Source organism: Duganella sp. CY15W (genome assembly GCF_009857555.1).
GTDB lineage: Bacteria > Pseudomonadota > Gammaproteobacteria > Burkholderiales > Burkholderiaceae_D > Rugamonas > Rugamonas sacchari.
Window position 1 is genome coordinate 171,833 of the sequence record NZ_WWCQ01000008.1, and the last position, 57,671, is coordinate 229,503.

A 57,671-nucleotide genomic window follows, 5' to 3' on the forward strand; every position below is an offset into this window, starting at 1 on the left:
CATGGCGTCAATGCCGGGCACTTGCGCCAGATGGTAGTTGGCGTTTTCCATGTCGGGCGTGTACGGCTCGCCGTCAATGCCGCCGTGCGAGATGGCGACAATCAGGTCAGCGCCTTCGGCGCGCATCTGCGGAATATATTTCTGTGCCGTTTCGCGCACGCCTTCGGCGTACACCTTCCCGGCCAGCCAGTGCTTGTCCCACGACAGCACGCCGGGCGGCGTGAAGCCGATGATGCCGACTTTCAGCGTGGCCGTGATCGGCTGGCCATCCGGGCCGGTGGCGCTGATCCGGCGCGTCAGGATGCGGTATGGCGCGAACAGCGGCTGGCGGGTACGGGCGCTGTAGATGTTGGCCAGCACGATGGGGAAGCCGGGACCGGCGCAGCGCGGCGCGTCGGCGGGCACGCCATCGACGTCGAAATGGCTGGCGGTGACCTGGTTCAGATAAGCCAGGCCGTAGTTGAATTCGTGGTTGCCGATGCCGGCGCCGTCCACGCCCAGCTGGTTCATGGCTTTATAGATGGCCAGCGTCTCGCCGCAGGCCACCGGCTTGACCAGCGCCTGGTAGTCGGCCAGCGCCGTGCCTTGCAGCGCGTCGCCGTTATCGATGAGCAGATTGTTTGGGTATTCCGCGCGCGCCTGCTTGATGAGCGTGGCCGTGCGTTCCAGGCCGATGGCGGGATCGGCTTGCAGCTTGTAGTAATCATAACTCAGCACGTTGGCGTGCAGGTCGGTGGTCTCCAGCAGCGCCAGCGTGGCCTCGGCGCCCACGGGCGTGGCTGTGCCGCTGGGCAGGCTGGCGCAGGCGGACAGCAGGAATGGCACAACGGGCAAGACTAGACAAGCGCGGTGGTTTGGGCGCATGGACGGCATCATGAAGTTACAGGCTGCGATATTCTATCTGTTTTGTGGCCTAAATGGCAGTATTTCAGGGCCGCGACACGACGCGCAGCGCGGCACTGGGAGACAGGGGCGGTCTGGAGTATAATTCAAGGTTTGATTTCAGCCTTAGAAAAGAAGAAAACCATGGAAGCCGAACGCATCAACGCCCTCACCTCCCTGCTCGCCGATCTGACCACGCGCGAAGCCGAACTTCGGAGGTATCTTTGACTTCGACCGCAAAGTCGACAAGCTCGAACAAGTAAACGGCGAACTGGAAGATCCAGCAGTCTGGAACGATCCCAAGAAAGCCCAGGACCTGGGTAAAGAAAAGAAATCGCTGGAAGCGGTGGTCAATGCACTGATCAAGGCCGACGCCGACCTCAAGGACATGGGCGACCTGATCGACATGGCCAAGGAAGAAGGCGATGACGACACGCTGGAAGCGCTGATCGTCGACGCCGAAGAAGTCCGCAAAGTCATCGAAGGCATGGAATTCCGCCGCATGTTCAGCAATCCCATGGACCCGAACAACTGCTTCGTCGACATCCAGGCCGGCGCCGGCGGTACCGAAGCCCAGGACTGGGCCTCGATGCTGCTGCGCCAGTACCTGCGCTACAGCGAGCGCAAAGGCTTCAAGGTCGAGATCATGGAGCAGTCCGACGGCGAGGTGGCCGGCATCAAGACCGCCACGCTGAAAGTGGAAGGCGAATACGCCTACGGCTTCCTGCGCACCGAGACCGGCGTGCACCGCCTGGTGCGCAAGTCGCCGTTCGACTCGGCCGGCGGCCGCCACACCTCGTTCGTGTCGCTGTTCGTGTATCCGGAAGTGGATGACTCGATCGATATCGAGATCAACCCGGCCGACCTGCGCATCGACACCTACCGTGCGTCCGGCGCCGGTGGTCAGCACATTAACAAGACCGACTCCGCGGTGCGTCTGACCCACGGCCCGTCCGGCATCGTCGTGCAGTGCCAGAATGACCGTTCGCAGCACCGCAACAAGGCTGAGGCGATGGAAATGCTGAAGGCCAAGCTGTATGAACTGGAACTGCGCAAGCGCATGAGCGAGCAGCAGAAGCTGGAAGACTCCAAGACCGACGTCGGCTGGGGCCACCAGATCCGTTCGTATGTACTGGACCAGTCGCGCATCAAGGACTTGCGTACCAACTTCGAGACCGGCAACACCAAGGGTGTGCTGGACGGCGATCTGGACGACTTCATTTCCGCCTCGCTCAAACAAGGCGTGTAATGACCCAGCGTGCATTCATCTTCGACATGGACGGTACCATCGTCGACAATATGTCCTTCCATGTGAAGTCGTGGCTGGAGTTCTTCCAGCGCCGCGGCCATATGCTCGATGCGGATGACTTCTTCCGCAACACGGCCGGCCGCCAGGGGCATGAAATCATGAGCGCCTACTTTGGCAACGCGCTGACCAAGCAGGAAAGCGCAGCCCTCGATAGCGAGAAGGAAGCGCTGTACCGCGAAATGTACGCGCCGCATCTGGCGCCGACCACGGGGTTTGTCGATTTCATCACGCGCGCCAAGGCGGCTGGCATCAAGCTGGCCGTGGCAACGGCGGCGCCGACCGAGAATATCGACTTCACGCTGGACGGCCTGGATCTGCGCAAGGAATTTAACGCCATTGCCGGTGCGGCCGATGTCGCGCGCGGCAAGCCGGAGCCGGACGTATTCCTGCTGGCGGCCGAGCGCGCAGGCGCCCTGCCGCAACACAGCATTGTGTTTGAAGACGCGCCGCTGGGCGTGGAAGCAGCACGCCGCGCGGGGATGCGCGCCGTGGTGCTGACAACCACTTTGCCTGCTGAAGCGTTTAAGGAATTCGACAACGTGATTGCTGTCGTACGCGACTTCAGCGAGCTGGATGCAGACGAGCTGTTTGCCTCCGCCACCAATTAAATCATCACCTCAACAAAAGTAAAGACCATGACTACGGATCTTCAAGAACAAGCAGCCGCCCCGGACGATAATAAAATCATCGCCGAGCGCCGCGCCAAGCTGGCCGCCATCCGCGAACAAGGCATCGCCTTCCCGAACGACTTCAAACCTGAGCACAAGGCAGCCGACCTGCACGCGCAATACGGCGAAAAGTCGCGCGAGGACCTGGAAGCCAATCCGGTGACCGTCAAGCTGGCCGGCCGCATGATGCTGAAACGCGAAGCTGGCAAAAAAGCCGCTTTCGCGACGCTGCAGGATTCGTCGGGCGCCAAGGCCGATGGCCGCATCCAGATCTACGCCACGCTGGACCTGACCGGCGAAGCCGCCATGGCCGCGCTGCACCACTACGACCTGGGCGACATCCTGGGCGTGGTCGGCACGCTGTTCAAGACCAAGACCGACGAGCTGACCATCAAGGTCACCGAACTGCGTCTGATCACCAAGTCGCTGCGCCCGCTGCCGGACAAGTTCCACGGCCTGGCCGACCAGGAAACCAAGTACCGCCAGCGCTACGTGGACCTGATCATGAACGAAGAAACCCGCCGTACGTTTAAAGCGCGTACCGCCGCGATTTCGTCGATGCGCCGTTTCATGGAAAAGCACGAGTTCATGGAAGTGGAAACGCCGATGCTGCACGCCATTCCTGGCGGCGCTGCGGCCAAGCCGTTCATCACCCATCACAATGCGCTGGACATGCAGATGTTCCTGCGTATCGCGCCTGAGCTGTACCTGAAGCGCCTGGTGGTCGGTGGCTTTGAGCGTGTGTTCGAGATCAACCGCAACTTCCGCAACGAAGGCGTGTCGATCCGTCACAATCCGGAATTCACCATGATGGAGTTCTACGCGGCGTACACCGAGTACACCTGGATCATGAACTTCACCGAAGAGATCATCCGCCAGGCTGCCATCGACGCCCACGGCACCGCCACCCTGACTTACGGCGGCCGCGAACTGGATCTGGCCAAGCCATTCCACCGCCTGACCATCGTCGAAGCGATCAACAAGTATGCGCCGGGCTACACCGAAGCGCAGCTGAACGACGTTGCGTTCATCAAGCAGGAGCTGCTGAAGTTTGGCGTCAAGCCGTTTGCCACCGCCGGTCTCGGCGCGCTGCAACTGGCGCTGTTTGAAGAGACCGCAGAAGCGCAGCTGTGGGAACCGACCTTCATCATCGACTATCCGGTAGAAGTATCGCCGCTGGCCCGTGCTTCGGACTCGCGCGAAGGTATCACCGAACGTTTCGAACTGTTCATGGTTGGCCGCGAAATCGCCAACGGCTTCTCGGAGCTGAACGATGCGGAAGACCAGTCGGCCCGCTTCCTGGCGCAGGTGGATGCAAAGGACGCCGGCGATGAAGAGGCGATGTACTACGACGCCGACTACATCCGCGCACTGGAATACGGCATGCCGCCAGCTGGTGGTTGTGGCATCGGCATCGACCGTCTGATGATGATTATCACCGACTCGCCGAACATCCGCGACGTGCTGCTGTTCCCGCACCTGCGCCGCGAAGAGTAACTTCTGTCAACAGGCCGCTCAACCGAGCGGCTTTTTTTATTGATACCAGGAGATACCTAAAAATGAAAGAACACCGCCGCCTCGTCGAGGGAATCGCCGCAAAACTGGCCTATGATTACTGCTGCTATCGGGGCAATTTATTCGGTGAAAGCTATCTTTCCGCCAGCGTTGGAGAGATTATCCAGTCTCTCCACGGTGGCAAGAATGCTGTCGTCGTTTCCGGGGTTAAGCATAAAATTCTTGCTGAGATCCAGACTGGTGGCGGACGTCGTCCAGAAATCGACTTCGTTGTACAGACTTATGATGATAGCAGTGACACCAAGCGCGCCAGAACCAAAGGTTCGTTAAAGGAGATTTCAGATTATAAATTAGTAGCGACTGCGGTAGAAACCAAATGGGCAGACTCTTCCCATTGCAGTATCGCGAATGTCATCTGGGACTTGATTCGACTGGAACTACTGGTAAATAAAAACCCGGACATGAACGCCGTGCTGCTTATCGCCGGAACAACTAGAGCGATGAATAAACTGCAGGGCGAACTGGGATCAATTGTGTCCTTTGCTCGAGGACCAAGCCGGATTGACTTGTTAAGCAAAGACATTCCGACGCAGAAAAAACTGGCAAAATTGCTGTCAGATAAAGCAATCGCTGATTTGGAGATGCCCAGAGCCGTCCAGGTAGACGTACTACAGTCATCACTGAATACAGTAAATCCGTCGAAGATGTCCGCCATATTATGGAAAGTAAGCTGCGTCGGTGCACGCAACACCTTCAAACCGAAAGACATCCCCGAATACATCGCCCCGCCTAAAAAACCAAAAAATTAGATTCTCAAACATCAAATTTGAAGGAGCTACTGGCCGCGATCAGGACTTTCTGCGCTACGTGCTGCACCAATTCAATATCGTGTGAAAGCTCTTCAGCTTCTTTTGAGAAAGGAAGCAAGAGCTCAAATTCACCATTCTTGGCATCCGTCTTGGTATGCACAATTTTGCATCGAATTTCATAAATACGCTCGCTCACACTTTGTCTGATACTACCATCTATCAGTGAGATCCGCGATCCAGCCAATCCTTTTTTCTTATCAGTAAGAAAGGATTTTCTAGCCCCATCCGACGTTATAAAGTCATGCAACATATTATCATCAAGACATTCCATGATAGTGGCTTTTAATTGTGATCGTTCATCACCATAGCCGCCCGAGCGCGTCACATGTATTGTAGATAAGAGCCTCCCCAGATCAGCATCACGATCGCCACGAAATGCGGGGTCTTTTAGTATTAACCCGATTTTCTTTTTAGCTTCCGCTTGAGAGTAAGTGGGATAATAAAATTCGATCACCTGATAAAATGCCAGGAACTGCAATAATGGCATACCTACCGCACTTCGTGCGTACCAATAGAGCGACAGCGGTGCGGAATCGTATTCGTTAGCGGGAAACGACAGAAGTGAAGCAAGACCGTTTTTGATATCCTTTTTGGAATGCGACGTCACCTTGCGCTCTCTCGCAAGAGAAAGAGCCAGGTGATTTAAAATATCTATTTGAAAAAAAACAGCATCGGATATTTTGCTTAGCAATTTTTTTGTCCGATCCTGTTGATTGATCTTCTCCGACGTAACTTTTATCGTCAACTGATAATTGGACTGCGCCAAAGTCATGAACTCTAAGGAAGGCTCGCCAATTTGAACTTCAAGTTCCCCCTGTCCTTCGATAGCGTTCAGTTGTATCAGCGGACGATCATCATCTTCGAATTCATATTGTCCGAAAATCCGTGTAAAAAGATTTCTACGGCTGTTGCCACCAGACAACACCTTAATGCCTGCTTCAACCTGCCCATTTTTATAATCACAAATTGCATCGAATCCGTCCAAGCAAACATAGTCCTCAAACGAGATAGCTTCCAGCCTTTCGTAATCCTCGTCGTCCAAACAATATACCCACTGAAATTTGTCCCCTGCGGGAATTTTAAACCTGGCAGCTAGCTCGCTGTCGTAGTCTTCGAGCAGTTCATAATTTATTCCCGCAGCTTTGAAACGTGCAAAGACTTTTTCCTGAAACGCTTTCCCATCTACTTCCACGCCTTCGTCATCATATTCATCAAATGAACCCAGATTGCTCAAACTTGATTTCCTCCAAAATGAATTAATCCAACCCCAAGCCCGTTTACTGAATTACTCGATAACAAGGCGTGTAGGGCTTGCCGGCCAGCTTCATGCGGTGCTGGGCGACGAAGGATGCCAGCAGTGCGTCCATTGGCCCCATGATTTCCTTGTCGCCGTGGATCTCAAAGTGGCCGTGTTTCTCGATGGCGCGGATGCCCTCTTCCTTGACGTTGCCCGCCACCACACCCGAAAACGCGCGGCGCAGATGCGCGGCCAGCAGGTGCACCGGCTGGTTCTTGTGCAGGCTCAGATTACGCATGTTCTCGTGCGTCGGCGGGAACGGGCGCTGGAACTCGGTGTCAATCTTCAGGCCCCAATTGTAGTAATACGCGTCGCTGCGGGTCTTGCGGAACTCGCGCACCGCCTTGATCCCCGCCTGCATCTCGCGCGCCACCAGCTCCGGATCGTCGATGATGATTTTGTAGCGGCTCTGCGCCTCAGGCCCCAGCGTATCGTGGATGAACTGGTTGATCTGCACAAAATACTCGCGCGCCGTTTCCGGACCGGTGAACACCAGCGGGAACGGAATATCGGCATTATCCGGGTGCAGCAGGATGCCCAGGATATACAGGATCTCTTCCGCCGTACCCGCGCCGCCCGGGAACACCACGATGCCGTGGCCGGTGCGGACAAACGCTTCCAGACGCTTTTCAATGTCCGGCATGATGACCAGTTCATTGACGATGGGATTCGGCGACTCCGCCGCGATGATGCCCGGCTCCGTGATGCCGAGGTAGCGGCCGCGGTGCAAACGCTGCTTTGCATGGCCGATGGTGGCGCCCTTCATCGGGCCTTTCATCGCGCCCGGGCCGCAGCCGGTGCAGATGTCCAGGTCGCGCAGGCCCATTTCGTAGCCCACCTTCTTGGAGTAGTTGTACTCCTCGCGGTTGATCGAGTGGCCGCCCCAGCACACCACCAGGTTCGGATTCAGCATCGGCTTCAGCACGCCTGCATTGCGCAGGATATGGAACACGGCATCGGTGATGCCTTCGGTTTTATCCAGGTCGAACTTGGGATTGTCGGTCACCTCATTGCTGACGAAGACGATATCCCGCAGCACCGCAAACAGGTGCTCGTGGATACCCTTGATCATTTTGCCGTCCACAAAAGCGATGGCCGGCGCGCCCTTGATATCGAGCTTGATGCCGCGCTCGCGCTGCACAATGCTGATGTCAAACGATTTATACCGTTCCAGCAGTTCCTTTCCATCGTCGATCGTGCTGCCGCAATTGAGCACGGCCAGCGCGCATTTGCGGAACACGTTATACAAGCCGCCCTGACTGGTATCAAGCAGCTTGTTCACTTCAGCCTTGGACAGAATTTCCAACTGTCCTTCCGGGGAAATCAGGGTATCGACAACGTCATATTCCATGATGCACAAATCCTATTCAGTTTCTATGAGTGCTGCGCCACCAATATACGACATCTGGGCCGCTTGTGGGGGCTGGTGAATTATTAACACAAATGATATTAGTTTGCAGGGACACCATCAAAAAGTGCGCCGCACGCAGATTTGTAGATTACAATGGCGCGCAATTTGGCTGCCCCACAAGGGAAACCAGTTCCTTTTTGACCATAATTATTAGGAGAAGCCGCATGAGCGGTGCGACCACCACCACCCATAATACGGAAGCCGCGATTCCGGAATTTAAGCAGATCATGGGGCACCCTGCCCCGCTGTGGATGTTGTTCATGACCGAGTTCTGGGAACGCTTTGCGTTCTACGGCATACGCTGGGCCCTGGTGCTCTACGTGGTCGCCCAGTTCTACAACGGCGACTCGGCCGGCGAATCCTCCGCCAACCTCGTCTACGGTTCCTATCTGGCGCTGGTGTACGCCGCCGCGCTGTTCGGTGGTTATGTTGCAGACCGCGTGCTGGGCTACCAGCGTTCCATCCTGGTTGGTGCAGCCTTCATGGCCGCCGGCCTGTTCATGATTGCCTTCCCCGACGAGACCATCTTCAAGTTCGGCCTGGCCACGATTATTGTCGGTAACGGCATGTTCAAGCCCAACATCTCGACCATGGTCGGCAAGCTGTATAGCACCGGCGACACTCGCCGCGACTCCGGCTTCACGATTTTCTACATGGGCATCAACTCCGGCGCGCTGGTCGCACCGGTGCTGACCGAGTGGCTGGCATCGGCCATCTTTGGCACCGGCGGCATGCCGGCATACAAAGTGGTGTTCATGTCGGCCGGCGTCGGCATGCTGGTCAGCCTGGTATGGTTCTACATCGGCCGCCGCGGCCTCAAAGGCATCGGCGCACCGGATGCACAGAGCGGCGATCCCAAGCGCATCGCCTATGTGGTGATCGGCTCGCTGTGCGTAATCCCCGTGGTGTATTCGCTGCTGGCCGCCGGCGCCAAGAACCTGCAGGTGGTGCTGTCGATCCTGTTCGTGCTGCTGTCGGTAATGCTGCTGGTGGAAGGCGTCAAAAACGGCAAGGTCGCGCGCGACAAGGTCATCGCCATGCTGGTGATCTTCTTCTTCAACATCATGTTCTGGTGCTTCTTCGAGCAAGCTGGCAGCTCGTTCACCTTCCTGGCCGAGAAAATCGTCAACCGCGAAATGTTCAACTGGACCTTCCCGGTAGCCTGGTTCCAGACCGTGAACTCGCTGGCCATCATCACCTGCGCACCGATCATCGCGTTTATCTGGGTGGCCATGGGCCGCGCCAATCCGTCGATTCCGCGTAAATTCGGCCTGGGCCTGATCTTCAACGGCACCGCTTTCCTGCTGCTGATGTTCGCGCTGTCGAGCCTGGTGGATGTCAACAACAAGATCCCGTTCTGGACCCTGTTCATGGTCTATGTGCTGCAATCGATCGGTGAGCTGTGCCTGTCGCCGATCGGCCTGTCGATGGTGACCAAGCTGGCGCCGACCCGCCTGGTGGGCCTGGGCATGGGCGGCTGGTTCCTGTCGACCGGTATCGGCAACAACCTGTCGGGCATCTTCGCGTCGGCGGTGTCGGGCGAAGGCGGCATGTCGGTGCCATCGGCGCTGCACGGCTACACCTTCGGCTTCTGGTCGCTGATGGCGGGCGGCGTGCTGCTGTTCCTGATCGCTCCGCTGATTCAGAAACTCATGCACGGTGTGAAGTAATCACGAGAACGGCGCCCGAGGGCGCCGTTTTTATTTGGGCCTACCTGGCCAGCGGATGGGCGTTGAGCCAGGCTTGCAGGGTGTCGGCAGTATCAGCCGGCAGGTGCAGGCCCAGTTTGCTGCGGCGCCACAGGATGTCCTGGGCACTGCGCGCCCACTCGTAGCGGCGCAGGTATTCCACCTCCGCCGCGTACAGGCCGGGCGCGATTTCCTCGCCCATGGCGGCGACGTCCGCGCGTTCGCTCAGCAAGGTATGGAGGCGCGTGCCGTAAGCACGGCAGTAGCGCGCCACCAGCAGCGGCGGCAGCCAGTGGTAGCGCGCCTGCTGGGCGTGCGTCCACTGGGTAAAGTCCCGCACCGAACGGTTTTGCGGCTCGGCGCCAAACAGGTCGCCGCCCGGCAGGCAGGCGTTGTGGGTCCAGCTGCCGTGACGGTTGTCGAGCGCCTTGGCGATGTGGTCCACCGCTTCTTCCGCCAGCTTGCGGAAGGTGGTGATCTTGCCGCCAAAGACGCTCAGGATCGGCGGCCCGTTGCTGTCCACTTCCAGCCGGTAGTCGCGCGTGACCGCCTTGGCGTCCGCACCGTCTTCCACCAGCGGGCGCACGCCCGAATAGGTCCACACCACGTCGGCCGGCACGATCGGCTGGGCAAAATACTGGCTGGCCAGTCCGCACAGATAGCTGATTTCGTCCTCGCTGATGGCGACCTGGCCGGCATCGCCGTGGTAATCCAGGTCGGTGGTGCCGATCAGCGTGAAGTCCTGCTCATACGGGATGGCAAACACAATGCGGCCGTCGGGATGCTGGAAGATGTAGGCGTTGTCGTGTTCAAAAATACGCTTGACCACAATGTGGCTGCCCTTGATAAGCCGCAGCCGGCCGGCCTCCTCGCGCGGCACGGCGGCGTGCAGCAGGCCGGCCGTCCACGGCCCGGCCGCGTTGACCACATAGCGTGCATTCACGCGGATCTGCCCGCAGCTGGGCTTGAACAGGGTGGCTTCCCAGTCGGCGCTTTTGCGCTCCAGTTTCTGGCATACGGCCTGGGTCAGGATGGTGGCGCCTTTCTCGCCGGCGTCAATGGCGTTCAGCACCACCAGCCGCGCATCATCGACCCAGCCATCGGAATAGATAAAGCCGCGCTCAAACTCCGGCTTGAGCGGCTGGCCCGCCGCGTGCTTGCGCAGATTGATGCCGGCCGATGCCGGCAGCAGCTCGCGCCGAGCCAGCATATCGTATAAAAGCAGGCCGGCGCGTATCAGCCAGGCCGGCCGCTGGCCGCGCGCATGCGGCATCACAAAGCGCAGCGGCCACATGATGTGCGGCGCCGCGCGCAGCAGCACCTCGCGCTCGATCAGCGCCTTGCGCACCAGATTGAATTCGTAATACTCGAGATAGCGCAAGCCGCCGTGAATCAGCTTGGTTGACGCCGACGAGGTGTGCGACGCCAGATCATCCTTCTCGCACAACACCACCGACAGCCCGCGCCCGGCCGCATCCCGGGCAATGCCGGCGCCATTGATGCCGCCGCCGATGACGAGGACATCACAATCGAGTATATGCTGCGGTTCCGCCATTTGGTCCCTTTAGAGCTGTATACCTGTACGTTACGACAAGTGACGCCAAGTAACAATAGCCATGATCTATAATCGCCCATACCTGTGCAACCAAGAGATGATGTTTTGACAACCTCAACCTCCCCTATTCCCAACTGGATCAACCGCCGCAATATGATACGTGCCGCCCTTGCCGCCGGCCTGGCCGCGCTGGTCGCCGCCGGCCTGCTCCTCGCCTACCTGCTGCTGGTGGTGGCGCCCAACCTGCCATCGCTGGACGCGATTACCGACTACCGGCCGAAAATCCCGCTGCGCATCTACACCGCCGACAACGCCCTGATCGGCGAATTCGGCGAGGAACACCGCGACTTCATCGCCATCAAGGACATTCCGGAGATGATGAAAAAATCGGTGCTGGCAATTGAGGACAAGCGCTTCTACGAGCATAACGGTATCGACTGGAAACGCGCGCTGGGCGCGGCCAAGGCCAACCTGGGCGGCGCCATGCGCCAGGGCGGCTCGACCATCACCATGCAGGTGGCGCGCAACTTCTTCCTGACGCGCGAGAAGTTCTACGGCCGCAAGCTGAACGAAGTCATGCTGGCCATGAAGATCGAGGCAGCGCTGAGCAAAGATCAGATACTGGAACTATATATGAACCAGATCTACCTGGGCCAGCGCTCGTTCGGCTTCGGCAGCGCCGCCCAGACCTATTTCGGCAAGCCGCTCAAGGAGCTGTCGGTGGCGGAGATGGCCATGCTGGCCGGCCTGCCGCAAAATCCGGCACGCCACAATCCAGCCGTCAATCCCAAGCGCGCCAAGCAACGCCAGCAGGTGGTGCTGCGCGCCATGCGCGATAACGACTACATCACCGAGCAGCAGTACCAGAAGGCGCTGCACGAAACTCTGCACATCAGCCGCAAGGGCCAGGACTTCGATGTCCACGCCGAATATGTGGCCGAGCTGGCGCGCCAGGCAGTCTACGCCCAGTTCAAGGAAGAGTCCTACACCAAGGGGATCAGCGTCTACACCACGATCCTGAAAGCTGACCAGAAGGCGGCCTACGAATCGATGCGCCGCAATGTGCTCAACTACGACCAGCGCCACGGCTACCGCGGTCCGGAAGCCGTCATCACGCTGCCGGCCGGCGAGGAAGAACGCGACGACGCCATCGAAGAAGCGCTGCAGAAGCGCCCCGGCAGCGACGGCCTGATTCCGGCCGTGGTGCTGGAAGCGGGGCCGAAAGCGGTCAAGGTGCAAAACCCGTCCGGCGAAGAAATCACCATCAGCGGCGACGGCCTGAAACTGGCCGCCAGCGCGCTGACCGACAAGGCCAGGGAAAGCATCCGCCTGCGTCCGGGCGCCGTCATCCGCATCATGCAGGAGAAGAACAGCTGGAGCATCACGCAAGTGCCGCAAGTGGCGGCAGCGTTTGTGTCGATCGATTCGGTCACCGGCGGCTACCACGCCATGGTCGGCGGTTTCGACTACAACCTGCAGAAGTTCAACCACGTGACACAGGCCTGGCGCCAGCCCGGCTCCTCGATCAAGCCGTTCGTGTATTCGGCGGCGCTGGAGCGCGGCTTCTCGCCATCGACGCTGATCAACGACGTGCCGCTCGACCTGACCGGCGCCGAAACCGGCAACGAAGCCTGGTCGCCGAAAAACGACGACGGCAAGTTCGACGGCCCGATCACCATGCGCCGCGCGCTGGCCGAATCGAAGAACGTGGTCTCGGTGCGCATCCTGCGCGCCATCACGGTGCCATATGCACACGGCTACCTGGGCAAGTTCGGCTTCGACCTGGCCAAGCATCCGAAAAACCTGACCATGGCGCTGGGCACCGGCTCCGTCACGCCGGCGCAAATGGCTGGCGCCTACTCGGTGTTTGCCAACGGCGGCTACTCGGTCGAGCCCTACCTGATCGCCAAAATCGTCGACGGCGACGGCAAGATCATCCAGGAAGCCAAGCCGCGCACCACGCTGCCCGACGAAGCACGCGTGCTCGATCCGCGCAACGCCTATGTGATGGACGCCATGATGCGTGAAGTCACGCGCAGCGGCACCGGCGCCGCCGTCGGCCGCCTGGGCCGCCCCGACCTGGCCGGCAAGACCGGCACCTCGAGCGACGCTATCGACGGCTGGTTCGCCGGCTACGGCGGCGGCATCGTGGCGGTATCGTGGATGGGTTACGACGATTCCAAATCGCTGGGCGGCAAAGAGTTCGGCGCCACCGTGGCGCTGCCGATCTGGATCGATTACATGAAGGTGGCGATGCAAAGCCGGCCGCCGCAGGAACGTCCGCTGCCGACCGGGCTGACGCAGGTGAACGGCGAATGGCTGTATGACGAGTTCACGGGCGACGCCGCGCGCCACACGCTGGACATGGACGACACGCCAGCCGGCGCCGAGAACGTGGAGCCTGGGGCACCAGCAGCTCCGGCCGCGCCAGCGCCGGGCGCGCAGCCCAACGCTGAAAATATCAGGCCGGTGCCGCCGGCCCGCTAAGCCGGGTTCAGGCCGACAGATAGCCGCGCATCATACGCACGGCGCTGTCGGCAAAGGTATCCGGACTGATGTCGGCCGCTCGGTACTTCCAGCGCTTCACATACCAGTCCTGGAACATCGCCAGGATGTGCGCCGCCGCCAGCTCCGGACTGCTGCCCGGCCGCGGCGGCAGCTGCGCGATGATGCCGGCAAACAGCGACTGCACATGCAGCTCCGACTCCTTGGCCGTGCCGCGCTGCTCCGCCTGCAGCACGCGCGAATCCATGAAGACGAAATAAAACCACGGCTGCAAAATCTCCGACACATAAATCGACGCCCGGATCAGCGCTTCCAGCTGGTCCAGCGGCGCGCTGACATCGCGGAACATCTTCGGCACTTCCAGCGTGGCGTGGCGCACCACGTCCTCGATCATCTCCGCCAGCTGGTCCTTGCTGGCGATATAGCCATACAGGCCGCCCATCGACAGCCCCGTCTCGCCGCACAGGTCGCGCAGGTTCATGGCGCGGAAGCCGACCTCGTTGGCCAGCTTGAACGTCGCGTTGAAGATTTTTTCCAGGTTCTCCAGCGCCGGCTTGCGGCGCTTGACCGTGATGCGGTCGGCGTGGCGGTCCAGCAGATAGGCCCAGATATTGGCGCCGTCGAGCGGCGTCATCGCCTGAAATTGTTGGAAGTCGAATTGCGCAGGCAAGGTTGTCCCTGTAGTTTATTTTTTGACCGATTATAGCCTACGCGCCCGGGCGCGTTCACCAAGCCCGCAGATTGGCTTCTGGGGCCGTGCGTGCGGACTGCAAGGCCTTGACGCGGGTGCTACATTTTATTGACCGGGCCAGATCCCGGCATCACAACTACAACCATATCGGAGACCACCATGAGAAAACGCATCTGGCAGTACCTGACGTTGTGCCTTGCCCTGCTGAGCGCCCTGCCCGCCCCGTCGTGGGCGGCCGGCTACACCCAGACCAAATATCCCATCGTGCTGGTGCACGGTCTGTTCGGCTTTGACAATGTCGGCCCGGTCGACTATTTCTATGGCATCGCCAGCGCGCTGCGCAGCGGCGGCGCCACGGTCTACGTGACGCAGGTCTCGGCCGCCAACAGCACCGAAGTGCGCGGCGAACAGCTGCTGTTGCAGGTCAAGCAGATCCTGGCCGCGACGGGCGCTGCGAAAGTCAACCTGATCGGCCATAGCCATGGCGGCCCGACCTCGCGCTACGTCGCCTCCGTGCGCCCCGACCTGGTGGCCTCGGTCAGCAGCGTGGGCGGCGTCAATAAAGGCTCGCGCGTGGCCGACGTGCTGATCGGCGCGGTCCCCGATGTGACGTATAGCGTGGCCAATGCCGTCTCCGGCCTGATCAGCTTCCTGTCCGGCAGCCCGACCCTGCCGCAGAACGCGCGCGCAGCCGCCACCTCGCTGAGCACGGCCGGCACGCTGGCCTTCAACAGCCGCCATCCAGAAGGCGTGCCCACCTCCGCTTGCGGCGAGGGCGACTACCAGGTGCGCGGCGTGTACTACTTCTCGTGGAGCGGTGCCCAGCCGTACACCAACGTGCTTGACGCCAGCGACCCGGTACTGGCGCTGACGTCGCTGGCCTTCAACGGCGCCAAGAACGATGGCCTGGTCAGCAGCTGCTCCAGCCATCTGGGCCGCGTGATCCGCGACGACTACGCGCTCAACCACCTCGATGAAGTGAACCAGCTGATCGGCATTACCAATCTGTTCGAGACCAATCCGGTGACCATCTTCCGCCAGCAGGCCAACCGCCTGCAAGGACTGGGACTCTGATGCGGGCCGCGCTGCGCGTCGTGGTGTTGGCCGCCGTGGCGGCCGGCGGCGCCTGGCTGCTGTGGGCGCGCGGTGACGCGCCCGCATCCGTTGCCGCCGCGTCCGCGCAGCGCACCGCGCCAGAGCCATTGCCGTTTGCCCGCTCCATGGCCGGCACGCACGCCGATGGCGACGTGCGCGCCAACGCCAACGACCAGCTGGAAGTCAACGCCGAACTGGCCTATCTGTTCGACTACTACCTGGCCGGCCTGGGCGAACGGCCGCTGGACGCCATCCGCACCCAGATCATCAGCGAACTGGAACGCCGCCTGCGGCCAGCGCCGGCCGCCGAAGCTCGCCGCCTGCTGGACGCCTACCTGGCCTACAAGCGCGCACTGGTCGATGTGGAGCATGGCCTACCGCCGCCCGCCAATCCTGCCGAGGGCGCGCGCCAGCGCCTGAGCGCCATGCAGCAACTGCGCACCGCCTATTTCAGCAATGAGGAAATCGCCGGTCTGTTTGGCGCGAGCGACGCCTACGACCTGGACGCCATCGCCCGCCTCGACATCAGCAGCGACGCCAGCCTGAGCGCAGCGCAGCGCCAACAGCGACTGGCCGAGCTGGATGCCCGCCTGCCACAACAAGCCCGGGAAGAAAAAGACGCGCCGACCAAAGTGATACGGCTGGAGGAATCGGTTAGCGCAGCGCGCGCACGCGGCGCCGACGACAACGAGGTCTACCGCATGCGCGCCGCCGCCCTGTCACCAGCCGCCGCCGCGCGACTGGCCGATGTCGACCGCGAAGAAGCCGACTGGCAGCAGCGCATCAGCGCCTACCAGGCACAACGCAAGCAACTGCTGCAAAACACCGCCAGCGCGGCCAGCCTGCAGCAACTGCGCGACACCGGCTTCACGCCTGATGAGCAAAGACGCCTGGCCGCCTATGAATAATCAATGCACATAGCGGGCGATGAAATACACACCAGCCACCATCATTGACGCAAAACCGTAGAGCTTCCACAGATGACCGATCAGCGATTTATGCAGATCGAGTTTGGTCTCAGCCAAGGCGGCATAAAACTCTTCACGCTGTTTAGCCAACGCCGCATTGAATTCTTCACGCTGTTTAGCCAGCGCAGCGTTGAAGTACTCCCGCTGCTCCGCCAGCGCAGCATTGAAGTATTCCCGCTGCTCCGCCAACGCAGCATTGAAGTATTCCCGTTGCTGCGCCAACGCTGTATGAAAATCCTCACGATCTGCGGCCAAGGCTTCCTGGGATTCCAGCTTATGCCCGTACAGCAGCGTCAAAATACGCTCATGACCAGCCTGCATTTCACTACGCAATGCATGAAAGTCGTCCTTCGTGGCCAAGCTGCTCTGCATCACGGCGACATCCTTTTCCAATGCCCCTATCCGCACATCATAGGAATTTCTCTCACTTTCTTCAACCCGATGGTTGTCATTGGCGCCAAGCATGATCGTTCTCCTTGCAGACGAGCTGTCACGCTAGCACCGCCGCCGCGCGCCACGATTGAGATAAATCATATAAAAAAAAGCAGCCCGAAGGCTGCTTCACTGTGCTGCTGCGCCAGATAGTGGCTTACTTTATTGTCGGTTAAAACTCTTCCCAGTCGTCCGCCGATGCGGTGGCCATTTGCTTGGCTGGCGCTTTGGCGGACACCGCTTTCAGCGTCGGCCGCGCCGCTGCAGCCACCACACGCGGCGCGGCGACGGTCGTCTTGCGTGCGGCTATTGGCTGCGCGCGCGGCACCATCGATTGATCCATGCGGAACACGCTTACCACCTCCGCCAGTCCCGCCGCCTGCTCCTGCAGGGACGCCGCCGCAGCCGCAGCCTGTTCCACCAGCGCCGCATTCTGCTGCGTCACCGTATCCATCTGCCCTACCGCCATATTGATCTGATCGATGCCGGTGCTCTGCTCCTGCGTGGCCATGGTGATTTCGCCCATGATGTCGGTCACGCGCTGCACGCTGGTCACGATCTCGCCCATCGTCGCGCCGGCCTCTTCCACTAGCTTGCTGCCGGCGCCGACCTTCTCGACCGAATCGCCGATCAGCTCCTTGATTTCCTTGGCCGCTGCGGCCGAGCGATGCGCCAGCGTCCGCACCTCGCCTGCCACCACCGCAAAACCGCGGCCCTGTTCGCCGGCGCGCGCCGCTTCCACCGCCGCATTGAGCGCCAGGATATTGGTCTGGAACGCAATGCCGTCGATGACCGAAATAATGTCCACAATCTTGTTCGAGGACGCGTTGATCGAATCCATGGTTTCCACCACGCGCGCCACCACATCGCCACCGCGCTGCGCCACGCCGGATGCCGACTCCGCCAGCGTATTGGCCTGGCGCGCATTGTCCGCATTCTGGCGCACGGTGGAAGTTAATTCCTCCATCGACGATGCAGTCTCCTCCAGCGAAGTGGCCTGCTCTTCGGTACGCTGCGACAGATCCAGATTGCCCGTGGCGATCTCCTGCGACGCCGTGGCGATCGTATCCGTGCCATTGCGCACCTGGCCGACAATGCGGATCAGGCTGTCGTTCATGCCCTTGAGCGCGCCCAGCAGCTGGCCGGTTTCCTCGCTGGTGTGCACCTCGATGCGGCTGGTCAGGTCGCCCGACGCCACCGTCTGCGCCACGCGCACCGCCTCATTGATCGGATTGGTGATCGCGCCCGTGATGTAGGCCGCGCAACCGATCGCCACCACCGCCGCAATCACGGCCGCAATCACCATCGCCCACTCGGCGCTGGTCACGGCCGCCATGCCCTCATCCACACTGCTGCTCGAGATATCCTCATTCAGGCGTTCGATTTTCATGAGCGTGGTTTCGGCCTTCTGGAACAGCGGGCGCGACTGGTTGTAGGCCTGGTAGAAATCGCCAAACAAATCCTTCTGCTTCTGCTCATCCTTGTTGGCCGCGAGCGCCGTGATGGTGGCGCCGATCTTGTCATCGACGTTTTTCCACTCGGCCCATTCGGCCGTAAACTGCTTCCACATCACCGCCTCTTCCGCCGTTTGCGGCAGCGGCTCGTAGCGCTTCCAGCCACGGTCGATATTTGCCCATGCCTTCTTGCGCATCTCGATCGCTTCCGCGAACTTGGCCTGCGCCTGGAAATCGTTGGAATAAGTGCCCGCATACAGCGTGGCGGCCGCCACTGCGGTCTGGCCCTCGCTCATGACCAGCAAGCCCTGGATCGACGGCAGGCGCACCACGCCGATTTCGTTGACCGAAGCGCCAACCTTGGCAATGCCGCGATAGCCGGCCGAGCCCACCACCAGCAAGGCCACCATCATGATCGCGACCAGCGTCGCCAGCTTCCACTTGATGAGTAAATTCTTGAACATTGCGCACTCCTGTCAGTGGACCGTCGGATAGATTTGGTGAATATTGTTCCTAGCCAACAATATGCGGCCCCAGCAACGGCGGCGTCAATGAGATTGTGGCGACTTGTGGCGCGGTGTTCACAATCTCAGCCAGCGGCGACTCGGTTGCGTCCTGCACGTTTGGCCTCATACATGGCAGCGTCGCCGGCGGAGATCAGGCGTATCAGGTCGTAGTCGTGCTGATCGGAACAGACTACGCCCATGCTAGCCGTGTAGTTCACCGTCAGCTTGTCGAGCGACACCGCCTCCTGCTCGATGCGCGCACGCACGCGCTCCGCCACCTTCACGGCCGACGCCAGATCGACGCCATCGAGCACCAGCACGAACTCCTCGCCGCCAAAGCGCGCCAGCACATCGTGCGGGCGCAGCTCCACCTTGACCACGCGCGCCAGATGGCGCAGCACCTCGTCGCCCACCGGATGGCCGTAGCTGTCGTTAATGACCTTGAAGTTATCGACATCGATCATGATGACCGCGATGCTGCGCTGCGCGCGCTGGGCGCGCAGGAACATGCGTTTGCCCTGCACCTCCAGGCCGGCGCGGTTCAGCGCCGCCGTCAGCGCATCCAGCGTCGACAGGCGCCGCAGCCGCTCCGCATAGCGCCACATCACCATCTGGATCAGGCCGAACGCGATGCAGACCTGCGCCAGCGGCACCACCAGCGCGCTCAGGCCGATCACCAGCGAACTGGCATGGTCGGCCGGATCCGTATCCACCACCATGTGCAGGCCGCGCAGGAACAAGGCCAGTCCCAGCAAGGTAAAGCCGGCCACCGCGATGCCGGATACGCGCCAACTGCCATGCCGCGCCACTGCGGCCGCGCAGATCCAGTTAAGCAGTGCAAAATAAAAACCGCTGAAGCACAGGCGCGCGCGCAGGCTCGGCTCCACCACCGAGTAATACGCCGCCACCAGCACCGCAATCGCGGTAATGATGGCAATGCTGGTCCAGCTCAGCGAACTGGCGCAGTACACGCGCAGGCCGCGCAGCACCAGCGCCAGGCCGAACGCAATCACGCCGTAACTCAGCGCGCTGTTGATGAAGACGGGCACGCTGTCGAAATTCCCCAGCGTCATGCCGACCGACACCGCCACATTGCCCACCGCCCACCAGCGCTGCTCTGGCGGACTCTGGGTGTAGCAGGCGGAGGCCACCAGCAACGCCGTGGTCAGCAGCGTGACGCAGATTTGGACCAGCAAAAGGGTATCGAGGTTCAGCACGCCAGCATCCATGGAAAGGTAATGTCAATGTAGCGCAGCGCCTGCCCCGAAGCAATCTATAAATTGCAAGAGAGAAATCAAATCCCGCCGCCGCGCCACGCATGGATAAGGTACAGTAATGCTCTTCGCAGATTACGCCCTACGCCATGCCCTACCCCATTGAACACAAGCTGGTCATCGGTATCGCCTCCAGCGCCCTGTTTGACCTGACCGCCTCGCACCAGGTCTACCTGGAAGGCGGCGCCGAAGCCTATCGCAAGTATCAGGAACAGCAGATCGGCACCATCCTCGAAAAGGGCGTGGCCTTCCCCTTCATCCGCCGCTTCCTCAGCATCAACAAGCTGCATCCGGACACGGCGCCGGTGGAGGTGGTGCTGTTCTCGCGCAACTCGCCGGAAACCGGCCTGCGCGTGATGAATTCAATTGCCCATTACGGCCTGGATATTTCGCGCGCCTGCTTCCTGACCGGCGAATCGCCCTACCGTTATTTGCCCGCGTTCAACACCTCTTTATTTTTATCAGCAAATGAAGAAGACGTGCGGCGCGCCTTGGACGCCCACTACCCGGCCGGCCTGGTGCTGCCCTCGCGCACCGAGGACGACGAGGCTGATGGCGAACTGCGCATCGCCTTCGACTTTGACGGCGTGATTGCCGACGACGAATCGGAAACCGTCTTCAAGCGCAATAACAACGTCGACGAATTCCACGCCCACGAAACCGCGCGCGTGGCCATCCCGCACCAGCCCGGACCGCTGGCCGACCTGTTCCGCAAGCTGTCGCTAATGCAGCAGCTGGAAGAAGACGCCCAGCGCGCCGATCCCGCTTACCGGAAAGTCCTGCGCATCGCCATCATCACCGCCCGCAGCGCGCCCGCGCACGAGCGCGTGGTGACCACGCTCAAGAGCTGGGGCGTGTCGGCCAACGAAACCTTCTTCCTGGGCGGCATGGAGAAAGCCCGCGTGCTGGGGATTTTCAGGCCGCATATGTTCTTTGACGACCAGTTAAGCCACCTGCAATCGCCGGCCGGGAATATCCCGATGGTGCACATTCCGTTTGGCGTGGCCAACCGCCGACAGCCTTGAGCATGGCTTGCTATAATAGGTGTCTGGATAACCGTTGAATGTATGTTGTGTCGTCAGCCTTAACAAAATCCATTCCCAAACCTGGCAACCGCTTTGCCCTGCCCGCTCTGCATGGCTCGGCGGATGCGTACGCATTGGCGCAAATTGCGCTGGACCTCAAATCGCGTGGCCAGATGCTGGCCATCGTCGTGGCATCGGCCAGTGACGCTCAACGCCTGCTGGACGAAATCCCGTGGTTCGGCGGCGAGCAGCTGCGCTGCCACCTGCTGCCCGACTGGGAAACCCTGCCCTACGACGCCTTCTCGCCGCACCAGGATCTGGTGTCCGAGCGCCTGGCCACGCTGCATGAAATCTCCAGCGGCCAGTGCGACGTCATGCTGGTGCCGGCCACCACCGCGCTGGTACGTATGGCGCCGCCGTCCTTCCTGGCTGCCTACACCTTCTTCTTCCAGCAGGGCGAATCGCTGGACGAAGCCCAGCTCAAGGCGCAGCTGACGCTGGCCGGCTACACCCACGTCACGCAAGTGATGTCGCCGGGCGAATACTCGGTGCGCGGCGGCCTGATTGACCTGTTCCCGATGGGTTCCGCGCTGCCGTACCGGCTCGACCTGTTTGGCGACACCATCGAAACCATCCGCACCTTCGATGCCGACACCCAACGCTCGCTGTACCCGGTCAGGCAGGTGCGCCTGCTGCCGGGCCGCGAATTCCCGATGGACGAAGCGTCGCGCACCGCCTTCCGCAGCCGCTGGCGCGAGCATTTTGAAGGCGATCCGTCGCGCGCCGTGGTCTACAAGGACATCGGCGCCGGCATCGCCTCGGCCGGCATTGAATACTACCTGCCGCTGTTCTTCGAGCAGACCGCCACGCTGTTCGACTACCTGCCGCAAGGCGCGGTGGTCGCCACCGTGGGCGACATCGAAGCGGCCATCAAGCGTTTCTGGACCGATACCGCATCGCGCTACCGCTTCATCAAGTCCGACCGCGAGCGCCCCATCATGGCGCCGGAAGACCTGTTCCTCAACGAAGAGCAGTTCTTCGTGCTGGCCAAGCCGTATCCGCAGATCGCCGTGCGCAAAAATCCGGACGCCGGCGCTTCCGAGCTGTCGGCGCCGGTGCCCAACATCGCCGTCAACCGCCATCTGGACGACCCGCTGACCAATCTGCGTGGCTACCTGATGCAGTCCGGCAGCCGCGTGATGATCTGCGCCGAGTCCAACGGCCGCCGCGAAACGCTGCAGCAGTATTTCAACGAATACGACCTGGCACTGGCGCCGGTCGAAGGTTTCGACGGCTTTGTGGCCTCGGACGCCAAACTGGCGCTGGGCGTCGCGCCGCTGCATGCCGGCTTCGAGCTAGCCGCCGATGGCGCACGCCTCATCTTCATCACCGAGACCGAACTGTATGCGGGCTCCGGCCGCCGCGTCGGCAAGAAAAAGCAGGAAGCCGTCACCCAGGTCGAATCGATGGTGCGCGACCTGTCCGAGCTGAAAATCGGCGACCCGGTGGTCCACGTCAACCATGGCATCGGCCGCTACATGGGCCTGACCAGCATGGACCTGGGCGAAGGCGAAGCTGAATTCCTCCACCTTGAATACGCCAAAGAGACCAAGCTGTATGTACCTGTCTCGCAGCTGCATGTGATTTCGCGCTACTCCGGCGCCTCGCCGGACGACGCGCCGCTGCACACACTCGGCTCCGGCCAGTGGGAAAAAGCCAAGCGCAAAGCCGCCGAACAAGTGCGCGACACCGCCGCCGAACTGCTCAACCTCTACGCCCGCCGCGCGCTGCGCCAGGGCCACGCGTTTGAGTATTCGGCGCACGACTACGAACGCTTCGCCGACAGCTTCGGCTTCGACGAAACGCCGGACCAGCAGGAAGCCATCAACAACGTGGTGCGCGATATGACGTCGGGCAAACCGATGGACCGCCTGGTGTGCGGCGACGTCGGCTTCGGCAAGACCGAAGTGGCGCTGCGCGCGGCCTTCATTGCCGTCATGGGCGGCAAGCAGGTCGCCATCCTGGCGCCGACCACGCTGCTGGCCGAGCAGCATGCGCAGACCTTCGCCGACCGCTTTGCCGACTGGCCGGTGCGCATCGCCGAAATGTCGCGCTTCCGCACCGGCAAGGAAATCGCTCAGGCCATCAAGGGCATGGCCGACGGCACGCTCGACATCATCATCGGCACCCACAAGCTGCTGTCGGACGACGTCAAGTTCACGCGCCTCGGACTGGTCATCATCGACGAGGAACACCGTTTTGGCGTACGCCAGAAGGAGGCCCTGAAGTCACTACGCGCCGAAGTCGACGTGCTGACGCTGACCGCCACGCCGATCCCGCGTACGCTGGGCATGGCGCTGGAAGGCCTGCGCGATTTCTCGGTCATCGCCACTGCGCCGCAAAAGCGCCTGGCGATCAAGACCTTCGTGCGCAGCGAGGGCGAGTCGATCATCCGCGAAGCCTGCCTGCGTGAGCTCAAGCGCGGCGGCCAGGTCTACTTCCTGCACAACGAAGTCGAAACCATCCAGAACCGCCTGGCCATGCTGACCGAGCTGCTGCCGGAAGCGCGCATCGCCGTCGCCCACGGCCAGATGCACGAACGCGACCTGGAAAAAGTGATGCGCGATTTCGTCGCCCAGCGCTACAACATCCTGCTGTGCACCACGATTATCGAAACCGGTATCGACGTGCCGACCGCGAACACCATCATCATGCACCGCGCCGACAAGTTCGGCCTGGCGCAACTGCACCAGCTGCGTGGCCGCGTCGGCCGTTCGCACCACCAGGCCTACGCCTACCTGCTGGTACACGACCTGCAGTCGCTGACCAAACAGGCGCAGCGCCGCCTGGATGCGATCCAGCAGATGGAAGAACTGGGTTCCGGCTTCTACCTGGCCATGCACGACCTGGAAATCCGCGGCGCCGGCGAAGTCCTCGGCGACAACCAGTCCGGCGAGATGACCGAGATCGGCTTCCAGCTGTATTCCGACATGCTCAACGAAGCCGTACGCTCGCTCAAGGCTGGCAAGGAACCCGACCTGGCGGCGCCGCTGGCCACCACCACGGAAATCAATCTGCACGTGCCGGCGCTGCTGCCGGCCGATTTCTGCGGCGACGTCCACGAGCGCCTGTCGATCTACAAGCGTATGGCCAATTGCGCAACGCAGGACAAGATCGACGATATGCAGGAAGAGCTCATCGACCGCTTTGGCAAGCTGCCGGATCCGGTCAAGGCGCTGATCGAAACCCACCGCCTGCGCATCGCCGCCAAAACGGTGGGCATCATCAAGATCGATGCCCACACCGAGGCCGCCAATCTGCAGTTCATGCCCAAGCCGCCGATCGATCCAATGCGTATCATTGAGCTAATCCAGAAGAACCGCCAGATCAAGCTCAATGGCCAGGACAAGCTCAAGATCACTGCCGCCATGCCGGATCTGCCCGCGCGCGTCAGCCAGATCAAGGCCGCGATTAAACAGTTGACCGCATAACCAGACCATCGTACCGTGGCCACTTAGCCCAAACAATGCTAAACCTATGACAAACGCAAAAACCGCAATGAATCTCGTTTTACAAGGCGTGGACGACTGCAAGGCCCGTCTTGAGCGTATAGCCGCACTGACCGCCCCTGCCAATCTCACCTGGCTGAGCGACCGCGCCCTGCGTTGCGAAGGCATCACCTTTTCGCCAGCACTGCGCCAGACCATCGAAGTAGCAGCCCATGCGGCACAGCTGGACGCCACCTACTCCATCGGCTTCCACAAGATGAGCGAGTTCAAACTGGTGGCAATGGACATGGACTCGACCCTGATTACCATCGAGTGCATCGACGAAATCGCCGACATGCAGGGTTTGAAGAAGCAAGTCTCGGAAATCACCGAAGCGGCCATGCGCGGCGAACTGGATTTCTCGGAAAGCCTGAAACGCCGCGTGGCGCTGCTGGAAGGCCTGGACGCCTCGGCGCTGGAACGCGTCTACGAAGAACGCCTGCAACTGTCGCCCGGTGCGGAAAGCATGTTGAAAGCGGTGCAGGCGGCCGGCCTGAAAACCCTGCTGGTGTCGGGTGGCTTCACCTATTTCACCGAGCGCCTGAAACAGCGCCTGGGCCTGGACTACACCCACGCCAACCAGCTGGAAATCGTTGACGGCAAACTGACCGGCAAGGTAGTGGGCGGCATCGTCGATGCGGAAGAGAAGAAGCGTACCGTGGAACGCGTGTGCTCGGAACTGGGCATCACGCCGTCGCAAGCCATCGTCATGGGCGACGGCGCCAATGACCTCAAGATGATGGGCATTTCCGGCATGTCGGTGGCCTTCCGCGCCAAGCCGGTGGTGCGCGAACAGGCCAATGTGGCGCTGAATTTCGTCGGTCTGGACGGCATCCTGCCGCTGCTGCAATAACCCGGTTCAGTGCCGGCGCTTGGCCGCCTTGATCGCATACATCTGCGCGTCGCCGGCGGCCAGCAGTGCTTCCACCGATTGCGGCGCGGTCGGCTGGAATTCTTCCACCCCATAGGAAAACGCCAGGTCGTAGCCACGTCTGGCGCTGGCGTTGTAGTCATGTAGCTGCGCGCTGAACTTGTCAATCACCGCTTGCGCTTCCGGCTTGTTGGCCCCTGTCAGCAGCACCACAAATTCGTCGCCGCCCAGGCGCGCGCACAAGTCCGTGCTGCGGAAGCTGCTGCGCATCACACTGGCAAACGCCGCCAGCGCGCGGTCACCCTCCGCGTGGCCAAAGTTATCGTTAATCGGTTTGAAGCGGTCCAGGTCAATAAACGCCAGCGTCGCCGGCTGGTGATGGCGGACGCAGAAGCTGAGCCCATAGGCGGCCAGCTGCAGGAAGCCACGGCGGTTTGATATCTTGGTCAGCTCGTCCGTGGTAGCGTTCTGGAAGGCGCTGAGTTCATCTTCCACCATCGACGCCAGATCGTGCAGCGCCAGCTTGTCCTCCTGGTCAAAGTCGCGCGGTGCGCTGTCGACCAGGCACAGCGTCCCGACCTTGGCGCCGCCCACGGCACGCAGCGGACAACCCGCATAGAAGCGGATCTTTGGCCCGCCAGTGACCAGCGGGTTATCGGCGAAACGCTCGTCCGCCAGGGCATTGGGAATGTACAGGATATCGTCGCCAAGAATCGCGTGGCCGCAGAACGAGACGTTGCGCGGCGTTTCAGTCGCATCCAGCCCGGCGCTTGATTTGAACCACTGGCGGTTCTCGTCGACCAGGCTCACCAGCGCTGCCTCCACGCCAAACATGCGCTTGGCCATCCGGGTCACGCGGTCAAAGCGCTCTTCGGGCGGGGTATCCAGAACGTCAAGCGACTTTAGCGCTGAAAGCCGTTGAACCTCATCAGGGGGTATGCCGGGTTCTTTCAAGATGATCTCCTATGCCTGGTAAGCGTAGTCGTTTCATAATACTACCCGATCTTTTTGCCGCCGAGCGTAGCGATCAAGCCATCTGTGGCATCCTCGATATAGTCCAGCACCTGGTCAAAGCCCTTGCTGCCGCCGTAATAAGGGTCGGGCACCACGTCCGAGCCGCTGCGCGTGGCGTGCGACATCATCAATCCCAGCTTGTGCTGGTACTCCGGCGGGCACGCGGCTTTCAGCAACTTCAGGTTATCGTGATCCATCGCCAGCAGGTGGTCGAACTCCTCGAAATCGCGCGCCGACACCTTGCGCGAACGCTGCGCCGACAGGTCGTAGCCACGTTTGGCCGCATACTCCATCGACCGCGCGTCGGGCGGCTCGCCCACGTGATAGCCGTGTGTGCCCGCCGAATCGATCACGAAGCGGTGCGCCAGCCCGGCCGCTTGCACGCGATGGCGGAACACCCCCTCCGCCGTCGGCGAGCGGCAGATATTCCCCATGCAGACAAACAGCACCGATACCGGTTTAGCCATGCTTACCTCACGCAATGTAGAGCAGCAGGCCATCACCACGCTGGGCGGCGGCGGCATAGAACTGGGCCATTTCGCGGTAATTGTGCAGCACGTAGTCGAGATCCTCCTCCGGCTCCGTCCACACACCCGGATAGATGCCCGCTGCGGCCAGCCGGTCCGACGAAAAGCGCGCGCGGATGTCCTCTGCGCCGATGCCCGCCAGCGTGGCCGACAAGGCCCGCACCTCAGCTGGCTGCAGCACCCGTACCGGGCCATAATCCATTTCTTCGCCGACTGGCTCGCCACCGAAGATCACCGGCGCTGCATCGTCGGCGCCAGGTTCGGCGCTGCCGTTCAGCACAAAGTGAATCGCATGCCAGGCCTTGTCGACATCCATCGCATGCTGGGGCGGCGCCTGGTCTTCGCCATAGACGAAGTCACCCAGCGCATCGGGATCTGCCATAAAACGGTCTATCTGTTCGCTATCTACCGCAATGAACGAGGCACGCATACCCATGACAGTCAGCTCCTTATATAATCAGCATCATTGCATTTTATGCGAAAAAGGATCAGACATGGGTTATCGCTGCGGCTGCCGGTTGAGCAAGGTACACGACGCCGTACAAGGCGCGGACGTGCCGCTTGCGCTGCTCTATCCGGCCCACGGCGAAGAGCGTACCGAACACTTCGGCCCTTACTCGCTGGACGTGGCACTGGATGCCCCACCAGCGGCCGGCGTGTATCCGCTGGTCGTCATCTCGCACGGCCACTCCGGCACGCCATGGGCCTATCGCCAGCTGGCCAGACACCTGGTGCTGGCGGGCTTCATCGTCGCCCTGCCCGCCCACACGGGCAACACGCGGCTCGACAACACGCTGGCCGGCACCGCAGAAAACCTGGCCAACCGTCCGCGCCACATCACGCTCACCATCAACGCCGCGCTGGCCGATGCCACCGTGGGCGCGCATATTGTGGACAACGGTGTCGCCGTCATCGGCCACTCCATCGGTGGCTACACCGCGCTGGCGGCGGCCGGTGGCCTGCCCTGGAGCGGCCCTTATGACCGCAAGGATTCCGGCACACAGCCGGAGCCGGTGCCTGTCACGCCCGACGCCCGCATCCGTTCGCTGGTGCTGCTGAATCCAGCGACGTTCTGGTTTATCGCCGGTTCACTACGCCCGGTGAACCTGCCCATCCTGATACGTACCGGTGAAAAGGACGAGATCACGCCGATCGAACATGCACACAAAATTATCGAAGGCGTGGCCCATCCCGAACTGGTGGAACACCAAGACATAGCCGGTGCCGGACACTTCGCTTTCATGAGCAAGTTCCCGCCGGAGATGACGCGGCCGAACTTCAAGCCTTCGCAGGACCCGGAAGGCTTCGACCGCGAAACCATACAGCCGGAGTTCTTTGCCGACGTCACTGCATTCCTGCAGCGGACGCTGGGCGCAGCCCGCGCTGGCACGTAGTACGACAAAACGAGGAGAGATCATGTCCCAAGAACTGGTACTGGATGGCCGCCTGGAATCGGCCAAAACGACGGCCTGGTGGCTGTATGTGATACACGCCGTCAGCTTTGTGTTTTCGCTGGGCGCATTTTCCATCATCCCGCTGATACTCAACTATCTGCAGCGGCCCAGCACGGAGAACACCTTCGTCCATAGCCACCACACGTGGATGATCCGTTCGTTCTGGTGGTATGTGGTGCTGATCGTGGTCGGCTGCGCCTTCTTCATCACCATCATCGGCATTCCGGTGGCCTGGCTAATCTGGATTGGCGCCTGGCTGTGGAAAGCCTACCGCCTGATCGTCGGCATCGTCCGCATCAACCGGAACGAACCGGCGCCGCTGTAAGTTCCAGCGCCTGCCGCAGGCCATTGACGATCACCTCATAGGCCTGCTGGCGGATCGCCTCATCGGGCGCGCGCAGCACGTATGACGGGTGGTAGACCGTGATTACCCAGCGGCCGTCGTGTTCAAACGGCGCGTCCATTACCGACTGCATGGTCGCACTGCCCCGTTCCAGCACGGACTTCAGCCCCGTGCTGCCCAGCGCCACAATCACGTCCGGCTTCACGCGCGCCAGTTCTTCTTCCAGCCACAGGTGACAGGCGGCGATCTCGCTTTGCGCCGGGGTTTTATGCAAGCGCCGTTTGCCGCGCAACTCCCACTTGAAATGCTTGACGGCGTTGGTCAGATACACGGCATCGCGCTGGACGCCCGCTTCTGCCAGCGCACTGTCCAGCACCGCGCCTGCGGGGCCGACAAATGGCAAGCCTTGCAAATCTTCCTGGTCGCCGGGCTGCTCGCCTACCAGCATGATGCGCGCGTTGCTCGGCCCGACGCCGGGTATCGCCTGCGTCGCATTACGCCACAAATCGCAGCGGCGGCACTGGTCCAGCGTCGATGGCAGTTCACGCTGCGGCTGGGCGCGCTCTGCGGCGACGGGTATCGTGGTGGCGCCGCTGCGCCGGCCCACTGTGCTGGTCTGTCCGGTGCGACGCTCGCCGTTGGCCGCCGCGCTGACCATGGCAGGCACGATGGCGCCTTCCGGCAAATTCTTCCAGAAGCGCGATGGAATATGGCTGCGCAGCAGATCCGCGTTCACGCGCGCCGGATTGAAGATGCTGCGGTAGTAGGTCAGCCACAGCGCTTCGCCGGCATCGTCGATATCAGCTGCGCTGCGCATCAGCGGCGGCATGTCGTGCAACCGCTCGCCATCCCACGCCACGGCCGCTGCTGGCGTGGCGATCATCCAGCTGGTGCCGCCCATGCGGCGTGCAAAGTGCCGCGCCACCTGCGGGAGCACCTCGTGCGTGGGCTCGAACCAGGCGACAAAGCGCGGCGCGCCGTCCTCCTCCTTGCGCTCACGAAAACGCACGTAGGCATGCATGTCGTGCTCCTCGCGGTGCACTGCCTTGACCATGGCGTGCAGGCGCGCGCCATCGGGATCGGCGGCGGATACCACGTCGCGCTGACCCAGCTGCCAGCGCCACAGCACCTTGTACAGGAAAGCCCAGCGATCGGGCGTATTGAAGCAGCCGGCCGCCATCAGCATCTCCACCAGCTGGCGCGGCAGATGCAGTGCCGCCTGGCTCGCCGCTGCATGCGGTTGCGCGCCAAAAGCCGAGAACAGGTCGCCGTCGCTTTCGCTGGTCGCCCATTCCACCGATTCCGGCGCGATACGGCCCGCAATCAGCTCACGTGCCGCCACGCGCCACTCGTCAAACGAACGGACCACCTTGCGCATCATGCAGCCTGCAGCTCCGGCCACAGGTTCATTTGCTGCGGTGCTTCCGCCATGGCCCGCCGCAGATGTTCGGATGGACTGCTGTCGTTGGCCGGAAAATAGTCCGCCGTGATGATGAACGGTGAAATCTTCTTCATGCTGCACCTGAGTCGCGACAAGTCCGCATAGCGCACCTGGCGCAAACGCCGCAACTCCACAATCCGCTGCGCATTGCGTAATCCGATGCCGGGCACGCGCGCAATCATGTGCGGTTCCGCACGATTCAGGTCCAACGGAAAATGCTCGCGATGCGACAAGGCCCACGCCAGCTTGGGATCGATGTCCAGCGCCAGATTGCCGCTGGCCGGCAGCAGTTCATTGACCTGGAAGCCATAGCTGCGCAACAGGAAGTCCGCCTGATACAGGCGATGCTCGCGCTGCATGGGCGGCGGCGCCAATGGCACGCTCTTCGGGCTTTGCGGTATCGGACTGAAAGCCGAGTAGTACACGCGCTTGAGCTTATAACTGCCGTACAGCGTCTCGGCCGTGGTCAGGATTTGCTGGTCGTCGCTGGCATCGGCGCCCACAATCATTTGCGTGCTTTGCCCGGCTGGCGCAAAGCGCGGCGCCCTGGGCTCTTCCGCCTTTTCATCGAGCTTGCGGCGGATCGAGCCCATGGCCAGCTTGATGGTATGCACACTCTTTTCCGGCGCCAGCTTCTGCACACTGTCGTGCGACGGCAGTTCGATATTCACGCTGAGGCGATCGGCATAACGCCCCGCTGCCGCGATCAGTGCCGGATCGGCGTCGGGGATGGTCTTCAGGTGGATGTAACCACGGAACTGGTGCACCTCGCGCAGCTCACGCGCAACCTGCACCAGCTGCTCCATGGTGTAATCCGCAGACTGGATGATGCCTGAGCTGAGGAACAGCCCATCAATGTAGTTACGCAGATAGAAGTCGGTGGTCAGCTTTACCACTTCCGCCACCGTAAAGCGCGCACGCGGCACGTTGGAGGTGCGCCGGTTCACGCAATACTGGCAGTCGTACAGGCAGTAATTGGTCAACAGGACTTTCAGCAGCGAGACGCAGCGTCCATCGGGCGTATAGCTGTGACAGATGCCCATGCCCGTGGTCGCGCCAAAACCGTCCTTGCCGATGGAGTTGCGCTTCGGCGCCCCACTGCTGGCGCAAGAGGCGTCGTATTTGGCCGCATCCGCCAGGATTTCCAGCTTGTCATTCAGTTCCATCCCCGCCTCGCTATACTGTGCTTTTATACAGTATAGCAAAAATGCGGTCTAGCGCGAAGACAAGGATAGCCTGCGCGGCGCAGCATGCGACAGCGACGGCGGGCGCAAGGCGTTTTCCTCATGAGCGCTGAGACGGAACACGCTCACCAGCTGCGCCAGCGACGTGGCCTGCTCCTGCATGCTTTGCGCCGCCGTTGCCGCCTGCTGCACCAGCTCCGCGTTCTGCTGGGTCACCGTATCCATCTGCGCAATGGCCTGGTTCACCTGTTCGATACCGGTGCTCTGTTCCTTGCCAGCCATGGTGATTTCGGCAATCAGGTCCGTCACGTGGCGCACGCTGGCCACCACCTGGTCCATCGTGGTGCCGGCTTCCGCCACCAGCTTGCTGCCCTCTTCCACCTGGCTGACCGAGTTGCCGATCAATTCCTTGATCTCCTTGGCGGCGCCCGCAGAGCGCTGCGCCAGGTTGCGCACCTCGGACGCGACCACCGCAAAGCCGCGTCCCTGCTCGCCCGCGCGCGCCGCTTCCACCGCCGCGTTGAGCGCGAGGATATTGGTCTGGAAGGCGATGCCGTCGATGACGGTGATGATGTCCGCAATCTTGCGCGACGAGGCATTGATCGATTCCATCGTATCCACCACGCGGCCCACCACATCGCTGCCGGCCTGCGCCACGTTCGACGCAGAACCGGCCAGCTGATTGGCTTGCGCCGCCGTGTCGGAGTTCTGGCGCACCGTGGAGGTCAGCTCCTCCATCGATGCCGCCGTCTCCTCCAGCGAACTGGCCTGCTGTTCGGTGCGCGATGACAGGTCCAGATTACCGGCCGCGATCTGGTCCGACGCCGAGGCGATGACGTGGGTGGAACCGCGCACGTCGGTGACGATTTTCGCCAGGCTGTCGCGCATCATCTTCATTGCATGCAGCAAGCTATGCTCGTCGCCATCGCGCACTTCGACCTGCACCGACAGATCGCCGGCGGCGATGCGGTTGACGATATCGGCGGCATACGTCGGCTCGCCGCCCAGCCCGCGCATCAGGCTGCGCGTAATCAGCATCGCGCCCACCGCGCCCAGCACCACACTGCCGACCATCAGCGAGATGATCCACACGCGCGACGAGGCATAGCGCAGCACACCTTCTTCCGCTGCCGCCTTGCCGCCGTTGCTGTAGAAGTCCACCAGCTTGTCGACCTGTCCGCGCAGCGAGACGATGAGTTTATTCGACTCGCCACGGATCAGCTTCTTGCTCAGCTCCGTGTCACCGGCACGCACCGCTGCGCGGATCTTGGCATCTTCCACCATATAGCGTTCCCACTGTTCGACGAATTGGCCATACATCTGTTTTTCTTCTGCGGATTCCAGCAACGCCTCATAATCTTTTTGCATTTTTTGTAAATCAACAAGGTCGGCAGCGATTACCTTGTCATATTTATCTAATTCAGATGGATCTGTGGAAATAATATATTGCAATTCTCTGGTTCTAATGCGTGCGACTTGCGATTTAATATCTTCAATTACCCGCACACTGGGTAACCAGCGCGATGACAAGCGTGTCGATATTTCATTCACTTTTGATAGCTCGAATATTGAGAAGACCCCAACAATCGTAGTCATGAGCAATACCGCAATAAAAGCCAAGCTGAGCTTGGTTGCGACTGGCAATTCAGTCAATTGCTTCATTTCCATCTCTCCCCGATAATCGTTCTATAAAATATAAAAATGTTTTCTTCAAATAAAAACATAAGCAATTTATTCACCCAATAATACAACAAACCTAGCCAGTGTATTCCAATAGAATAGCGATCACAAAAGACTTTAGAGGTAATCATGCTGTCATCGATTGAATATCAAGGCAATATCTGCCTGGCTACAACAGATTTTTCATGGGGTAATGATCTTAATATTATTTTTGAGCTATTGAATAAGCGTTTTGATAGCTTTAACGATAATGGCTTTTATCCCCACGCGGACGAAGTGGCACTGCGCGAGGAACTCAAGGAAGTCGCCACCTTGCGCAAATTGAGTGAGCAAATCCGCAAGCTGGGCGCGAACGGTGTGGTGCTGCGCAATCTCGGCCTGCACGAACTCCCGGAGGATCGCCGCAACGCCGCGCTGTACGCGCTGACGCTGATGCTGGGATATCCGACCTCCACCGACCAGCGCACCGGCCGCGTGGCCTGGGACGTCAAGGCCCGTCCGGAAACCGGCGCCGATGGCCGCTTCGTCACGTTCTCGGAACGCGTGGGCAGCGCCGACATGCACACCGATTCATCGTTCTACCCGATGCCGGAAGAGCAGTTCATTCTTTACGTGGTCAATGCGGCCCGCTGCGACGGCGGCCATTCGATCCTGATTGACGCGGAAGACGTCTATCAGGCCTTGCACCGCACACCAGAAGGTGCGGCGGCATTCGAGCTGCTGAGCAAGGTAGAGGTTCCGTTCCGCGTGCCGGCCGTGTACGCGGCGGGCGATGAGAATATTGAAGTCTTCACGGCGCCAATCTTCGGACCGCCAAAACGCGACGGCGACCGCTTCACCATGCGCTGGCGTCATGACGCCATCATGAAAGGCCTGGCCGCACGTCCGGACCTGAGCAGCCCGGCGCTGGTAGAAGCACTGGAAATCATGAACTGCGTCGCTGAACAGGAAGCCCCGCGCTTCATGGAGCAGCTGCCGACCGACACGCTGATGCTGGCCGATAACCATCGCATGCTGCACGGCCGCACCACCTATAGCGACGAACGCCGCCACCTGATCCGTATCCGCATGTCGGACGTGCCGAATGCACAGCGCATCGGCCCATCCGGCGTGGTGCGGGACTAAACCGTGACGGCGTTCATCGCCTCCACCACGCCCACCACCGCGCCACAGGACGGACTGGCAGCCGGCCCGCGCTTCCGCGCCATGCTCGCCGTCATGACTGCGGTGGCCATGGCCTCGCTGGACACCGCCATCGCCAACACCGCGCTGCCCGCCATGGCGGCGCAGCTGCAAGCCACGCCTGCGGCATCGGTGTGGATCGTGAATATCTATCAGTTGGCGATGGTGGCCACGCTGCTGCCGTTTGCCGCACTCGGTGAAATCGCTGGCTACCGGCGCGTCTTCATCGGCGGACTGGTAGCGTTCACCGCCGCCTCGCTGGGCTGCGCGCTGGCGTGGTCGCTGCCATCGCTGGTGGCGGCGCGCTTCGTACAGGGGCTGGGCGCCAGTGCCGTCATGGCGGTGACGACGGCGCTGATGCGTACCATTTACCCCGCGGCGCTACAAGGCCGCGGCTTTGGCACCAATGCGCTGGTGGTGGCGGTGGCGTTTGCTGTCGGCCCGACCGTGAGTTCATTGATCCTGTCGGTCGCATCATGGCCCTGGCTGTTTGCGATCAATGTCCCGTTCGGCCTGACCGCGTGGCTGGTGGCGCGCGGCGCCGTGCCGGACAACGCGCGCGGCACGCACCGTTTCGATCACCTGGCCGCAGCCTATAACGTTGGCGCTTTCGGCAGCCTGGTGCTGCTGTTTGCCGAGGGCGCGCACGGCGCATCGCCGCAGCGCTGGGTGCCCGAGCTGATCGTGGCGGTGGTGTGCTTCGCCTTGCTGCTGCGGCGCCAGCGCACCCACAGCGCGCCGCTGCTGCCGGTCGATCTGTTTCGCATCCCCGTGTTCACGCTGTCGGCGCTGACGGCCGTGTGCACCTTTGCGGTACAGGGAGCGGCTTTCGTCTCGTTGCCGTTTTATTTTGAAGCGCTGGGCCGTTCACCGATCGAAACCGGCTTTCTGATTACACCGTGGCCCGCGATGGTCGCGGTGATGGGGCCTGTTGCAGGCCGGCTCAGTGAACGCTACACCGCCGGCGCGCTATGCGGCGCGGGCCTGCTGCTACTGTGCGCCGGTGTGGTGACGCTGATCCTGCTGCCGCCGGCGGCGTCGGACTACGCCATCAGCTGGCGCATGGCATTGTGCGGCGTCGGCTTTGGCCTGTTCCAGGCACCGAATATGAAAGCCATCATGAGCAGTGCGCCGCTCACGCGCGCGGGCAGCGCCAGCGGCATTGTGGCCACAGCGCGGCTCACGGGCCAGGCGACCGGCGCGGCCACCGTGGCCGGCTGCTTCATGCTGGCGCACGCTGCGGGGCCGGTGACTGCGCTCGCGGTGGCGGCGGTGTTTGCCGCCGTCGGCGCCTGCGTCAGTTTCGCGCGCCTGAAAGTCAGGCCAGTATCGCCTTGAGCGCGTCCACCAGCTTGCCGCACTCTTCGTCCGTGCCGATGGAGATGCGCAGGAACTGGTCAATGCGCGGCGACTTGAAATGGCGCACGAGGATGGCGCGCTCGCGCAGCGCCGCCGCCAGTTGCGCACCATCGCGCTGCGGGTGGCGGGTGAAGATGAAGTTGGCGTGCGACGGCAGCACGTCAAATCCCAGCGCCTGCATCTGCGATGTCAGCCACGTGCGGCTGGCGATGATGGCTTGCGAGGTCTGTTCCGTGTACGCCACGTCATCCAGCGCAGCAATCGCGCCGGCCTGCTGCACCTGGCCCAGCGGGTAGCAGTTAAAGCTGTTCTTTACCCGTTCCAGACCCGCGATCAGGTCTGGATGACCCAACGCAAAACCAACCCGCAGGCCCGCCAGCGAACGCGATTTCGACAAGGTCTGGATCACCAGCAGATTATCGTAGCGGTGCAACAGCGCAGCGGCACTTTCGCCGCCAAAGTCCACATAGGCTTCATCGATCACCACCGGTTGATCCGGGTGTGATTGCAGCAGCGCCTCGATCTGCGCCAGCGGCAGCGCGATGCCGGTCGGCGCGTTCGGGTTGGCTATGATGATGGCGCCGCACGGACGATGGTAGTCGGCGACATCGACCTCAAAGCGCTCATTGAGCGGCAGCTCAAGCGACTCGATGCCATACAGGCTGCAATAGGTCGGGTAAAAGCTGTAGCTGATGTCTGGCCGCAGCAGCGGCAGTTCATGCTTGAGCAAGGCGTGGAAGGTATGCGCCAGCACTTCATCCGAGCTGTTGCCGACGAAGACCTGTTCACGCGTGAGGCCGAAACGGCGCGCTACCGCGTCCTTCAAACCTGCATTGGACGGGTCGGAATATTTGCGCAAGCCATCCCCTACGGCCGCCTGCATCGCCGCAATCGCCCTGGGCGACGGGCCGTAGGGATTTTCGTTGGTATTCAGCTTGACCAGGTTGGGCATCTGTACCTGCTCGCCTGGCGTGTAAGGCGTCAGGCCGTGTACCACTTTGCTCCAGAACCTGCTCATGACATTACCCCAAATGCCTGCTCGATGTCGGCGATTAAATCACTCACGTCTTCCAGGCCGACGTTGAAGCGCACCAGGATGCCCTTGTCCTGCCAGTTCTTGCGCATGTGCTGGATACGATATGGCACCGCCAGGCTGTTGGGACCACCCCAGCTGAAACCGATCTTGAACAGCTTGAGCGCATCGACAAACCGGTCGGTCTGTTGTTCCGTATAACGCTCGTCGAAGATCACCGAGAACAAGCCGCCTGCGCCGCTAAAGTCGCGCTTCCACGTCTCGTGGCCGGGACAGTCCGGGAAGGCCGGATGCAGCACACGCTTGATCTCCGGCCGCGCTTGCAGCCATGCCGCCAGCTTGCGCGCCGCCGCGTCATGCGCGTCAAAACGCAAACGCATGGTGGGCAAACCACGCGACACCAGGTAGGCATCGTCGGCGCCCACACCCAGGCCCAGACGCATATGCGCCAGGCTGATACGGTCATGCAGATCGCGGTCGCGCGTGATGACGGCGCCCATCAGCACATCGGAACCGCCGGACTGGTACTTGGTCAGCGCCTGCATCACAATGTCCGCGCCCAGATCGAAGCCGCGCAGCGCCAGGCCTGCCGACCAGGTATTATCCAGCGCCACCAGCACGCCACGCTCGTGCGCGGCCTTGCAGATGGCCGGCAGGTCCGGCACTTCCATCGACACCGAGCCAGGCGCCTCGGCCCAGATCAGCTTCGTGTTCGGCTGGATCAGCGCGGCGATGCCCTCGCCGATGAGCGGATCGTAATAGCGCGCCGTGATGCCGAAGTCCGCCGACAGCCAGCGACCCAGCTCGCGGTTCGGGTTGTAGACGTTATCCGGCAACAGCACATCGTCGCCCGATTTCAGCAGCGCGAAATCAACCATGCAAATCGCCGCCAGTCCGCTGGGCGCCAGCAGACACTGCTCGCCACCCTCGATCTCCGCCAGACGCGCCTCCAGCGTGAAGGTGGTCGGCGTGCCATGCAGGCCATAGGTATAAGAGTTCTTCTCTTTCCAGTCACCCGAACGCATGGCGGCCACGTTCTTGAACAGCACCGTGGACGCATGGTATATCGCCCCCGGAAAAGCCGCGAAGCCTTCCGGCGCCTGGTAATCCGAGTGGATCAGCGCTGTTTGCGGCGACTTCCTGGTATTCATCGCATATTGCCGGTGTGGCCCAGCGAGTAGCGGCCCGGTTGCGGCCAGACGGTCAGGCCGTGCGGCTCCTGGCCAACCTTGACCTGCTTGACGTCGCCGTTGCTGGTGTCGATGCGGTACACCACATCGTCAAAGCGGCCCGACAGCCACAGATATTTGCCATCGGCGCTGACGTTGCCCATGTCCGGGCTGCCGCCGCCAGGGATCGGCCAGGTCGCGATCACTTTCTCGGTAGCGAAGTCGATCACCGTCACGCTGCCCTTGCCTTTGCGCTTGCCGTGGATTTTGTGGGTGCCGCGGTTGGCCACGTACAGCTTGGTACCATCACGGCTCGGGTACAGGCCGTGCGCGCCCAGGCCGGTCGGGATGAAACCGACCTTCTGGAAGCTGGCCGCATCGACGATGTGCACGCCGTCGGCGTCCATGTCGGCGATGTAGTAACGCTTGCCGTCCGGCGAAACGCGGATATCCTGCGGCATGCCCTTCTTCGAGGTGCACACTTCGCTGGCCAGTACATCATCAATGGTTGGCTTCTCGGAGAAGCGCGTAGTCGGCATGGACAGCTTCAGGTAGCCATCCACCTTGCGTGCCTGCAGGTCGATACGCGTTACCGAGCCATTGAATTCGCAGGTGAACATGGCATAGCGGCCGTCCGGCGAGAAGTCCGCATGGTTGATGCCGCCGCACTGCGGCGCGTCGATCGCATACTGCATCGCCATGGTGTGCGGATCGCGGAAGTCCAGACGGTGCAAGGCTTCCGCCACCACGATGGCCGATTTTCCGTCCGGCGAGAAGTACATATTGTAGGGATCATCCACCGGAATCTGCTGGCCCGGCTTGCCGGTGCGCGGATCGATCGGCGTCAGGCTGCCCTTGTTGGTACGCTCGGCATTATTGGCAACCCACAGCGTTTGCAGGTCCCAGCCCGGCACCACGTGCTGCGGGCCGACGCCAACCTTGAACTTGTCGACCACCTTCATGCTCTCCGGGTCGATTACATACACGTCGTTGGAGCGCAGATTAGGCACATATACGCGCGGCAGATGGTCGCGCACGGCCGGGCTCATATTGGATGGCGCAATGCCGGCATAGACGTTGGCCGGCGCAGCGGCTGGTGCGGCGGCTGGCGCAGTGGCAGCGGCCAGCAGCGTGCCGGTGGCGATCAGACCTGCGGCGGCCAGGGCCGCATAAACGATGCGATTGGTAGATGGTTTCATTTGGATTCTTTAACAGAAGTGGATGGCGCGCCATGCGCCGCAAATTCAGTAATCGCAGCCACCGACGTATCGACGATGCGCTGCACGCCCAGTTTGCCCAGTTCGGCCGTCGCGCGGCGCGCATCGCCACGCACACCTTGCTCGACAGTCGGCGAAGGACCGCGCGCCAGCGCGTCACTGCGCACCAGGGATTTATCAGTGGCCAGCATCAGCGCCGCATCCGCCAAGCCGGCATGCAGGCCGATTTCGGCCTTGCTGTAGCCGCGCTTTTGCAGATCGGCGACATAAGCGTCTTGCGTGACGTCGTAGTAAGCCAGCAGCGCCAGGGCGCTGGCCTTGCCGTCCCTGGCCCAGGCCTTGTTCAGGCGCTGCGCAACCTTGGTCTCGCTTTTTTGATAGCCGCCATGGTCGCCAATCAGCACGATGTGACGGAAGCCGTGCTGGCGCAGACTCTGGCCGGTTGACACCAGCAAGTCTTCAAAGGTTTGTTCGGGTATCGACAGCGTGCCGGCAAAGCGCATATGGCCAGCGGGCGGCGTGATGCTGCCTTCGGGGACGTAAGAGACGACCGGGGCCACTACGGCATTGCCCAGCCTTTGCGCAATCATCTTCGCCAGCGCCACGGCGCGGACATTGTGTTTGCCAAGCGCGATATACGGACCGCTTTGTTCCGTTCCGCCGATGGGAATAATGGCGGTGGTGGCGCCACCGTCGATGCGGGCGCGCAGTTCTGTGCTGGTCATTTCTTCCAGCATGAGCGGCGCTTCGGCCGCAACTGCGGGCCGCGCCAGCACGCCTACCAGCAAGCAAGCGGCCAACGCCGCCGGGAGTTTCAAGTCAGGCATAAGCATCTAAAAATGATAAAGGCGGACCGCGTAGTACGCTGGTCCGCCTTTATTATAGTAGATGAATCGTTAAATTCGTCTTTAGAGCGCTGCGCCCCACAGATCGTGTGCGTCCGACGCAGTGATCTGCACATCGACGAACTGGCCGACAACCAGCTTTTTATGCGGTTCGTACGGTGGTTTGACGTACACCACGCCGTCGATTTCCGGCGCGTCTGCGGCCGAGCGGCCGACGCCACCGGTACGGTTGACTTCATCGATCAGTACACGCACGGTGCTGCCAACCTTGGCTTTCAGGCGCGCTTTCGAAATTTCTTCCTGCAGCAGCATGACGCGGCCACGGCGCTCTTCACGCACTTCTTCCGGCACCGGATTGGCCAGTTCGTTGGCGGTGGCGCCTTCCACCGGCGAATAGGCGAAGCAGCCCAGGCGGTCGATCTGCGCTTCCTTGAGGAAGTCCAGCAGGTATTCGAATTCCGCTTCGGTCTCGCCCGGGAAACCGGCGATGAAGGTCGAACGGATGGTCAGGTTCGGGTTCATCTTGCGCCATGCCAGGATGCGGTCCAGATTCTTCTCGCCGCTGGCCGGACGCTTCATGCGCTTCAGCACATCCGGGTGCGCGTGCTGCATCGGGATGTCCAGGTAAGGCAGAACGTGCTCGCCCATCAGCGGAATCACCTGGTCCACGTGCGGGTACGGATAGACGTAGTGCATGCGCACCCAGGCGCCGTAGGACTTGGCCAGCTCGCCCAGCGCTTCCATCAGCTGCGTCATATGGGTCTTGATCGGGCGGCCGTTCCAGAAACCGGTGCGGAACTTGACGTCCACGCCATAGGCCGAGGTGTCCTGCGAAATCACCAGCAGTTCCTTGACGCCCGACTTGAACAGGTTTTCCGCTTCCAGCAGCAGCTCGCCGATAGGACGCGACACCAGGTCGCCGCGCATCGATGGAATGATGCAGAACGAGCAGCGATGGTTACAGCCTTCCGAGATCTTCAGGTAGGCGTAGTGCTTCGGCGTCAGCTTGATGCCTTGCGGTGGAATCAGATCGATGAACGGTTCGTGCGGCTTCGGCAGGTGCAGGTGCACCGAATCCATGACTTCGCCCAGTGCGTGCGGGCCGGTGACGGCCAACACTTTCGGGTGGATCTTGGTGATCAAATCCGAGCCGTCGGCATCTTTTTTCGCGCCCAGGCAACCGGTCACAATCACCTTGCCGTTTTCAGCCAGCGCTTCGCCGATGGCGTCCAGCGATTCCTGCACGGCGGCGTCGATGAAGCCGCAGGTATTGACGATCACCAGATCGGCGCCGTCGTAAGACTTGGCGGTCTCGTAACCCTCTGCACGCAGCTGGGTCAGGATCTGTTCGGAGTCGACCAGCGCTTTAGGGCAGCCGAGCGATACAAAGCCCACTTTAGGTGCTGGCGCGCCGGCGGCTGGCTTGGGGAGACGAGAGAGTGGTTGCGATTGCATGATGGTTGCTTAAAACGTCACAAGAATTACGAGCAATCGAACATTATACCATGTTAGGATAGTGGCTTAACGCCCTCTTTTCTATAGGAGATTGTGTGGCCACACTGAAAGACGTCGCAATGCTCGCCGGTGTAGGCATGTCGACAGCATCGCGCGCCATTTCAGGCGCCGGCCCGGTATCGGCCGAGGCGATGAAAAAAGTACAAGCCGCCATCGAACAGCTGAATTTCCGCCCTTCCTCCATCGGCCGCTCGCTATCGGCGCAGTCACTGGGCATGATCGGCATTTTCGCTCCCTCCTTCTTCGGCGCCTACTACGGCACCATCCTCAAACAGACCGACATTGAACTGCGCGCCATGCGCCGCCACGTGGTGGTGGCCACCGGCTGCGGCGACGGCACGCCGCGCGACGAAGCGATTGAAGCCGTCAAGTTCCTGATCGGCCGCGATTGCGACGGCATCGTCGTGCTGGGCCACGACCTGCTGGACGAAGACATGCAGATGCTGCACAAGATGCATCCAAAGATGGCGTTCCTGAACCGCCGCAGCCTGGAGCTGGAGTCGTCCTCGTTCTGCCCCGACCACTACCACGGCGGTGAACTGGCGGCGCGCACCTTGCTGGACGCAGGTCATCGCCGGCTGGCGGTAATCTCTGGCCCGGTCGGCACCTCGGACAATGAGGAACGTCTGCACGGCTTCTTTGATGCGCTGGAGCGCGCCGGCATTGCGCGCGATTCGGTGCGCCAGATTCCATCGGACTTCTCGCGCGAAGGCGGCTTTGGCGCCACGCAGCAGCTGATTAACGAAGGCCGCCAGTTCACGGGCCTGTTCTGCGCCAATGATGAAATGGCGGTGGGCGCCATGTCCTGCTTCCACCGCGCCGGCGTCCGCGTGCCGAACGACGTTTCGATTGTCGGCTACGACGATGACTACTCGGCAGAATTCTCGTCGCCGGGCCTGACCTCGGTGCACATCCCGATGCAGCAGCTGACGCAAAATGCGGTGCGCTGGCTGCTCAACATCTGCTACGGCACCCGGCACGAGATCACGCGCGATTTCCCGGTTACCGTTACCCGTCGCGGCTCGGTGGCGCCTCCGGCACAATAACCTGGCTGCAGTCGCGGATGTTGATGTACACCCGCTGACTGACCTGTATCTCCACGTTCTCCGGCACCGCCACAACGGCGTGCCGGGGCCGCAGCGCCGACTCGTAGCGCACATAGACATAGCGCCCTTGCGGCACTATGCGGCGACAATCGACGCTGGCCTGCGCCAGCTGCGTCGCGTCGGGCGAGATGCTTTCCACCACGGCGTCACGCCACCCTTCTTCGTAGTTGTAGACGCTGTCATAGACGGCGGCGCAACCGGACAGCATCCACGCCATCAGCATGGCGGTTCTCATGCATCCTCCCGCCAGCCACCTCCCAATGCCTGGAACAGCGCGACCGTGTCCGCGTAGCGGACGGCCTGCGCCTGTATGCGCGCCAGCAGCGCCTGCTGGTATGCCTGCTCCGCCTGCAGCACCACCGGATGGCCCACGGCGCCCGCCTGCCACTGGCGCCGGGCTATCGCCAGGCTGCGGCCGGCCGCCTGCTCGGCTGAGGCCAACGCGCGCAGCGAGCGGCTGTCGGCTTCAATCGCATGCAGTGTATCGGCCACGTCCTGGAACGCCGTCAGCACCACGCTGCGGTACTGTGCCGCGGCCTGGTCGTAGCTTGCCTCGGCCGCCAGTTGCTGATGTTTGAGCGCACCGCCATGGAACAGCGGTTGTACCAGGTCCGCACCAATGCTCCAGAAGCCATTGCCGGCCTTGAACAGCGTACCCGTACTCAGCGCCGCACTGCCCAGGGTCGCCGACAGCGAAATATCCGGCAAGCGCGCCGCCTTGGCGACGCCGATCTGCGCACTGGCCGCATGCAGCTCGGCTTCGGCTGCGCGGATGTCAGGACGCTGCTCGATCAATCGCGCCGGCAGGCTAAGCGGCAGCTGCTCCGGCAAGCGCAGCGCGGCAAACGCCAGACGCTGCGTCACGCCCGCACCTGGCAGGCGGCCGGCCAGCACCGCCAGCAGGTCACGCTGCTGCGCCAGTTGTTTTTCCACTGGCGGCAGCGTCGCCTCCATCTGCGCCAGCAGTGCTTCCTGCGCAGCGACGTCCGCCGCGCCCAGCTGCCCTGCCCCTTGCTGCTTGCGTACCGCGTCCAGCTGTTTGCGGGCGTTTTCCACCAAGGCCACCGTGGCGTCGAGCTGGGCGTGTAGCGAAGCCTCGGTGATCGCGGCCAGCACCAGGTTGGACGTCAGCGACAGCCGTGCGGCGTCACGCTGGAAGCGCGTCACATCGGTTTGCGCATCGACGGCCTCCAGTGCACGGCGCGAGCCGCCGAAGACATCTGGCGTGTAGCCAATGTTCAGCTGCGCCGTATGCAGCGAGTACAGGCTGGCGCCCGAGGCGGCCGGACTGGCCACCGGATTGGCGATCTTCTGGCGCGTCGGCTGGAAATGCAGATCGACACTTGGCCACAGCGTGCCGCGTTGTGCGGCAGCGGTTTCACGCGCTGCGCGCAGGCCCGCTTCGGCCGCCTGCAGGTCCGGGTTGGCGGCCAGCGCCGCCTCGACCAGCGCGTTCAGTTCATCGGAGCCAAACAGCGTCCACCACTGTGATGGCACATCCTGCCCCAGGGTATAGCGCTGGTCTGCCACTTCGGGCAGCGCCTCTGCCGTGTAGCGGTCCACGGCTGGCGCAGCGGGACGGACAAAATCGGGGCCGGCCGCGCAGCCAGCCAGCGAGGCGGCCAGTGATGCAGCCAGCAACGCCGCCGCCACAGCCGGCGCAGTGGGAACAAGCTTTTTCATCATACGTTATCTCCTTCCATCGCATCCAGCGTTACCTTGCCGTCCGGGCCGGCGCGGCGCGCGACGCGATCTTCAATCAGGTAATACAAGGCTGGCAGCAGCACCAGCGTCAGCACGGTGGCTGTCACCAGCCCGCCGACCACCACCGTGGCCAGCGGCCGCTGCACATCGCTGCCCAGGCCATGGGCCAGCGCCGCCGGCACCAGGCCCAAGGCGGCTACCGTGGCGGTGGTCAGCACCGGACGCACACGTTCGCGCGCGCCGTTGATGACCGCCGTGCGCAGATCGTCCGGCAGCAGCTTGCGCCAGCGGTTCAGGTTAGCCAGCATCACCACCGCGTTCAGCACCGAGACGCCAAACAAGGCGATGAAGCCCACTGCCGACGATACGTTCAGTGTCATCCCGCGCATTTGCAGGGCGACCAGGCCACCCAGCAGCGACAGCGGCACCGCCAGCAGAATCAGGCCAGGCTGGCGCAGGTTGCCGAACTCGGAGAACAGCATCACAAACATCAGCGCCAATACTGCCGGCACAATCACCGCCAGACGCGCCTGCGCACGCTTCTGGTTTTCGAACTGGCCGCCCCAGGTGATCTGGTAACGCGCATGGTCGTAAGCCACCTCGCGTTCGATGCGCGACTGCGCTTCCTCCAGGAAGGACGACAGGTCACGGCCGCGCAGATTGGTCCGCACGGTCAGGTGGCGGCGGTTCATCTCGCGGGTAATCGTGGTTTCGCCTTCCGCCAGACGGATATGCGCCACCTGCGCCAGCGCCACGTGTGCGCCGTTGGCGGCATTCAGCACCAGATCGCCAATCGCCTGCGGATTGTTGCGGGTATTGCCGCTGAAGCGCGCCGCCACGTCGTAGCTGCGGTCATCGACAAACACTTGCGCCACCGGGCTGCCGCCGATACCGGTCTGGATCAGCGCCATCACGTCGGCCACGTTGATGCCAAGGCGTGCGGCCGCCGCGCGGTCAACATCAATCCGCACCTGCGGCAACGGCGGTTCCTGGTCGATGATGACATCTTCCGCGCCCGGCACGGTGCGCAGCAGATGCTCGACCGCGCTGGCCAGCTTGCGGGTCTGGTGGAAGTCTTCACCATAAACCTTGACCACCAGATCGCTGTGGGCGCCGGCCAGCTTGTCCAGCACACCGTCGATCATCGGCTGCGAGAAACCGACGTCGGTACGCGGCAGCTCGCGGTAGCGCGCGGCCAGCTTGTCGATCAGATCCTGCTTGCTCATGCCGGACGGCCACTCGCTATAAGGATGCAGCGTCACCGCGCACTCGATGTGCGATGGCGTGAACGGGTCCGTGCCCTCGTCATTGCGGCCCAGCTGCGTCACCACATGGGCGACCTGCGGTTCTTTCAGCGTGGTTTCGCGCAACGCGTCGGCCATCTGGGTGGCTTTGGTCAGCGAGATACCAGGCGGCAGCGTCACTTGCAGCCAGATCGAGCCTTCGTCCAGCGTCGGCAGGAAGTCGCGGCCGATAGCGCCGCCCAGCAGGATCACGCCCGCCAGCGTTGCGCCGGCCAGGACCAGCACCAGCCGCGACTTGCCGACCAGCCGTTGCAACAGCGCTTCGTAGCGCGGCATCAGCCATTCCAGCAACGGGTTATGGAAAATCTTGCGCGGTTTGCGGAAAGCCCAGAAGGCCATGCCGGGTATCAGCATCATCGTCATCAGCAGAGCGCCAAGCAGGGCGAAGCCCACGGCAAACGCCATCGGCGAGAACAGCTTGTACTCGATGCGCTGGAAGGCGAACAGCGGCAGGTAGGCAATCATAATCACCAGCATGCCAAAGAAGGTTGGGCGCATCACCTGCAGCGTGGCCTTCAGCGCAGCCTGGCCGGACATCAGGCCTTCGGGCTGCTCTTCACGTTTGCGCAGGATATTCTCCAGCACGAAAATCGCGCCATCCACAATGATGCCGAAGTCGATTGCGCCCAGCGACAGCAGATTCGCCGGAATTTTAAAGTGGTGCATCAGGATGAAGGCGATCATCAGCGATACCGGAATCGCCGCAGCCGCGATCAGCGCCGCACGCGGGCTGCCGAGGAACAGCACCAGCACCAGCGTCACCAGCACCACGCCTTCAATCAGCGTCTTGCCGACGGTGTGCACGGTGGCGTCCACCAGCGTGCTGCGGTCCATATAGGGCACGACCTTGACATCCTTGGGCAGCAGGTGGTCGTTCAGATCCTGCACGGCTTCATGGACGCCGGCAATCACGCGCGACGGATTCTCGTTTTTCAGCAGCAGCACGATGCCGGAGACCGTATCCGACACATGGTCCTTGCCCAGCACACCGTGGCGCTCCTGATTGCCCAGCGTGACATTGCCCAGGTCTTTCACCAGCACCGGCACGCCATCCTTCTGCGTGACAACGATATTGCCCAGGTCATCCAGGCTGTGGATCAGGCCCACGCCGCGCACCACCAGGCCTTGTTCGCCGCGCGTCAGCACGCTGCCGCCGGCATTGGCGTTGTTGGCGGCAATCGCTTGCGTGATCTGCGCCAGCGACAGGTTGTACTTGGACAGCCTGGCCGGATCAAACTCCAGCAGGAATTGCGTGGTCAGCCCGCCGAAATTGCTGACATCAACCACGCCGGCAGCCTGCTTCAGGCGCGGAATCACCTTCCAGCGCTGCAGCTCCGACAGTTCGCGCAGATCGCGCGTTTTCGACTCCAGCGTGTAGCGGTAGATTTCGCCGATCGGCGAGGTCAAAGGATCAAGCGCAGGCTGCGCGCCATACGGCAGGCTGACGCCCGCAATACGCTCCTGCAGGCGCTGGCGCGACCAGTAGTCTTCCGCACCGTCCTGGAACACCACGGTAATCAGCGACAGGCCAAAGGTGGATTTCGAGCGCATCACATGCATGCCCGGCGTCCCCATGATCTCGCGCTCGAGCGGAATGGTGATCTGCTGCTCCACCTCTTCGGCGGCCAGACCATTGACTTGCGTGACCACCTGCGAGGTGGTGTCGGCGATATCCGGGTAAGCTTCCAACGGCAGCTGCGTCCAGCAGTAAGCGCCGTACAACGCCACCATCAGGAAAATCAGCGAGACGATGCCGCGCCGGTTAAAGCACAGGGTGACCAGACGTTCAATCATTCAGCAGCACTCCATCCTTGACCACGATACGCTCACCTGCTTTCAAGCCGGACAGCACTTCCACCTGTTCACCGATCTGCGCGCCCAGCTTGAGTTCACGCGGCTGGAATTGCCACGGCTTGACTTCCACAAAAGCGCGGCTGGCAAAACCGTTCTGGATGATGGCGGACATCGGCACCACAATGCCTGGGTGTGCGCGCGCCAGCAGCGTGGCTTCGGCAAACATGCCCGGCTTGAGGCGGCCATCGCGATTATCGAAAGGCATACGCACCTTGACCGTACGCGTATCCGCGTCCAGCATCTCGCTGACATAACCGACCTGCCCCTTCAACGGCTCCGGGTAGGCATCCAGCCGGATCGCCGCCTGCTGGCCGACGTACAGCTGGTTCAAGTCCTTTTCCTGTGCATTGGCGCTGACGAACACACGCGACAGATCCGCCACCGTCATCAGCGGTGCGGTAGCGTCGTTCCAGTAACCGCCTTCGGCCGCGGCCAGCGCGACCACGCGGCCCGGGATCGGCGAACGCACGGCCAGCTTGCCGCCTGCAACTGCAGTACCGCCAGCACCGGCGCCACCAGCCTGGCTCAAACGCGCATTGGCGCGCGCCGCTTCACTGGCGGCCTGCTCGTAGTCGCTCTGCGCCTGCTCCAGGTCGCGGCGCGCGGCGATGTCCGACTTGTCCAGTTCCCGCTGGCGTTCCAGATTGCGGCGCGCCAGCGTCAGTGCCGATTGCGCCTTGGTGGCGTCAGCGTTGGCTTGCGCGAAATCTGGTGCGTCGATCACGAACAGCACCTCGCCGGCTTGCACGGCATCGCCAAGCTGCTTGTTGAGACGAACGATGCGCCCCGCCAGCGGTGGCAATACCTTCACCAGGCGCGCGGGATCGGCTTCCACCACCGCCGGCAAAATGAATGGCGCCTGCACGGTTTGATCGGCCACAGCCTGCACCACCAGCGAACGTCGCAATGGCGATTTTTGCGGCAGGCGCAGCAAATCGCCTTCATGCACCAGCGCGGGTTCTGGCTGCGGCGCGGCGGCTTCCCTGGCCTGCAGGCCGTAAACGCTCCACCCGGTCACAGCAAAGGCAGCGATGCCCAGTGCACACGGCAGATAGAAGTTTTTCAGAGTTGTTGTTGTCATGGCGGTACCCTCCTTAGTGCGAGCATGTTAAGTAAATTTGCTGCACCGCATCCTGAATTCTTCTTCAGAAAAGGCCTGCGCCGGCACTGCTATACTCTCGACCATGCACATCTTGTTGGTAGAAGACGATCACAAGGCAGCCCGCCTGCTGGCACGTGGCCTGGAAGAAGAAGGCTACGCGGTGACGGTCGCCCATTCGGCGGAGGAAGCCAGCCATCACGCGCTCTCGCGGTTCGACATGGCCATCCTCGACTGGATGATGCCGGGGAAGGACGGCGTCACCGTGTGTGCCGAATGGCGCGCAGACGGCCAGACTTTGCCGGTGCTGATGCTGACGGCGCGCGACGCCGTCGCCGACCGCATCACCGGCCTGAATACAGGCGCCGACGATTACCTGACCAAGCCTTTCGTCTTCGATGAACTGCTGGCGCGGGTGCGCGCGCTGCTGCGCCGGGTGGAACGCGTGCAGCCGCCGGCCGCGTTGCAGGTGGCCGACCTGCTGCTCGATCTGCGCAGCCGCGCCGTCACGCGCGCGGGCGCCAAACTGGATCTGACGCCCAAGGAATACGCCATCCTCGAACTGTTCATGCAGCACACGGGCGCGGTCGTCAGTCGTCAGCAGCTGGCGGAACACGTCTGGCATGCGGACCTGATCGCCATCGACAACCTGATGGACGTCCACATCAAAAACCTGCGCCGCAAAGTTGACGCGCCTGGCCAGGCGGCGCTGATCGCCACCGTACGCGGACGCGGCTTCCGTCTGGCGCTGCCGGAGCATGACGGTGCTTAGCCTGCGCCGGCGACTGGTGCTGGTCCACCTGCTGGCCGTGCTGGCCGCGATCGGCGCGACTGCCGCCGCCGGATGGTGGGTGTTGTCGCAGTCCGTCAATCGCCAGCTCGACGCCGCATTATTGGCGCTGGCGGAAACCGAACTGGCCATGCTGGCCGATGGTAACGGCGCGCCGGTACGCATCCATGAAGCCGCCAGCGGCAGCGCGCCACCGTCGCTGACGCGGCTGGACCGCCTGGTGCAGATCATCGATGCCGATGGCCGGATACTGGCCCGCAGCGCCAACCTCGGCTCGGAAAAACTGCCGGCGCCACCGGCGCTGCTGGCGCGGCTGACGGCTGGCGAAACGGTGTTCGACACCCTGCCCGATACCAGCGAAGAACCGCTGCGCATGGTGTCCCTGCCTTCGCGCGGACTGGGCCAGCGTTACGCGGTACAGGTGGCGGGCTCGCTGGACGACGCCAACCATATTCTGCAATCCGCGGCATCGCTGTTCGCGGCGATGGCGGTGGCCTTGCTGGCGGCGGTCGGCTGGGCCGGTGCGCGCTTGTCCAGCAAGCTGTTTGTCGCCATCGAAAACATCGTCAACCAGGCGCACCAGATCGGCGACAGCAATCTGCACCAGCGCCTGCCCCACCCTGGTGGCGAGGATGAAATCAGCCACCTGGTGGATACGCTGAACGCCATGCTGGAACGAATCGAGCAGGCGTTTGAAGTGCAGCGCCGCTTTACGGCGGATGCCTCGCATGAACTGCGCTCGCCGCTGTCGCGGCTGCGCGCGGAAATCGAGATTACCTTGCGCCGGCCGCGCGATACCGAGTCCTACGTCGGCGCCCTGCGCTCCTGCCTGGACGAAGTGGAACGCCTGACCATGCTGGTAGAAGAGCTGCTGATGCTGGCCCGTATCGACGCCGGCCAGGAACGCGCACCGACCGAACTGGGGACGCTGGAGCAGCTCGCGACAGACACCATGCAACGCATGCAGCCGGTCGCCGATGAACGCCGGATCACGCTGGTGCTGGTCAATCAGCTGGCCACGACGCCGGAGGTGGACCTGGGGCCGCTCGGGCTAGTGCTGCGCAACCTGCTGGACAACGCCATCAAGTTTTCGCCGCAAGGCAGCCGCATTACCATCAGCCTCAAGGCGGATGAGGAAGGCGCGCTGCTGGCGATCGCCGATCAGGGTTCCGGTCTGGATGAAGCGGAAATGCCCTTTGTGTTCGACCGCTTCTTCCGCGGTTCGCGTCCGCGTGCCGGGGATGTGGAGGGTTTTGGATTGGGCCTGGCGCTCTCGCAGGCAATCATGAAGGCCCATGGCGGCCGACTGGAAGTGGCCAATCAGTCAGGCGGCGGCGCCCTGTTCAGCATGCGCCTGCCGCCGGGTGCTGCCTAGTAGCGTTGAACGATCAGCGCCACATTGCTGCCGCCAAACGCGAAGGAGTTCGACATGGCAGCTTCCATCGCCTGGCCATGACGGGCCTGCAATGGCACATAATCCAGGTCGCACTGCGCATCGCGCTGGTCGAGGAAGGCGGTCGGCGGAATCGAACCGCTGGCAAGCGCCTGCACCGTCATGACGAATTCCAGTGCGCCCGCCGCGCCCAGCGTGTGGCCGTGGACGGATTTGGTGGAACTGACCATCAGCTTGTCGGCGGCTGCGCCGAAAGCCTGGCGGATGGACTGGGTCTCGGTCAGATCGCCCGCAGCCGTACCAGCGCCGTGGGCGTTGATGTAGCCGATTTGCGCGGCGTCCAGGCCTGCGTGACGCAGCGCCATGCCCATCGCGCGGGCCTGGCCATCGGCGTCCGGCTTGGTGATGTGGGTGGAGTCATTGCTGGCGCCATAGCCCACCAGTTCCGCCAGAATGGTCGCACCACGGCGCTGTGCCGATTCCAGCGACTCCAGCATCACTGCAGCCGATGCCTCGCCCAGCACCAGGCCGGTGCGTTTTTCCGAGAACGGCCGGCACGAACGGGCGATGTCGCCCGCATCCGCCGCGGCCAGCACGCGCAACGCTTCCCAGGCGCTCACCACGCCATAGCTCAGCAGCGCTTCCGAGCCGCCCGCCAGCACGCGTTCCGCATAGCCGTGATGGATGTGGCGATACGCCTCACCGATGGCCTGTGCCGACGACACGCAAGCATTGCTGTAGTTGTTGACCGAACCCTTGAACTGGCAACGCAAGGCAATCTGCGACGCCGCCGCGTTGTTCATGGCGGCGACCACCGACATCGGACGCACGCGCGATTTGCCTTCGACGAACAGGTCCACATAACCTGCTTCCACCGTCGAGGCGCCGCCCATGCCGGTGCCCCAGAATACGCCGCTCTGCTCCGACAGCTCATCGCCAACCGTCACGCCGGACTGCTGCAGCGCCTCGCTGGCAGCCGACCAGCCCAGCAGGGCGTGGCGGTCGAACAGCGCATGCTCGGATGACTTGATGAGTTCAGGCAGGGGAAAACGGATTTGCGCCGCCGGGATGCCGGCGCGCTGGTGGTTGCCGGGCAGCTCCAGCAGGTGGATGCCGCTCTGGCCTTGCAAGGCTTGCTGGAAATTGCGTTCTGCGCCGACACCCAGCGCCGAAATGGCGCCCAGCCCGGTAATCACGACACGGCGATTGCTCATGGCGCCTCTGCTTTGGCGGCGACGCGGCGGTCGACCTGGTCGGCGATGTCCTGCACGGTCTTGAGGTCAGGACGCTCGTCGCCGACCTGGATGTTGAATTGTTCTTCGAGGTCAAAAATCACCTCGATCACCGTCAAGGAATCTGCGCCCAGCGTTTCCAGCTCGGTGTCGCCGGTAATCGATTCAGGCGGAATATCCAGGCTCTTGGCCAGCAGGTTGATAACGGTCGGCAGTGAAGTGGTCATGATATATAAGTGTTTCGCTTAAGCGGTTTTCAGATGTTGATTAAATGCCTGTGCATGGCTATCGATAAACGCGACGGTTTCATCCGCCACGATCTCTTTTTCATTATCCAGTGTAATGATGTGATAGCTGTCATGCAGGATGATCTTGCGACGCGAGGCAGAGCTGATGCTGGATTCAACCAGATCCGCACTGCGCGTGCTGGCGACATCATCTTCTTCCGCGTGAATGATCAAGGCCGGCGTACGCACCTGCGGCAGGCCGCGCCGCACCTCTTTAATCAGACGGTGCGCCTGGAAAATGCCCTCGGCCGACAGCCGCGAGGCGCCCGCCGCCGACGAACCGCTCACCTTCATTTCACGCGCAATCCAGCGCTGCAGGTTTTCGTTTTTCAGGCCAAACGGATGACGTTCGTGGTAGGCGTACAGATAGCGCGCCGGCGTGTAGTACGCCAGCGGCAGCAGGAAGCGGTACCACGGCAGGCTCCAGCCGTCATAGGCCAGCGTGGTAGACAACAGCGACAGCGCGGCGATTTCGTCGCCGCGTTCCATCGCCAGCCGCAGCGCCAGCACCGCGCCGATGCACAAGCCGGTCACCGAGACGGTTTTATGCCTGGCCTTCAGCTCATCAAAATGACGTACGACTTCCTCGTACCATTGCTGGTAATTCGTGGTGCGGTACGACTGCCCTGCCCCGGTGGCATAACCGTAGCCTGGGATCAGCGGAATGACGACCGTGTAACCGGCCTTCTGCAAGCGCTTGCCCAGATACTGCATTTCAAGCGGGTTACCCAGCAAGCCATGCAGCGCCAGGACAGCATGATCGCCGCCCGGCAGTGTGATTGTTTTCATCTCTATCCCGTTTTGGTTTTTTCAGTTGAAACGGTAGCTTAGTGATACTAAGCTGGTGTCCAGCGTGGTGCGCTGCACCCGAGGACTATTTTGTATTGTTTTTCCAAGCCAGGTCCTGCGGACGTTTATATTCGCATACCAGGGACCACTTAGGTGCATTTCGACGAAAACTGCTGCAAAAGTATTGTTGGATGCACCCGCCCGGTACAACGAATTAGCACTATCATCACCATTGTAATAACGGACATATGCCGCAGACCGGTGTTCGATACCGACCTGAGGATACAGTGTGAGCGCGCCCAGCGGAAGCTCAGCAGCATACATCAAGTCGATCAGATTGCCTTTGGACTTGCCGAGGTCGTGGTAAAAATTGGCCATCAACGCCCCCACTGGCGTCACCTGCAAAGTCCCTACGCCGAGTGGCAACGAGTCTGCACGATGCGCCGTGCCGGCAGCGGCGTTGCGCGGGGTGTAGCCGTCCGATAGCACGCGCGTGAGCAGCTCCACACTGCCGGCCCCCACGGGCGCCAGTTTCACGCCAAAAGTATCGATGCGGGCAAACACCGGGCCATAGTCGAAATTCAGATAAGGGATGGGCTTGACGCCATTCGATTGCGCGCTTGCCGCCGTCGGCGCGGCGTTGACGCCAGCGCCGATATCGCCAATCAGGCGCAGGTCTGGCGCGGTGTCGCCCTGCTGCGCATGCAGCGGTGGCGCCAGCAGCATCCATAGGCTAAGGCGCACCGCGATGCGGCGCAGATGGGGAAGCAGTGTCGTCATATTCTTCAGTCGTTGGCTTGCGCAGTGGCCGCCAGTATACGACTGATATGGGCCAGCTGTCCGGCCGCGCAATCCGCCGGCCACAGTTCCACCGGCTGGCCATCATTCAGCGGCAAGCCAGGCGGCAGCTCGGCGACCACGTCGTGCGTATGATGGCCCTGGCGATAGCGCAGTTTGGCGTAGCGGTGCTTCACATACTCCGTTTCCGGCAGACTGGCCAGGCATGGCGGCAGCGCGCTGCCGCTGGCGTCCGGCGCGTAGCGCGCTACCACCCAGCCATGTTTGGCGCCATGGTCCCAGTCGACCGTGGAGGCTTGCTGCGACTTGCTTGCGCAACCCGGCAGGAGCGCCACGCCAATGACAGCGGGCAGAATACTGATTAGTAGCTTGCGCATGATATCTTCCTCTCTAACGTTCATTCCTGTTCCACCAGCCGCCGCCGAGCGCCTGGAACAAGGCGGCGGTGTCGCCCAACTGGCTGGCCTGTGCCTGCGCCAGCGTGATGCCGGCCTGGCGGACATTCTGTTCGGCGGCGATCAGCGCCAGGCGGTCCTGATAGCCTTTGGCGTGCTGGCGTTCGGTCAGCTCCAGTGCTGCCCTGGCCACCGCACTGGCATCCGCGGCCGAGCGCAGCGCTTCCGCGTCGGTATCGATCGCATGCAGCACATCGGCGACATTCTGGAATGCGCCGGCCACCGTCGAACGATAAGTGGCGACAGCGCCGCGCAGCGATTCATTGGCCGCAGCTTCGCGGTGCTTGAGCGTGCCGCCGTCGAACAGGCTTTGCGTCACACTGGCGGTCAGCTCGAAGAATTTGCCGCTGTTCCAGAACATCTGGCCGAACTGGCTGGCTGTGCCGCCCGCCGAGCCGGAGATCGAGAACTGCGGCAGGCGCGCCGCGCGTGCAATACCCACTTCCGCACTGGCGGAACGCAGCAGCTCCTCGGCGGCGCGCACGTCCGGGCGTTGCTCGACCAGGTGGGACGGCAAGGTAAGCGGCAGATCCTGCGGCAGCTGGAAGGTGCTCAGGTCAAAGCCCGGCACCGCACCGTCAGCACGGATGCCGGCCAGCACACGCAGCAAATCGCGATTCTGCTCAAACTGCTTTTGCAGCGGTGGCAACAGCTGCCGCGATTGCGCCAGCGCGCCTTGCTGCGCGGTGAAGTCCAGCCGCGAGATATAGCCGGCGCCAAGCTGGCGTTGCGCCAGTGTCAGCGCGTTCTGATTGGCGGTGATGGTTTCCTGCACCAGCGCGATCTGCCGCCGTAACAAGGCGTCCTGAAACGCCGCCGCCACGACATTCGAGGCCAGCGTGATGTACGCCGCCTCCAGCTGGAAGCGCTGTACCCGCTGCTGCGCCTGGGCCGATTCCAGCTGGCGGCGATTGGCGCCAAACACGTCCGGCGTATAGCCAACGGTAAGCTGCGCGGTATGGAAGTTGTAAATCACTGGCGCGTTGAAAGGCGCCGTGCCGCCTTCGCTGGCCGGCGTATTCTGCGTGGTGCTGATGACGGAACCGTTACCCTGCACGCCCGGCGAATTGCCACCCTGATTACCGGCCAGCTTGGTACGCGACGGCGTATAGCCAGCCTGCACCGTCGGATAGAAGTAACCCTGCTGGGCATAGACGTTTTCCTGCGCCGCACGCAAGGACGCCTGGGCAGCCTCGATACCGGGATTGGCCGCCCAGGCCTGTTCGATCAGCGTGTTGAGCGCGGGCGACTGGAACAAGGTCCACCAGTTATTCTGGATATCCTTTTGCAGCGCATAGTGCTGCGCAGCCGCCGTCTGCGCATACGACTGCGGCAGGTCCAGCGCTGGGCGCTGGTAATCCGGCCCGACAGCACAACCGGCCAGCAGGGAAACCAGGGCAATAGGCCCGAAAGACAGCGTCGATAAATATCGGTTCATGATTTGGACGGCGCAGCATCAACTGGCTCAGAGAAGTTACCGAACAGGCGCAGTGCAACCGGCAGCACCAGCAAGGTGAAAATGGTCCCGCTGACGATACCGCCCACGATCACGCAGGCAAACGGCCGTTGCGTCTCGCTGCCGATGCCATGCGACAGCGCAGCCGGCAGCAGGCCCATACCCGCCATCAGGGCAGTCATCAGGATAGGACGCAGACGGATCGCGGCGCCCTGCACGATGGCCAGACCGACAGTCGCACCTTCACGCACGCGCTGGATGACTTCCTCCACCATGATGACGCCGTTCTGCACCGAGATCCCGGCCACCGCGATAAAGCCCACCGCCGCCGACACCGACAGATGCAGCCCCGCCAGCGCCAGTCCCGCCAGACCGCCGATCATGGTGAACGGCACCATGCCCAGCACCAGCGCCGCCAGGCGCACCGAGCGGAAAGCCCAGAACAACAGGGAGAACATCAGCAATATCGTCAGCGGAATAATCACTGCCAGCCGCTTGGCCGCGCGCTGCGAATTTTCAAACTGCCCCCCCCAGCTGATGTCATAACCAGGCGGCAGCTTCACCTTCTCACTGACCGCGCGCTGTGCTTCATCGATAAAGCTGCCTTGGTCGCGGCCCAGCAGATTCATTTTGACGATCACGCTGCGCGAACCGGTTTCACGCAGGATGCGCGACACGCCCTGGCGCAGCTCGATGTCCGCCACCTCGAGCAGCGCCACCGTGCCCGGGCCATTGCCCACCTGCGTGCCCGGCACGGCCAGCCGCAGTTCGCCGATCGCATCGATGCTCTGGCGATTGTGTTCATTCATCTTCAGCACCACATCAAAACGCTTGTCCTGGTCGAAGTAGCTGGTCACAGCGGCGCCCGACAATGCCTCATTGACCAGGGTGTTGACGTCGCCGATGGTGATGCCATAGCGCGCCAGACGGCCACGGTCAGGCGTGACCACCACTTCGCTCTGGCCGCCGATATGCGTCGCTTCGACGTCGGTCGCACCGGGAATCGCCTGGATCACATCCACCAGCTGCTGCGCCTTGCTTTCCAGGACATCGAGGTTGTTACCGCTGATTTTGGCGACGATCTCGCCACGGAAGCCGGACAGCGACTCCTCCACGTTATCCTGGATCACCTGCGAGAAATTGGTCGTCACGCCGGGAATCGCGGCCAGGCTGTTGGACATGCTGGCCACCAGCGCCTCCTTGTCGGCAAAGCGCCACTGCGCGCGGGGCTTGAGATCAACCAGCGTCTCCAGATTGTTGGGACCTTTAGGATCGGAGCCGTCATCCGGGCGGCCGGCCTGGCTGATGATGTGCGCCACTTCCGGATAAGCCATCAGTTTGGCGCGCATCAGCCGCTCCACCTGCTTGGTGGTGTCCAGCGATGCTGACGTCGGCAAGGTAATGGTCAGCCAGATATTGCCCTCGTCCAGCTTGGGCATGAATTCACTGCCCAGGCGCGGCGCCAGCGCAAACGCGACCATCAGCGGCAGCATGGATAGCCACAGCACCGGTTTGGAGCGGCCCAGCGCCCAGTCCAGCAAGCGGTGATAACGCTGCTGCAGCCATGTCAGCCAGCGGCTGTGCTTTTCCACCAGCGGCCGGCGCTGCGTGGTCCACGACAGCAGGGTTGGCAGCAAGGTAAAGGTCAGCAGCACCGCGCCAGCCAGGGCAAAGGACAGCGTCAGCGCCACCGGCGTAAAGATCTTCCCTTCGACACGCTGAAAGGTAAAGATGGGCACAAAGGCCAGAATGATGATCGCTTTGGAGAACAGCACCGGATGCGCCATGTCGCTCATGGTCCGGTGTAGCACATGCATGCGCGCTTCGATAGGATTCGCTTCCTGCACCGGCATCACGGCCATACGCACCATGAGCGCT

The 57,671-nt window shown here is 62.1% G+C and carries 48 protein-coding genes (2 of these 48 running past the window's edge); 18 read left to right on the forward strand and 30 right to left on the reverse strand.

The window, feature by feature from the left end:
• Nucleotides 1-873, reverse strand: the 5' portion of a protein-coding gene (locus tag GTP58_RS28885) for a bifunctional 2',3'-cyclic-nucleotide 2'-phosphodiesterase/3'-nucleotidase (RefSeq protein ID WP_161080471.1). Its footprint begins 1,158 nt before the window's first position; 873 of the gene's 2,031 nt are visible here — the first part of the coding sequence; it begins with the start codon at nucleotides 871-873; its stop codon lies beyond the left edge, outside the window.
• A gap of 153 nt (nucleotides 874-1,026) precedes the next feature.
• On the opposite strand from GTP58_RS28885, the gene prfB reads away from it, so the two are divergent.
• The 4 genes from prfB (at nucleotide 1,027) to GTP58_RS28905 (ending at nucleotide 5,183) form a co-directional block, all read left to right on the forward strand.
• A protein-coding gene (prfB, locus tag GTP58_RS28890) for a peptide chain release factor 2 (RefSeq protein WP_139260707.1) occupies nucleotides 1,027-2,131 on the forward strand; the annotation gives its coding sequence in 2 pieces (ribosomal slippage) (nucleotides 1,027-1,107 and nucleotides 1,109-2,131; 1,104 coding nt in all).
• Nucleotides 2,131-2,799, forward strand: a complete 669-nt coding sequence (locus GTP58_RS28895) for an HAD family phosphatase (RefSeq protein WP_161080401.1) — start codon at nucleotides 2,131-2,133, stop codon at nucleotides 2,797-2,799. Before prfB ends, GTP58_RS28895 begins: the two co-directional genes overlap by 1 nt.
• 27 nt (nucleotides 2,800-2,826) lie before the next feature.
• Nucleotides 2,827-4,356 carry a lysine--tRNA ligase gene (gene lysS / locus GTP58_RS28900; RefSeq protein ID WP_161080402.1) on the forward strand — a complete coding sequence of 510 codons (1,530 nt, stop codon included), beginning with the start codon at nucleotides 2,827-2,829 and terminating at the stop codon, nucleotides 4,354-4,356.
• 62 nt (nucleotides 4,357-4,418) lie between these two features.
• On the forward strand, nucleotides 4,419-5,183 hold the full coding sequence (locus GTP58_RS28905; RefSeq protein WP_161080403.1) for a hypothetical protein: 765 nt from the start codon (nucleotides 4,419-4,421) through the stop codon (nucleotides 5,181-5,183).
• Between the two features lie 4 nt (nucleotides 5,184-5,187).
• Here the strand turns inward: GTP58_RS28905 and GTP58_RS28910 are convergent, their stop codons facing one another.
• Nucleotides 5,188-6,477: a hypothetical protein gene (locus tag GTP58_RS28910; protein WP_161080404.1), complete on the reverse strand. Its 1,290-nt coding sequence runs from the start codon at nucleotides 6,475-6,477 to the stop codon at nucleotides 5,188-5,190.
• Between the two features lie 43 nt (nucleotides 6,478-6,520).
• Entirely contained in the window at nucleotides 6,521-7,891 is a 1,371-nt protein-coding gene (ppnN, locus tag GTP58_RS28915; protein ID WP_072787530.1) for a nucleotide 5'-monophosphate nucleosidase PpnN, read from the reverse strand.
• A gap of 224 nt (nucleotides 7,892-8,115) precedes the next feature.
• On the opposite strand from ppnN, the gene GTP58_RS28920 reads away from it, so the two are divergent.
• The gene (locus GTP58_RS28920; protein ID WP_161080405.1) at nucleotides 8,116-9,621 is read left to right on the forward strand and encodes a peptide MFS transporter; all 1,506 of its coding nucleotides are present in this window, start codon (nucleotides 8,116-8,118) and stop codon (nucleotides 9,619-9,621) included.
• A 40-nt stretch (nucleotides 9,622-9,661) separates the two neighbouring features.
• Here GTP58_RS28920 and glpD read toward each other — a convergent pair whose 3' ends face one another.
• Nucleotides 9,662-11,194, reverse strand: a complete 1,533-nt coding sequence (gene glpD, locus GTP58_RS28925) for a glycerol-3-phosphate dehydrogenase (protein WP_161080406.1) — start codon at nucleotides 11,192-11,194, stop codon at nucleotides 9,662-9,664.
• Nucleotides 11,195-11,347: 153 nt separating this feature from the next.
• Here glpD and GTP58_RS28930 point away from each other — a divergent pair, with 153 nt between their 5' ends.
• Nucleotides 11,348-13,681 (forward strand): penicillin-binding protein 1A, encoded by a 2,334-nt coding sequence (locus GTP58_RS28930; protein ID WP_161080472.1) that lies wholly within the window; start codon nucleotides 11,348-11,350, stop codon nucleotides 13,679-13,681.
• Nucleotides 13,682-13,688: 7 nt separating this feature from the next.
• On the opposite strand, the gene GTP58_RS28935 is transcribed toward GTP58_RS28930, so the two are convergent.
• The gene (locus GTP58_RS28935) at nucleotides 13,689-14,369 is read right to left on the reverse strand and encodes a TetR/AcrR family transcriptional regulator (protein ID WP_229215788.1); all 681 of its coding nucleotides are present in this window, start codon (nucleotides 14,367-14,369) and stop codon (nucleotides 13,689-13,691) included.
• A 180-nt stretch (nucleotides 14,370-14,549) separates the two neighbouring features.
• Between GTP58_RS28935 and GTP58_RS28940 the strand changes: the two genes are divergently transcribed.
• Nucleotides 14,550-15,464 (forward strand): triacylglycerol lipase, encoded by a 915-nt coding sequence (locus GTP58_RS28940; protein ID WP_072787336.1) that lies wholly within the window; start codon nucleotides 14,550-14,552, stop codon nucleotides 15,462-15,464.
• Complete coding sequence (locus tag GTP58_RS28945; RefSeq protein WP_161080407.1) at nucleotides 15,464-16,393, forward strand: lipase secretion chaperone; 930 nt, start codon at nucleotides 15,464-15,466, stop codon at nucleotides 16,391-16,393. Before GTP58_RS28940 ends, GTP58_RS28945 begins: the two co-directional genes overlap by 1 nt.
• Here the strand turns inward: GTP58_RS28945 and GTP58_RS28950 are convergent, their stop codons facing one another.
• The 3 genes from GTP58_RS28950 to GTP58_RS28960 all read right to left on the reverse strand — a co-directional run bounded on the left by GTP58_RS28950 (nucleotide 16,394) and on the right by GTP58_RS28960 (nucleotide 20,062).
• Complete coding sequence (locus tag GTP58_RS28950) at nucleotides 16,394-16,918, reverse strand: hypothetical protein (RefSeq protein WP_161080408.1); 525 nt, start codon at nucleotides 16,916-16,918, stop codon at nucleotides 16,394-16,396.
• 139 nt (nucleotides 16,919-17,057) lie between these two features.
• Complete coding sequence (locus GTP58_RS28955) at nucleotides 17,058-18,803, reverse strand: methyl-accepting chemotaxis protein (protein ID WP_161080409.1); 1,746 nt, start codon at nucleotides 18,801-18,803, stop codon at nucleotides 17,058-17,060.
• 125 nt (nucleotides 18,804-18,928) lie between these two features.
• Nucleotides 18,929-20,062 (reverse strand): GGDEF domain-containing protein, encoded by a 1,134-nt coding sequence (locus GTP58_RS28960; RefSeq protein WP_373924790.1) that lies wholly within the window; start codon nucleotides 20,060-20,062, stop codon nucleotides 18,929-18,931.
• Between the two features lie 146 nt (nucleotides 20,063-20,208).
• Here GTP58_RS28960 and GTP58_RS28965 point away from each other — a divergent pair, with 146 nt between their 5' ends.
• From GTP58_RS28965 to serB, 3 genes are all read left to right on the forward strand, one after another.
• Nucleotides 20,209-21,144, forward strand: a complete 936-nt coding sequence (locus GTP58_RS28965; RefSeq protein ID WP_161080410.1) for a 5'-nucleotidase — start codon at nucleotides 20,209-20,211, stop codon at nucleotides 21,142-21,144.
• Nucleotides 21,145-21,182: 38 nt separating this feature from the next.
• Entirely contained in the window at nucleotides 21,183-24,635 is a 3,453-nt protein-coding gene (gene mfd, locus GTP58_RS28970) for a transcription-repair coupling factor (protein ID WP_202413900.1), read from the forward strand.
• 67 nt (nucleotides 24,636-24,702) lie between these two features.
• Entirely contained in the window at nucleotides 24,703-25,545 is an 843-nt protein-coding gene (serB, locus tag GTP58_RS28975; protein WP_161080412.1) for a phosphoserine phosphatase SerB, read from the forward strand.
• Nucleotides 25,546-25,551: 6 nt separating this feature from the next.
• On the opposite strand, the gene GTP58_RS28980 is transcribed toward serB, so the two are convergent.
• From GTP58_RS28980 to GTP58_RS28990, 3 genes are read right to left on the reverse strand one after another with little or no spacing between them, the layout of a single operon-like run.
• Nucleotides 25,552-26,517 carry a sensor domain-containing diguanylate cyclase gene (locus tag GTP58_RS28980; RefSeq protein WP_161080413.1) on the reverse strand — a complete coding sequence of 322 codons (966 nt, stop codon included), beginning with the start codon at nucleotides 26,515-26,517 and terminating at the stop codon, nucleotides 25,552-25,554.
• Between the two features lie 41 nt (nucleotides 26,518-26,558).
• Complete coding sequence (locus GTP58_RS28985) at nucleotides 26,559-27,044, reverse strand: low molecular weight protein-tyrosine-phosphatase (protein WP_161080414.1); 486 nt, start codon at nucleotides 27,042-27,044, stop codon at nucleotides 26,559-26,561.
• Between the two features lie 7 nt (nucleotides 27,045-27,051).
• On the reverse strand, nucleotides 27,052-27,540 hold the full coding sequence (locus tag GTP58_RS28990) for a YfbM family protein (protein ID WP_161080415.1): 489 nt from the start codon (nucleotides 27,538-27,540) through the stop codon (nucleotides 27,052-27,054).
• 58 nt (nucleotides 27,541-27,598) lie between these two features.
• On the opposite strand from GTP58_RS28990, the gene GTP58_RS28995 reads away from it, so the two are divergent.
• Entirely contained in the window at nucleotides 27,599-28,498 is a 900-nt protein-coding gene (locus GTP58_RS28995) for an alpha/beta fold hydrolase (protein WP_161080416.1), read from the forward strand.
• 22 nt (nucleotides 28,499-28,520) lie between these two features.
• Nucleotides 28,521-28,883 carry a hypothetical protein gene (locus tag GTP58_RS29000; RefSeq protein ID WP_072787346.1) on the forward strand — a complete coding sequence of 121 codons (363 nt, stop codon included), beginning with the start codon at nucleotides 28,521-28,523 and terminating at the stop codon, nucleotides 28,881-28,883.
• On the opposite strand, the gene GTP58_RS29005 is transcribed toward GTP58_RS29000, so the two are convergent.
• From GTP58_RS29005 to GTP58_RS31760, 3 genes are read right to left on the reverse strand one after another with little or no spacing between them, the layout of a single operon-like run.
• The gene (locus GTP58_RS29005) at nucleotides 28,855-30,282 is read right to left on the reverse strand and encodes a UdgX family uracil-DNA binding protein (RefSeq protein ID WP_161080417.1); all 1,428 of its coding nucleotides are present in this window, start codon (nucleotides 30,280-30,282) and stop codon (nucleotides 28,855-28,857) included. The genes GTP58_RS29000 and GTP58_RS29005 overlap by 29 nt on opposite strands.
• Nucleotides 30,279-31,508: a putative DNA modification/repair radical SAM protein gene (locus GTP58_RS29010; RefSeq protein ID WP_161080418.1), complete on the reverse strand. Its 1,230-nt coding sequence runs from the start codon at nucleotides 31,506-31,508 to the stop codon at nucleotides 30,279-30,281. Before GTP58_RS29010 ends, GTP58_RS29005 begins: the two co-directional genes overlap by 4 nt.
• A 48-nt stretch (nucleotides 31,509-31,556) precedes the next feature.
• Complete coding sequence (locus GTP58_RS31760; protein WP_202413901.1) at nucleotides 31,557-33,194, reverse strand: methyl-accepting chemotaxis protein; 1,638 nt, start codon at nucleotides 33,192-33,194, stop codon at nucleotides 31,557-31,559.
• A gap of 231 nt (nucleotides 33,195-33,425) precedes the next feature.
• Between GTP58_RS31760 and GTP58_RS29020 the strand changes: the two genes are divergently transcribed.
• Together GTP58_RS29020 and GTP58_RS29025 are read left to right on the forward strand one after the other, a co-directional pair.
• A complete protein-coding gene (locus GTP58_RS29020) occupies nucleotides 33,426-34,331 on the forward strand; it encodes a TauD/TfdA family dioxygenase (protein ID WP_161080419.1) in 906 nt (301 codons plus the stop codon).
• Nucleotides 34,332-34,334: 3 nt separating this feature from the next.
• On the forward strand, nucleotides 34,335-35,726 hold the full coding sequence (locus GTP58_RS29025; protein ID WP_373924791.1) for an MFS transporter: 1,392 nt from the start codon (nucleotides 34,335-34,337) through the stop codon (nucleotides 35,724-35,726).
• On the opposite strand, the gene hisC is transcribed toward GTP58_RS29025, so the two are convergent.
• The 5 genes from hisC to rimO all read right to left on the reverse strand — a co-directional run bounded on the left by hisC (nucleotide 35,707) and on the right by rimO (nucleotide 41,466).
• A complete protein-coding gene (gene hisC / locus GTP58_RS29030) occupies nucleotides 35,707-36,765 on the reverse strand; it encodes a histidinol-phosphate transaminase (protein ID WP_161080420.1) in 1,059 nt (352 codons plus the stop codon). The two genes, GTP58_RS29025 and hisC, sit on opposite strands and share 20 nt — an antisense overlap.
• Complete coding sequence (locus GTP58_RS29035) at nucleotides 36,762-37,931, reverse strand: cystathionine beta-lyase (protein WP_161080421.1); 1,170 nt, start codon at nucleotides 37,929-37,931, stop codon at nucleotides 36,762-36,764. The genes hisC and GTP58_RS29035 overlap by 4 nt, the downstream gene beginning before the upstream one ends.
• Nucleotides 37,928-39,148 carry a YncE family protein gene (locus tag GTP58_RS29040; protein WP_161080422.1) on the reverse strand — a complete coding sequence of 407 codons (1,221 nt, stop codon included), beginning with the start codon at nucleotides 39,146-39,148 and terminating at the stop codon, nucleotides 37,928-37,930. Before GTP58_RS29040 ends, GTP58_RS29035 begins: the two co-directional genes overlap by 4 nt.
• On the reverse strand, nucleotides 39,145-39,993 hold the full coding sequence (locus GTP58_RS29045) for a creatininase family protein (RefSeq protein WP_202413902.1): 849 nt from the start codon (nucleotides 39,991-39,993) through the stop codon (nucleotides 39,145-39,147). The genes GTP58_RS29040 and GTP58_RS29045 overlap by 4 nt, the downstream gene beginning before the upstream one ends.
• 81 nt (nucleotides 39,994-40,074) lie before the next feature.
• Nucleotides 40,075-41,466 (reverse strand): 30S ribosomal protein S12 methylthiotransferase RimO, encoded by a 1,392-nt coding sequence (gene rimO, locus GTP58_RS29050; RefSeq protein WP_072787354.1) that lies wholly within the window; start codon nucleotides 41,464-41,466, stop codon nucleotides 40,075-40,077.
• A 95-nt stretch (nucleotides 41,467-41,561) separates the two neighbouring features.
• On the opposite strand from rimO, the gene GTP58_RS29055 reads away from it, so the two are divergent.
• Nucleotides 41,562-42,572: a LacI family DNA-binding transcriptional regulator gene (locus tag GTP58_RS29055; RefSeq protein WP_373924792.1), complete on the forward strand. Its 1,011-nt coding sequence runs from the start codon at nucleotides 41,562-41,564 to the stop codon at nucleotides 42,570-42,572.
• On the opposite strand, the gene GTP58_RS29060 is transcribed toward GTP58_RS29055, so the two are convergent.
• From GTP58_RS29060 to GTP58_RS29075, 4 genes are read right to left on the reverse strand one after another with little or no spacing between them, the layout of a single operon-like run.
• Nucleotides 42,535-42,867, reverse strand: a complete 333-nt coding sequence (locus GTP58_RS29060; protein ID WP_161080424.1) for a hypothetical protein — start codon at nucleotides 42,865-42,867, stop codon at nucleotides 42,535-42,537. The two genes, GTP58_RS29055 and GTP58_RS29060, sit on opposite strands and share 38 nt — an antisense overlap.
• On the reverse strand, nucleotides 42,864-44,318 hold the full coding sequence (locus tag GTP58_RS29065) for an efflux transporter outer membrane subunit (RefSeq protein WP_373924793.1): 1,455 nt from the start codon (nucleotides 44,316-44,318) through the stop codon (nucleotides 42,864-42,866). The genes GTP58_RS29060 and GTP58_RS29065 overlap by 4 nt, the downstream gene beginning before the upstream one ends.
• A complete protein-coding gene (locus tag GTP58_RS29070) occupies nucleotides 44,315-47,434 on the reverse strand; it encodes an efflux RND transporter permease subunit (protein WP_161080425.1) in 3,120 nt (1,039 codons plus the stop codon). Before GTP58_RS29070 ends, GTP58_RS29065 begins: the two co-directional genes overlap by 4 nt.
• Entirely contained in the window at nucleotides 47,427-48,575 is a 1,149-nt protein-coding gene (locus GTP58_RS29075; RefSeq protein WP_161080426.1) for an efflux RND transporter periplasmic adaptor subunit, read from the reverse strand. Before GTP58_RS29075 ends, GTP58_RS29070 begins: the two co-directional genes overlap by 8 nt.
• A gap of 103 nt (nucleotides 48,576-48,678) precedes the next feature.
• On the opposite strand from GTP58_RS29075, the gene GTP58_RS29080 reads away from it, so the two are divergent.
• Complete coding sequence (locus GTP58_RS29080) at nucleotides 48,679-49,365, forward strand: response regulator transcription factor (protein WP_161080427.1); 687 nt, start codon at nucleotides 48,679-48,681, stop codon at nucleotides 49,363-49,365.
• The gene (locus GTP58_RS29085; protein ID WP_373924795.1) at nucleotides 49,358-50,758 is read left to right on the forward strand and encodes a sensor histidine kinase; all 1,401 of its coding nucleotides are present in this window, start codon (nucleotides 49,358-49,360) and stop codon (nucleotides 50,756-50,758) included. The genes GTP58_RS29080 and GTP58_RS29085 overlap by 8 nt, the downstream gene beginning before the upstream one ends.
• On the opposite strand, the gene GTP58_RS29090 is transcribed toward GTP58_RS29085, so the two are convergent.
• The 7 genes in view from GTP58_RS29090 to GTP58_RS29120 are tightly spaced (at most 21 nt apart) and all read right to left on the reverse strand, a layout consistent with a single transcriptional unit that may run on beyond the window.
• Complete coding sequence (locus GTP58_RS29090) at nucleotides 50,755-51,990, reverse strand: beta-ketoacyl synthase (RefSeq protein WP_072787360.1); 1,236 nt, start codon at nucleotides 51,988-51,990, stop codon at nucleotides 50,755-50,757. The genes GTP58_RS29085 and GTP58_RS29090 overlap by 4 nt on opposite strands.
• Nucleotides 51,987-52,235 carry an acyl carrier protein gene (locus GTP58_RS29095; RefSeq protein ID WP_072787361.1) on the reverse strand — a complete coding sequence of 83 codons (249 nt, stop codon included), beginning with the start codon at nucleotides 52,233-52,235 and terminating at the stop codon, nucleotides 51,987-51,989. Before GTP58_RS29095 ends, GTP58_RS29090 begins: the two co-directional genes overlap by 4 nt.
• A gap of 18 nt (nucleotides 52,236-52,253) precedes the next feature.
• Nucleotides 52,254-53,084 carry a carboxylesterase gene (locus GTP58_RS29100; protein WP_161080429.1) on the reverse strand — a complete coding sequence of 277 codons (831 nt, stop codon included), beginning with the start codon at nucleotides 53,082-53,084 and terminating at the stop codon, nucleotides 52,254-52,256.
• A gap of 21 nt (nucleotides 53,085-53,105) precedes the next feature.
• Nucleotides 53,106-53,864, reverse strand: a complete 759-nt coding sequence (locus GTP58_RS29105; RefSeq protein WP_229215790.1) for a MipA/OmpV family protein — start codon at nucleotides 53,862-53,864, stop codon at nucleotides 53,106-53,108.
• A 5-nt stretch (nucleotides 53,865-53,869) separates the two neighbouring features.
• Nucleotides 53,870-54,259, reverse strand: coding sequence for a hypothetical protein (locus GTP58_RS29110; RefSeq protein ID WP_161080430.1), 390 nt, complete (start codon nucleotides 54,257-54,259; stop codon nucleotides 53,870-53,872).
• 13 nt (nucleotides 54,260-54,272) lie between these two features.
• Nucleotides 54,273-55,775, reverse strand: coding sequence for an efflux transporter outer membrane subunit (locus tag GTP58_RS29115; protein ID WP_161080431.1), 1,503 nt, complete (start codon nucleotides 55,773-55,775; stop codon nucleotides 54,273-54,275).
• Nucleotides 55,772-57,671, reverse strand: partial view of an efflux RND transporter permease subunit gene (locus tag GTP58_RS29120; RefSeq protein ID WP_161080432.1) — the 3' portion only. Its footprint extends 1,217 nt past the window's final position; only the last 1,900 of its 3,117 coding nucleotides appear in the window; its start codon lies beyond the right edge, outside the window; the stop codon is at nucleotides 55,772-55,774. The genes GTP58_RS29115 and GTP58_RS29120 overlap by 4 nt, the downstream gene beginning before the upstream one ends.

Excerpts from the sequence above, each read along its gene's own strand:
- GTP58_RS28895 (WP_161080401.1), top strand. The coding sequence starts at position 2,131 with ATGACCCAGCGTGCATTCATCTTCGACATGGACGGTACCATCGTCGAC.
- lysS (WP_161080402.1), top strand. The coding sequence starts at position 2,827 with ATGACTACGGATCTTCAAGAACAAGCAGCCGCCCCGGACGATAATAAA.
- GTP58_RS28905 (WP_161080403.1), top strand. The coding sequence starts at position 4,419 with ATGAAAGAACACCGCCGCCTCGTCGAGGGAATCGCCGCAAAACTGGCC.
- ppnN (WP_072787530.1), bottom strand. The coding sequence starts at position 7,891 with ATGGAATATGACGTTGTCGATACCCTGATTTCCCCGGAAGGACAGTTG.
- GTP58_RS28920 (WP_161080405.1), top strand. The coding sequence starts at position 8,116 with ATGAGCGGTGCGACCACCACCACCCATAATACGGAAGCCGCGATTCCG.
- glpD (WP_161080406.1), bottom strand. The coding sequence starts at position 11,194 with ATGGCGGAACCGCAGCATATACTCGATTGTGATGTCCTCGTCATCGGC.
- GTP58_RS28930 (WP_161080472.1), top strand. The coding sequence starts at position 11,348 with ATGATACGTGCCGCCCTTGCCGCCGGCCTGGCCGCGCTGGTCGCCGCC.
- GTP58_RS28940 (WP_072787336.1), top strand. The coding sequence starts at position 14,550 with ATGAGAAAACGCATCTGGCAGTACCTGACGTTGTGCCTTGCCCTGCTG.
- GTP58_RS28945 (WP_161080407.1), top strand. The coding sequence starts at position 15,464 with ATGCGGGCCGCGCTGCGCGTCGTGGTGTTGGCCGCCGTGGCGGCCGGC.
- GTP58_RS28950 (WP_161080408.1), bottom strand. The coding sequence starts at position 16,918 with ATGCTTGGCGCCAATGACAACCATCGGGTTGAAGAAAGTGAGAGAAAT.
- GTP58_RS28955 (WP_161080409.1), bottom strand. The coding sequence starts at position 18,803 with ATGTTCAAGAATTTACTCATCAAGTGGAAGCTGGCGACGCTGGTCGCG.
- GTP58_RS28965 (WP_161080410.1), top strand. The coding sequence starts at position 20,209 with ATGCCCTACCCCATTGAACACAAGCTGGTCATCGGTATCGCCTCCAGC.
- mfd (WP_202413900.1), top strand. The coding sequence starts at position 21,183 with ATGTATGTTGTGTCGTCAGCCTTAACAAAATCCATTCCCAAACCTGGC.
- serB (WP_161080412.1), top strand. The coding sequence starts at position 24,703 with ATGAATCTCGTTTTACAAGGCGTGGACGACTGCAAGGCCCGTCTTGAG.
- GTP58_RS28985 (WP_161080414.1), bottom strand. The coding sequence starts at position 27,044 with ATGGCTAAACCGGTATCGGTGCTGTTTGTCTGCATGGGGAATATCTGC.
- GTP58_RS28990 (WP_161080415.1), bottom strand. The coding sequence starts at position 27,540 with ATGGGTATGCGTGCCTCGTTCATTGCGGTAGATAGCGAACAGATAGAC.
- GTP58_RS28995 (WP_161080416.1), top strand. The coding sequence starts at position 27,599 with ATGGGTTATCGCTGCGGCTGCCGGTTGAGCAAGGTACACGACGCCGTA.
- GTP58_RS29000 (WP_072787346.1), top strand. The coding sequence starts at position 28,521 with ATGTCCCAAGAACTGGTACTGGATGGCCGCCTGGAATCGGCCAAAACG.
- GTP58_RS29005 (WP_161080417.1), bottom strand. The coding sequence starts at position 30,282 with ATGATGCGCAAGGTGGTCCGTTCGTTTGACGAGTGGCGCGTGGCGGCA.
- GTP58_RS29010 (WP_161080418.1), bottom strand. The coding sequence starts at position 31,508 with ATGGAACTGAATGACAAGCTGGAAATCCTGGCGGATGCGGCCAAATAC.
- GTP58_RS31760 (WP_202413901.1), bottom strand. The coding sequence starts at position 33,194 with ATGGAAATGAAGCAATTGACTGAATTGCCAGTCGCAACCAAGCTCAGC.
- hisC (WP_161080420.1), bottom strand. The coding sequence starts at position 36,765 with ATGAGCAGGTTCTGGAGCAAAGTGGTACACGGCCTGACGCCTTACACG.
- GTP58_RS29035 (WP_161080421.1), bottom strand. The coding sequence starts at position 37,931 with ATGAATACCAGGAAGTCGCCGCAAACAGCGCTGATCCACTCGGATTAC.
- GTP58_RS29040 (WP_161080422.1), bottom strand. The coding sequence starts at position 39,148 with ATGAAACCATCTACCAATCGCATCGTTTATGCGGCCCTGGCCGCCGCA.
- GTP58_RS29045 (WP_202413902.1), bottom strand. The coding sequence starts at position 39,993 with ATGCCTGACTTGAAACTCCCGGCGGCGTTGGCCGCTTGCTTGCTGGTA.
- rimO (WP_072787354.1), bottom strand. The coding sequence starts at position 41,466 with ATGCAATCGCAACCACTCTCTCGTCTCCCCAAGCCAGCCGCCGGCGCG.
- GTP58_RS29060 (WP_161080424.1), bottom strand. The coding sequence starts at position 42,867 with ATGAGAACCGCCATGCTGATGGCGTGGATGCTGTCCGGTTGCGCCGCC.
- GTP58_RS29065 (WP_373924793.1), bottom strand. The coding sequence starts at position 44,318 with ATGATGAAAAAGCTTGTTCCCACTGCGCCGGCTGTGGCGGCGGCGTTG.
- GTP58_RS29070 (WP_161080425.1), bottom strand. The coding sequence starts at position 47,434 with ATGATTGAACGTCTGGTCACCCTGTGCTTTAACCGGCGCGGCATCGTC.
- GTP58_RS29075 (WP_161080426.1), bottom strand. The coding sequence starts at position 48,575 with ATGACAACAACAACTCTGAAAAACTTCTATCTGCCGTGTGCACTGGGC.
- GTP58_RS29080 (WP_161080427.1), top strand. The coding sequence starts at position 48,679 with ATGCACATCTTGTTGGTAGAAGACGATCACAAGGCAGCCCGCCTGCTG.
- GTP58_RS29090 (WP_072787360.1), bottom strand. The coding sequence starts at position 51,990 with ATGAGCAATCGCCGTGTCGTGATTACCGGGCTGGGCGCCATTTCGGCG.
- GTP58_RS29095 (WP_072787361.1), bottom strand. The coding sequence starts at position 52,235 with ATGACCACTTCACTGCCGACCGTTATCAACCTGCTGGCCAAGAGCCTG.
- GTP58_RS29100 (WP_161080429.1), bottom strand. The coding sequence starts at position 53,084 with ATGAAAACAATCACACTGCCGGGCGGCGATCATGCTGTCCTGGCGCTG.
- GTP58_RS29105 (WP_229215790.1), bottom strand. The coding sequence starts at position 53,864 with ATGACGACACTGCTTCCCCATCTGCGCCGCATCGCGGTGCGCCTTAGC.
- GTP58_RS29110 (WP_161080430.1), bottom strand. The coding sequence starts at position 54,259 with ATGCGCAAGCTACTAATCAGTATTCTGCCCGCTGTCATTGGCGTGGCG.
- GTP58_RS29115 (WP_161080431.1), bottom strand. The coding sequence starts at position 55,775 with ATGAACCGATATTTATCGACGCTGTCTTTCGGGCCTATTGCCCTGGTT.